This is a genomic window from Allolucifera butyrica, from assembly GCF_900476375.1.
Classification (GTDB): domain Bacteria; phylum Bacillota; class Negativicutes; order Sporomusales; family UPPP01; genus Lucifera; species Lucifera butyrica.
In genome coordinates, this window is the sequence record NZ_UPPP01000064.1 from 1 (window position 1) to 56645 (window position 56645).

At 47.8% G+C, this 56645-nt stretch carries 64 protein-coding genes; 53 read left to right on the forward strand and 11 right to left on the reverse strand.

Annotated elements, in window-relative coordinates; genetic code table 11:
* Positions 1-302 (reverse strand): helix-turn-helix domain-containing protein (locus LUCIF_RS08120; protein WP_207857241.1); only part of this gene is annotated, 302 nt, incomplete at its 3' end.
* Between the two features lie 112 nt (positions 303-414).
* On the opposite strand from LUCIF_RS08120, the gene LUCIF_RS08125 reads away from it, so the two are divergent.
* From LUCIF_RS08125 to LUCIF_RS08140, 4 genes are all read left to right on the forward strand, one after another.
* Positions 415-954 carry a MerR family transcriptional regulator gene (locus LUCIF_RS08125; RefSeq protein ID WP_165865932.1) on the forward strand — a complete coding sequence of 180 codons (540 nt, stop codon included), beginning with the start codon at positions 415-417 and terminating at the stop codon, positions 952-954.
* 65 nt (positions 955-1019) lie between these two features.
* Entirely contained in the window at positions 1020-1196 is a 177-nt protein-coding gene (locus LUCIF_RS08130; protein ID WP_122627380.1) for a helix-turn-helix domain-containing protein, read from the forward strand.
* A gap of 46 nt (positions 1197-1242) precedes the next feature.
* A complete protein-coding gene (locus tag LUCIF_RS08135; protein ID WP_122627381.1) occupies positions 1243-3945 on the forward strand; it encodes an AICE element replication initiation protein in 2703 nt (900 codons plus the stop codon).
* Between the two features lie 39 nt (positions 3946-3984).
* Positions 3985-4308 (forward strand): hypothetical protein, encoded by a 324-nt coding sequence (locus LUCIF_RS08140; RefSeq protein WP_122627382.1) that lies wholly within the window; start codon positions 3985-3987, stop codon positions 4306-4308.
* Positions 4309-5229: 921 nt separating this feature from the next.
* Here the strand turns inward: LUCIF_RS08140 and arsA are convergent.
* From arsA to LUCIF_RS08160, 4 genes are all read right to left on the reverse strand, one after another.
* A complete protein-coding gene (gene arsA, locus LUCIF_RS08145; protein ID WP_122627383.1) occupies positions 5230-6966 on the reverse strand; it encodes an arsenical pump-driving ATPase in 1737 nt (578 codons plus the stop codon).
* 63 nt (positions 6967-7029) lie between these two features.
* On the reverse strand, positions 7030-7422 hold the full coding sequence (arsD, locus tag LUCIF_RS08150) for an arsenite efflux transporter metallochaperone ArsD (RefSeq protein ID WP_122627384.1): 393 nt from the start codon (positions 7420-7422) through the stop codon (positions 7030-7032).
* A gap of 94 nt (positions 7423-7516) precedes the next feature.
* Positions 7517-8749 carry an arsenite methyltransferase gene (gene arsM / locus LUCIF_RS08155; RefSeq protein WP_122627385.1) on the reverse strand — a complete coding sequence of 411 codons (1233 nt, stop codon included), beginning with the start codon at positions 8747-8749 and terminating at the stop codon, positions 7517-7519.
* 29 nt (positions 8750-8778) lie between these two features.
* Positions 8779-9222, reverse strand: coding sequence for a MarR family winged helix-turn-helix transcriptional regulator (locus LUCIF_RS08160; RefSeq protein ID WP_122627386.1), 444 nt, complete (start codon positions 9220-9222; stop codon positions 8779-8781).
* A gap of 83 nt (positions 9223-9305) precedes the next feature.
* Here LUCIF_RS08160 and LUCIF_RS08165 point away from each other — a divergent pair, with 83 nt between their 5' ends.
* The 3 genes from LUCIF_RS08165 to arsB (LUCIF_RS08175) all read left to right on the forward strand — a co-directional run bounded on the left by LUCIF_RS08165 (position 9306) and on the right by arsB (LUCIF_RS08175) (position 11341).
* Positions 9306-9638 (forward strand): hypothetical protein, encoded by a 333-nt coding sequence (locus LUCIF_RS08165; RefSeq protein WP_126720583.1) that lies wholly within the window; start codon positions 9306-9308, stop codon positions 9636-9638.
* Positions 9639-9747: 109 nt separating this feature from the next.
* A complete protein-coding gene (locus LUCIF_RS08170; protein ID WP_122627388.1) occupies positions 9748-10110 on the forward strand; it encodes an ArsR/SmtB family transcription factor in 363 nt (120 codons plus the stop codon).
* A 169-nt stretch (positions 10111-10279) separates the two neighbouring features.
* Entirely contained in the window at positions 10280-11341 is a 1062-nt protein-coding gene (arsB, locus tag LUCIF_RS08175) for an ACR3 family arsenite efflux transporter (protein WP_122627389.1), read from the forward strand.
* A 108-nt stretch (positions 11342-11449) separates the two neighbouring features.
* Here arsB (LUCIF_RS08175) and LUCIF_RS25815 read toward each other — a convergent pair whose 3' ends face one another.
* On the reverse strand, positions 11450-11629 hold the full coding sequence (locus LUCIF_RS25815) for a hypothetical protein (RefSeq protein ID WP_126720584.1): 180 nt from the start codon (positions 11627-11629) through the stop codon (positions 11450-11452).
* Between the two features lie 56 nt (positions 11630-11685).
* On the opposite strand from LUCIF_RS25815, the gene LUCIF_RS08185 reads away from it, so the two are divergent.
* The 27 genes from LUCIF_RS08185 to LUCIF_RS08315 all read left to right on the forward strand — a co-directional run bounded on the left by LUCIF_RS08185 (position 11686) and on the right by LUCIF_RS08315 (position 29603).
* On the forward strand, positions 11686-11922 hold the full coding sequence (locus tag LUCIF_RS08185; protein WP_122627391.1) for a hypothetical protein: 237 nt from the start codon (positions 11686-11688) through the stop codon (positions 11920-11922).
* A gap of 282 nt (positions 11923-12204) precedes the next feature.
* Entirely contained in the window at positions 12205-12672 is a 468-nt protein-coding gene (locus tag LUCIF_RS08190; protein ID WP_122627392.1) for an arsenate reductase ArsC, read from the forward strand.
* Positions 12673-12689: 17 nt separating this feature from the next.
* Entirely contained in the window at positions 12690-13001 is a 312-nt protein-coding gene (locus LUCIF_RS08195; RefSeq protein ID WP_122627393.1) for a thioredoxin family protein, read from the forward strand.
* Positions 13002-13021: 20 nt separating this feature from the next.
* Positions 13022-13573 (forward strand): methyl-accepting chemotaxis protein, encoded by a 552-nt coding sequence (locus LUCIF_RS08200; RefSeq protein ID WP_306438786.1) that lies wholly within the window; start codon positions 13022-13024, stop codon positions 13571-13573.
* 119 nt (positions 13574-13692) lie between these two features.
* Positions 13693-14403, forward strand: coding sequence for a metallophosphoesterase family protein (locus LUCIF_RS08205; RefSeq protein WP_122627395.1), 711 nt, complete (start codon positions 13693-13695; stop codon positions 14401-14403).
* Positions 14404-14550: 147 nt separating this feature from the next.
* Positions 14551-14919 carry an RNA polymerase sigma factor gene (locus tag LUCIF_RS08210; protein ID WP_165865933.1) on the forward strand — a complete coding sequence of 123 codons (369 nt, stop codon included), beginning with the start codon at positions 14551-14553 and terminating at the stop codon, positions 14917-14919.
* Entirely contained in the window at positions 14916-15146 is a 231-nt protein-coding gene (locus tag LUCIF_RS08215; RefSeq protein WP_165865934.1) for an RNA polymerase sigma factor, read from the forward strand. The genes LUCIF_RS08210 and LUCIF_RS08215 overlap by 4 nt, the downstream gene beginning before the upstream one ends.
* Positions 15147-15330: 184 nt before the next feature.
* Positions 15331-15603: a carboxymuconolactone decarboxylase family protein gene (locus LUCIF_RS08220; protein ID WP_207857242.1), complete on the forward strand. Its 273-nt coding sequence runs from the start codon at positions 15331-15333 to the stop codon at positions 15601-15603.
* Positions 15604-16256: 653 nt separating this feature from the next.
* The gene (locus LUCIF_RS27570) at positions 16257-16373 is read left to right on the forward strand and encodes a lipoate protein ligase C-terminal domain-containing protein (RefSeq protein WP_122627398.1); all 117 of its coding nucleotides are present in this window, start codon (positions 16257-16259) and stop codon (positions 16371-16373) included.
* Positions 16374-16494: 121 nt separating this feature from the next.
* Positions 16495-17382, forward strand: a complete 888-nt coding sequence (gene lipA / locus LUCIF_RS08230; protein WP_122627399.1) for a lipoyl synthase — start codon at positions 16495-16497, stop codon at positions 17380-17382.
* 109 nt (positions 17383-17491) lie between these two features.
* Complete coding sequence (lpdA, locus tag LUCIF_RS08235; protein ID WP_122627400.1) at positions 17492-18889, forward strand: dihydrolipoyl dehydrogenase; 1398 nt, start codon at positions 17492-17494, stop codon at positions 18887-18889.
* A gap of 20 nt (positions 18890-18909) precedes the next feature.
* A complete protein-coding gene (locus tag LUCIF_RS08240) occupies positions 18910-19134 on the forward strand; it encodes a hypothetical protein (protein ID WP_122627401.1) in 225 nt (74 codons plus the stop codon).
* Positions 19135-19153: 19 nt separating this feature from the next.
* The gene (locus LUCIF_RS08245; protein WP_122627402.1) at positions 19154-19534 is read left to right on the forward strand and encodes a hypothetical protein; all 381 of its coding nucleotides are present in this window, start codon (positions 19154-19156) and stop codon (positions 19532-19534) included.
* Positions 19531-19815, forward strand: coding sequence for a 4Fe-4S dicluster domain-containing protein (locus LUCIF_RS08250; RefSeq protein WP_122627403.1), 285 nt, complete (start codon positions 19531-19533; stop codon positions 19813-19815). Before LUCIF_RS08245 ends, LUCIF_RS08250 begins: the two co-directional genes overlap by 4 nt.
* Entirely contained in the window at positions 19812-20684 is an 873-nt protein-coding gene (locus tag LUCIF_RS08255) for a putative zinc-binding protein (protein ID WP_122627404.1), read from the forward strand. Before LUCIF_RS08250 ends, LUCIF_RS08255 begins: the two co-directional genes overlap by 4 nt.
* Positions 20662-21072: a putative zinc-binding protein gene (locus tag LUCIF_RS08260; RefSeq protein WP_122627405.1), complete on the forward strand. Its 411-nt coding sequence runs from the start codon at positions 20662-20664 to the stop codon at positions 21070-21072. Before LUCIF_RS08255 ends, LUCIF_RS08260 begins: the two co-directional genes overlap by 23 nt.
* Complete coding sequence (locus LUCIF_RS08265) at positions 21008-21550, forward strand: putative zinc-binding protein (protein WP_207857244.1); 543 nt, start codon at positions 21008-21010, stop codon at positions 21548-21550. Before LUCIF_RS08260 ends, LUCIF_RS08265 begins: the two co-directional genes overlap by 65 nt.
* Before the next feature lie 532 nt (positions 21551-22082).
* The gene (locus tag LUCIF_RS08275) at positions 22083-22502 is read left to right on the forward strand and encodes an arsenate reductase ArsC (protein ID WP_122627408.1); all 420 of its coding nucleotides are present in this window, start codon (positions 22083-22085) and stop codon (positions 22500-22502) included.
* Positions 22499-22795: an ArsR/SmtB family transcription factor gene (locus tag LUCIF_RS08280; protein ID WP_122627409.1), complete on the forward strand. Its 297-nt coding sequence runs from the start codon at positions 22499-22501 to the stop codon at positions 22793-22795. Before LUCIF_RS08275 ends, LUCIF_RS08280 begins: the two co-directional genes overlap by 4 nt.
* A 20-nt stretch (positions 22796-22815) precedes the next feature.
* Positions 22816-23874: an ACR3 family arsenite efflux transporter gene (arsB, locus tag LUCIF_RS08285; protein ID WP_122627410.1), complete on the forward strand. Its 1059-nt coding sequence runs from the start codon at positions 22816-22818 to the stop codon at positions 23872-23874.
* Between the two features lie 494 nt (positions 23875-24368).
* A complete protein-coding gene (locus LUCIF_RS08290; protein ID WP_122627411.1) occupies positions 24369-25097 on the forward strand; it encodes an MIP/aquaporin family protein in 729 nt (242 codons plus the stop codon).
* A gap of 300 nt (positions 25098-25397) precedes the next feature.
* The gene (locus LUCIF_RS26740) at positions 25398-25508 is read left to right on the forward strand and encodes a thioredoxin domain-containing protein (protein ID WP_165865935.1); all 111 of its coding nucleotides are present in this window, start codon (positions 25398-25400) and stop codon (positions 25506-25508) included.
* Positions 25508-26047: an RNA polymerase sigma factor SigZ gene (gene sigZ, locus LUCIF_RS08295; RefSeq protein WP_122627412.1), complete on the forward strand. Its 540-nt coding sequence runs from the start codon at positions 25508-25510 to the stop codon at positions 26045-26047. Before LUCIF_RS26740 ends, sigZ begins: the two co-directional genes overlap by 1 nt.
* An 84-nt stretch (positions 26048-26131) precedes the next feature.
* The gene (locus tag LUCIF_RS08300; RefSeq protein ID WP_122627413.1) at positions 26132-26689 is read left to right on the forward strand and encodes a DUF2703 domain-containing protein; all 558 of its coding nucleotides are present in this window, start codon (positions 26132-26134) and stop codon (positions 26687-26689) included.
* A gap of 264 nt (positions 26690-26953) precedes the next feature.
* The gene (locus LUCIF_RS08305; protein ID WP_122627414.1) at positions 26954-27910 is read left to right on the forward strand and encodes a cation diffusion facilitator family transporter; all 957 of its coding nucleotides are present in this window, start codon (positions 26954-26956) and stop codon (positions 27908-27910) included.
* Between the two features lie 231 nt (positions 27911-28141).
* Complete coding sequence (locus tag LUCIF_RS08310; RefSeq protein WP_122627415.1) at positions 28142-28744, forward strand: FmdE family protein; 603 nt, start codon at positions 28142-28144, stop codon at positions 28742-28744.
* A 64-nt stretch (positions 28745-28808) separates the two neighbouring features.
* A complete protein-coding gene (locus tag LUCIF_RS08315; RefSeq protein ID WP_122627416.1) occupies positions 28809-29603 on the forward strand; it encodes a sulfite exporter TauE/SafE family protein in 795 nt (264 codons plus the stop codon).
* A 370-nt stretch (positions 29604-29973) separates the two neighbouring features.
* Here LUCIF_RS08315 and LUCIF_RS08320 read toward each other — a convergent pair whose 3' ends face one another.
* Positions 29974-31746, reverse strand: coding sequence for a reverse transcriptase/maturase family protein (locus LUCIF_RS08320; protein ID WP_122627417.1), 1773 nt, complete (start codon positions 31744-31746; stop codon positions 29974-29976).
* Positions 31747-32697: 951 nt separating this feature from the next.
* Between LUCIF_RS08320 and LUCIF_RS08330 the strand changes: the two genes are divergently transcribed.
* From LUCIF_RS08330 to LUCIF_RS08380, 11 genes are all read left to right on the forward strand, one after another.
* The gene (locus tag LUCIF_RS08330) at positions 32698-32877 is read left to right on the forward strand and encodes a hypothetical protein (RefSeq protein WP_122627419.1); all 180 of its coding nucleotides are present in this window, start codon (positions 32698-32700) and stop codon (positions 32875-32877) included.
* Between the two features lie 291 nt (positions 32878-33168).
* On the forward strand, positions 33169-34497 hold the full coding sequence (locus LUCIF_RS08335) for a TolC family protein (RefSeq protein ID WP_122627420.1): 1329 nt from the start codon (positions 33169-33171) through the stop codon (positions 34495-34497).
* 31 nt (positions 34498-34528) lie between these two features.
* Complete coding sequence (locus LUCIF_RS08340) at positions 34529-35683, forward strand: efflux RND transporter periplasmic adaptor subunit (RefSeq protein ID WP_122627421.1); 1155 nt, start codon at positions 34529-34531, stop codon at positions 35681-35683.
* The gene (locus LUCIF_RS08345) at positions 35680-38805 is read left to right on the forward strand and encodes an efflux RND transporter permease subunit (protein WP_122627422.1); all 3126 of its coding nucleotides are present in this window, start codon (positions 35680-35682) and stop codon (positions 38803-38805) included. Before LUCIF_RS08340 ends, LUCIF_RS08345 begins: the two co-directional genes overlap by 4 nt.
* 590 nt (positions 38806-39395) lie before the next feature.
* Positions 39396-39875 carry a hypothetical protein gene (locus LUCIF_RS08350; RefSeq protein WP_207857245.1) on the forward strand — a complete coding sequence of 160 codons (480 nt, stop codon included), beginning with the start codon at positions 39396-39398 and terminating at the stop codon, positions 39873-39875.
* Position 39876: 1 nt separating this feature from the next.
* The gene (locus LUCIF_RS08355) at positions 39877-40401 is read left to right on the forward strand and encodes a permease (protein ID WP_122627423.1); all 525 of its coding nucleotides are present in this window, start codon (positions 39877-39879) and stop codon (positions 40399-40401) included.
* Between the two features lie 76 nt (positions 40402-40477).
* Positions 40478-40774 (forward strand): CC/Se motif family (seleno)protein, encoded by a 297-nt coding sequence (locus LUCIF_RS08360; protein ID WP_122627424.1) that lies wholly within the window; start codon positions 40478-40480, stop codon positions 40772-40774.
* Positions 40775-40805: 31 nt separating this feature from the next.
* Positions 40806-41753 (forward strand): permease, encoded by a 948-nt coding sequence (locus LUCIF_RS08365; protein ID WP_122627425.1) that lies wholly within the window; start codon positions 40806-40808, stop codon positions 41751-41753.
* A 12-nt stretch (positions 41754-41765) separates the two neighbouring features.
* The gene (locus tag LUCIF_RS08370) at positions 41766-42089 is read left to right on the forward strand and encodes an ArsR/SmtB family transcription factor (RefSeq protein WP_122626941.1); all 324 of its coding nucleotides are present in this window, start codon (positions 41766-41768) and stop codon (positions 42087-42089) included.
* A 15-nt stretch (positions 42090-42104) separates the two neighbouring features.
* The gene (locus LUCIF_RS08375) at positions 42105-42335 is read left to right on the forward strand and encodes a thioredoxin family protein (RefSeq protein WP_122627426.1); all 231 of its coding nucleotides are present in this window, start codon (positions 42105-42107) and stop codon (positions 42333-42335) included.
* Between the two features lie 77 nt (positions 42336-42412).
* Positions 42413-43234, forward strand: a complete 822-nt coding sequence (locus LUCIF_RS08380) for an XdhC family protein (RefSeq protein ID WP_122627427.1) — start codon at positions 42413-42415, stop codon at positions 43232-43234.
* Between the two features lie 679 nt (positions 43235-43913).
* Here the strand turns inward: LUCIF_RS08380 and LUCIF_RS08385 are convergent.
* Positions 43914-44303, reverse strand: coding sequence for a helix-turn-helix domain-containing protein (locus tag LUCIF_RS08385; protein WP_122627428.1), 390 nt, complete (start codon positions 44301-44303; stop codon positions 43914-43916).
* A gap of 379 nt (positions 44304-44682) precedes the next feature.
* Positions 44683-44910, reverse strand: coding sequence for a helix-turn-helix domain-containing protein (locus tag LUCIF_RS08390; RefSeq protein ID WP_122627429.1), 228 nt, complete (start codon positions 44908-44910; stop codon positions 44683-44685).
* Positions 44911-44998: 88 nt separating this feature from the next.
* On the opposite strand from LUCIF_RS08390, the gene LUCIF_RS08395 reads away from it, so the two are divergent.
* The 6 genes from LUCIF_RS08395 (at position 44999) to LUCIF_RS08420 (ending at position 51008) form a co-directional block, all read left to right on the forward strand.
* Positions 44999-45220 carry a helix-turn-helix domain-containing protein gene (locus tag LUCIF_RS08395; RefSeq protein WP_122627430.1) on the forward strand — a complete coding sequence of 74 codons (222 nt, stop codon included), beginning with the start codon at positions 44999-45001 and terminating at the stop codon, positions 45218-45220.
* Positions 45221-45616: 396 nt separating this feature from the next.
* Positions 45617-46879 (forward strand): arginine deiminase, encoded by a 1263-nt coding sequence (arcA, locus tag LUCIF_RS08400; protein WP_122627431.1) that lies wholly within the window; start codon positions 45617-45619, stop codon positions 46877-46879.
* Positions 46880-46930: 51 nt separating this feature from the next.
* Positions 46931-47929 carry an ornithine carbamoyltransferase gene (argF, locus tag LUCIF_RS08405; RefSeq protein WP_122627432.1) on the forward strand — a complete coding sequence of 333 codons (999 nt, stop codon included), beginning with the start codon at positions 46931-46933 and terminating at the stop codon, positions 47927-47929.
* A gap of 30 nt (positions 47930-47959) precedes the next feature.
* Positions 47960-49381 carry an arginine-ornithine antiporter gene (gene arcD, locus LUCIF_RS08410; protein WP_122627433.1) on the forward strand — a complete coding sequence of 474 codons (1422 nt, stop codon included), beginning with the start codon at positions 47960-47962 and terminating at the stop codon, positions 49379-49381.
* Positions 49382-49406: 25 nt separating this feature from the next.
* Complete coding sequence (arcC, locus tag LUCIF_RS08415; RefSeq protein WP_122627434.1) at positions 49407-50342, forward strand: carbamate kinase; 936 nt, start codon at positions 49407-49409, stop codon at positions 50340-50342.
* Between the two features lie 213 nt (positions 50343-50555).
* Positions 50556-51008: an arginine repressor gene (locus LUCIF_RS08420; protein ID WP_122627435.1), complete on the forward strand. Its 453-nt coding sequence runs from the start codon at positions 50556-50558 to the stop codon at positions 51006-51008.
* A 706-nt stretch (positions 51009-51714) separates the two neighbouring features.
* Here the strand turns inward: LUCIF_RS08420 and LUCIF_RS08425 are convergent.
* A complete protein-coding gene (locus LUCIF_RS08425; RefSeq protein WP_122627436.1) occupies positions 51715-51924 on the reverse strand; it encodes a helix-turn-helix domain-containing protein in 210 nt (69 codons plus the stop codon).
* Between the two features lie 481 nt (positions 51925-52405).
* Here LUCIF_RS08425 and LUCIF_RS08430 point away from each other — a divergent pair, with 481 nt between their 5' ends.
* Positions 52406-53611, forward strand: coding sequence for a tyrosine-type recombinase/integrase (locus tag LUCIF_RS08430; RefSeq protein ID WP_122627437.1), 1206 nt, complete (start codon positions 52406-52408; stop codon positions 53609-53611).
* A 190-nt stretch (positions 53612-53801) separates the two neighbouring features.
* The gene (locus tag LUCIF_RS08435; RefSeq protein WP_122627438.1) at positions 53802-55601 is read left to right on the forward strand and encodes a DUF7380 domain-containing protein; all 1800 of its coding nucleotides are present in this window, start codon (positions 53802-53804) and stop codon (positions 55599-55601) included.
* A 606-nt stretch (positions 55602-56207) separates the two neighbouring features.
* Here the strand turns inward: LUCIF_RS08435 and LUCIF_RS08445 are convergent.
* Positions 56208-56576: a hypothetical protein gene (locus LUCIF_RS08445; RefSeq protein WP_122627439.1), complete on the reverse strand. Its 369-nt coding sequence runs from the start codon at positions 56574-56576 to the stop codon at positions 56208-56210.
* Between the last annotated feature and the right edge of the window lie 69 nt (positions 56577-56645).

Sequence of the window (56645 nt, forward strand, 5' to 3'; positions counted from 1 at the left end):
AGTAGTTCCTGAAAGTGTAGGAAGTTAGCATCCCGGTACAGCTCGGACTGTTTGAGAGAAATGATTTTAGCCGCGAGCTCGTCACCGAGTGCATGAGCAGGCTTGCAATTCGTGTTCTTGTGAATCAGAACCGCAGGCCCTTCCTGGATAAATCCTTTCTTTAATCTGATTACCTGGCGATTGCTTAAGCCTAGACTAGATGCAGCCTGTGCAAGGGTAAAATCTCCGTCAACAAGCTTTTGCAATATGGTGTACCTGTTTAGTTGTTTTTGGGACAATTGATAATGCACCTCGTTGTTCATAGTGACATTTTATCGCGATAATCTACAAGGTGACATTATCACAAGTTAAACACAATTTTATGGGGTAGACTATTGATAACAGGAAAGAATTTATGTATAATTTAAAAAAGAAATGATTGATTCCTTTTTAAAAGAAGAAGGTGGTAAAATGTCTCCGGATGAAATTACCGGCGAGCTTAAAAAATTGGGTGTAGTTATCTCGAATCGGACCCTTTTTAATTACGAAAGGTGGGGACTTATTCCTAGGGCAGAGCGTGGAGCGCAAAGAGGAGGGAAATGGACAGATTATCCGAGGCATACAATAGTGGAGGCATATGTCGCCTGGGCCTTTCTGCATGGTCAATATGGTGATGAGGGTTTAAGAAAAGTTATGGGCGGGAAGATTCCGAAGCTAAGCCCTAAAGCTGTATCTTCAATACGTGCTCATGCAATTACTTTATTTACTGCTATCAATGAAATCTGTTCAGGAGATAAAACTGATTCTAATAGATATGCAAATGATAGCGATTTCGTTAATAATTTTATGGGTGATAACAATTTAAAAAAGGCGGATGAAATGTCTCAAGATACCGAAGGATTTATAATGTTTGCGGTTAACATATGGAACCGTGAAATAGCTGAAGTAAGAAAAAAAGTAATGTCGCCAGTTTAAGCTGGCGAAAAAATTTAGTTTAAAACGGAAATTATAATTTCTTTTTTAATGGGAGAGAGGCTAACATGGCAAACACAAAAAAGCTTTATGATTTAAGTGAAGTATTAAGTATTATTCCTATGAGCAAGGCCGGTATTTATAAGGCCTGCTCAGAAGGTAAAATTCCGTCTGTAAAAGTCGGCCGCCGGGTATTTATTCCGTCCTGGTATATCGAAAAAATCCTAAATGAACCAGGCGCGTAAAAACAGAAAACCCGCCGATTAGCGGGTTAAAGCAGGTGAATCACATTTGACTCTATTTATTGTACCAGGAAAAGTGGAAATTGAACAATTAAAATCAATTCCCATAGTGGATATTTGGAACAAGTACGGTGGCGGGGACCTAAAGCGCAGAGGAAAAGAATGGGCCGGGCGTTGCACACGGCATGGAAATGACAGTAATCCAAGTCTAATGCTGAATCCAGAGAAAAATAACTTTTACTGTCATGGATGTAAAGAAGGCGGAGACGGGATAAAACTCGGATGTTGGCTGTTAAATTGTGATTTTAAAAAAACAATAACGCAGTTAACTGCCGATTTTAATATTACCTTACCGGCTAGTAAGACGGCAAAAAAGGAAATTGCCGCTACCTATGACTACCAGGATGCAGACGGTAACTTAATTTATCAGGCCGTTCGAATGATCCCCAAAGACTTTAGGCAGCGACAGCCCGATGGGAAAGGGGGGGGGATTTGGAACCTAATTGGTATTACTCGTCTCCCCTACAAATTGCCGGAACTATTGGCCGCGATCGGGCGGGAAGACATGATTTATATCGTTGAGGGAGAAAAAGACGCGAATAACTTGAACACTTTGGGTTTTGCAACAACCTGCAACAGTGAGGGTGCCGGCAAATGGACGGAAGCGCATTCGAAATATTTTCCGGCCGGAACGGAGGTAGCGATTCTGCCGGACCATGACAAGCCGGGCCGGCAACATGCTACCGCGGTAGCCAATCAATTAACCGCACAAGGGTGCCTGGTTAAAGTGGCTGAATTACCGGGTTTGGCTAAGCTTCGAACCAAGAAGGGGACCGGTTCGGAGAACGGCGCTGACATTTCAGATTGGCTGAAGGCGGGGCATGACAAAGACGAACTTGTCCAGTTGGTATCTAACACAGAGTATTGGGAGCCTGCCGAGGAAGAGGCCGAATTAGATCCGGAACAGGATTTAGGCGCTCTTTTAGATGGGTTAGAAACTTCGCCGGAAAAAGACCGGCTTAAATATTTTAAAAAGATGGTACTGCCTATGCTTGCGGATACAGACCCGGTGGAACGGGCGCAGGCCAGCAAACGGGTTGCAAAAGCCTTAGATGTATCCATGCAGGTCATTAATCAAGAAATACGTCAATGGACCGGTGAAAGCCGGGACGAAAAGAGTCAGGCGGACATTCTGACCGAGATTGCCTTATCTAATGTACTTTTCCATGATGATTTAAAGGAACCCTATACTTTAGTTGAGTTTGAGGACCATAACTGCATTATCAAAATTGGACAAGGCAAAGACTACGTCCGCTATATTGCCGGGGAGTATTACCGGCAAATCGGCAATTCGCCTTGTAATGAGGCAATCCGTCAGGCCGTCAATGTGGCTGAAGCCAAAGCCATTTTTGAGGGTCCGGAATATAAGCTGGAACTTAGGGTAACTAGTCATGACGGGGCCTTTTGGTACGACTTGGGTGACGAGCGGAACCGGGCTATTCAGATCACACCGGGCGGCTGGCAAGTAATTGACCGGCCACCAATCCTATTTCGGCGGCGTAATAACCAGGCGGCCCAGATTGAGCCGCAGCAAGGAGCGGGGAATGTTTGGCGGCTGGCCGATTTCGTCAACCTGGATGAAAGCAGCTTAAAGCTTTTGCTCGTTTATTTGGTAACTTCCTTAGTGCCGGGGATTCCTCACGTGATTCCCGTATTTCACGGCGAAAAGGGTGCGGCCAAAAGCACTACCATGCAATTTATACGGCGGATCCTAGACCCGGCGAAACGGGAACTGTTTGCCTTGCCCAGAGATCAAAACGAGCTGGCCCTTCACCTGTACGGTAATTATATGCCGTGCTATGACAATCTATCCGGCTTATCGCAAATGCAATCGGACATGCTCTGCGGCGCAGCCACGGGCGGCGGGATCAGCAAACGGACCTTATACTCGAATGATGAGGATACCATTTTGAAGTTCTTTTGCTGCCCGGTTCTAAACGGTATAAACGTAGTAGCGAATGCAACGGACTTATTAGACCGGTGCCTGATCTTTGAATTACAACGAATTGCCGAAGAGGACCGCCGGGAAGTTACAGCGGTGTTCCGGGAATTTGAAGCAGCACGCCCCATTATTTTTGCCGGCCTATTAGACACTTTGAGCGCGGCAATGCAATTATATCCAACCATTCAACTAAAACGCTTACCCCGTATGGCCGACTTTGCTAAATGGGGCTATGTCATTGCAGAGGTCCTAGGCATCGGGGGTGAAACCTTCATGAGCCTATACCGGCAGAACATGGACCGGATTAACGCGACAGCCATTGACGAAAATGTCGTAGCCAGCGCTATTGTCGCTCTCATGAGCGAACAGACGGAACTAGATTGCACCATGGCGGAACTGTTGGACAAGCTCAACGAAGTTGCGGAAGAAGTTAGGATTGATACGAAGTCCCGATATTGGCCCAAGCAGCCGAATGCTTTATCTAATCAGATTACGCAAATTAAATCCAATCTTTTAGATGTCGGGATTGAATGCAATAAATACCGGATGAGTGGCAACAAGGGAGGCATACGACGCGTCAACTTAGTAAAGATAGAAAATCCATCGTTACCATCGTCACGTCGTCACGAATACAGCAATGACGCGGGTTCTAGCAGTGACGATCCTTTCGAGGGTTTTACTAAGTACGAAAGTGACATGCCTGGTGCCAAGAAATTATTGAATTTTAGGGGGAGTAGGAGTGCAGATTGATGTCATAATAAGAGCCGTAAAAGAGGCCGGAGGAATTGGGTGAGGGGTGATAAACTGCAGCTTGAAGCCGCCCGGGGAGCTATTAACTTGGAAATCAAAGAGGCGATACGAATGTATAAAGCAGAGGTTATGCGCGCGTTATCACCGCCGGATTGGGAGGACTTTGTTTATGGTGCTGACAGGAAGCCGGTTCAATTTAGAATGAAGCATACCGACCTGATATATGAAGTTAGGCCAATGGATGAAGCTTGCCGGGAGGCTGGATACTGCCAGTATGGTTCGATGCCGGGCGGGTGGTGCGAGTATTATCCTGTGATGAAAACGGGGAGAAAACCGGATATTGTAGAAGTCGCAATCCGGTAAGTTAGGCGGGAATACCGAAATAAATGTGCCCTGAAAGTTTATCGATGGTTGAGAAGGGCCAGGTAAATTAGCTTGGCTGAATGGTAATGCAGTATAACTTTGTAAGGTACAGAGTACTTTTTCAGGAGTATACACTAGGAAAGAAACTAAGTACCAATCGGAGCATTCCATAGGCTAATTAGGTGCAGGGCTTGGATGAAGAGATTATAAAGAGGCAATTGCGAAATATATCAGAGAGTAATTGCAAGATGATATCGTTGCCGACCAGCTATATTTCAAAAAATTGATAGACCCGTTTACGGGTGAACCAGTAAAAAGTCACAAAATTAGCCCCCCTTAGGGCTGACTGAAGCGGTTATGCGATTGGTAGATTTTTCGGTGTCTTGAGACTCAGCCAGGAGCATGCACTTTCAAGGCTTAATCAAGCCCCCATTTTACGGGTAGTGCCGATACTTTGAAAAGAATACATTGTTGAATTTGTTGATATGTTTCCTCATATGCACCACATTGAGTCGGTAGTTTGGCTGCGAAGAAAACACAACCAATGAGGCCTTGCAGAGTAAGGTTTTAAGGCATGTTGGAAGTAATTGTATATGTTTCCCAAGACATAGTTAGAAAACAAAATAAGGAGTATACACGATATCGACGCGGTAGTCCCCGTATATGGTAGAGAGAGTATTAACGCTATTTAGGCGTGGTTAGTAGTACCGGACTATGCCTGTTCAAGAAACTCCCGGCAAATTTCGTCAGATACTTAATTTGTCGGATGGATACAAGCAGTACTCCAGACAGTTTAAACAAAAAACGACGAGGCCGTCCGCGCCTAAGTACGAGGACAGCGAAAGCCGGGAAGGTTATCCCGGCTTTCGCTGTGTGGTTGGCTGCTGGCTGTGGAGATGATCAGGCTGTTTGCCGGCCGATTTATAAGGTCAGCAGCAGCTCATCCTTAATGTCGGCGGCGCTCCAGGCGATAACGGAAAAGTAGCCCTTGGCATGCTGATCGACCTTGTTAATCCATTCAATTTCATGGCTGGCCTTGGCTGCCAACAGGCGGTTGGTGGTGCCGGTGCGGTACAGGGAGGCATTGATAACCCACCATTTGGCGGCAATGCCCGCCCGCACTAAATCTTCTTCCAGGCGCAGCGCTTCATAGACCGGCGTGGCTTCCGCCAGGGTAATGATAATGACCTCGGTTTCGGCGGCATTGCGCAACCGGGGCAGTAACTTTTTTACCTCTTCGGGGACATCACCGTGGGTACGCTCAATTTCCTTGTGATAGCTCTGGGTGGAATCCAAGAGCAGCAGGGTGTGTCCGGTTGGGGCGGTATCGATGACCACGACTTCATCTTCCGCCTTTTCTACAATCTGGGCAAACGCCCGGAATACGGCAATCTCCTGGGTGCAGGGGGAGCGCAAATCTTCCTCCATATAGGCAACGTCTTCCTCGGACATGGTTTCACGGGCTTTGGCCAGGACCTCATCCTGGTACTTTTTGAGTTCGGCCTGTTCATCAATGCGGCTGGTAGTGATGTTTGCGGCTTTGCTGATGACGAATTGCAGATGGGCAGCCGGGTCAGTGGTAGTCAGGTGCACCTTTTTGCCTCTGGCAGCCAATCCTAAAGCAATAGCCGCCGCAATGGTGGTTTTGCCGACGCCGCCTTTGCCCATAGTAAAGATGACCTTTTTGTTGGAGCGGTAGAGGTCGTCGATGACGTCGCTGAGTTTCGGAATGGTCTGGGCCTGGATTTGTTCATCGCGAAGAGTGGCATGGTCCTGCGTAAGAAAGGCCCGGACATTGTCGATGCCGGTGATGTTGTAGGCCCGGAGCGGAATCTGATAGGTGGTCAAGCCCGCTAACGCCGGCGGCATAGCGGCCAGCGCCTGTTGTTGCTTGTGGAACAGGCTTTCAGAAATGCTGTCGTCATAGGCGGCCAGTACGCCGTTGATGACCAGGGTCTGGTTGGTAACGCCGAGATCGGCCAGCTCCTGCGCGGCCCGCGCCGCTTCCTTAAGCGGTGCCGCTTCGGGCCGGGACACCAGGATGAGGGTGGTCTGGTGGCCATCGGCCAGTGTTTCTACCGCCTGCTTATACATGGCCTTTTTACTTTCCAGGCCGGCAAGCTGGCCTAGGCAGGACGCGCCGTGGGTGCTTTCGCTGATGAAATTGCTCCAGGCCGAGGGGAGTTGCAGCATGCGCAGGGTATGTCCGGTCGGCGCGGTGTCAAACAGGATGTGGTCGTATTGCTGCTGCAAGGTTTCATCGGTGATGAAGCGGGAAAATTCATTGAAGGCGGCAATTTCCACCGTGCAGGAGCCGGAAAGCTGCTCGGCCATATGCTGTAGCACGGCGGCGGGCAGTTTGCCCTGATAAGGGGCCAGGACGCTCTCCCGGTATTCGACGGCCGCCCGGATGGGGTCCAGGTTGACCACGACCAGGCCGGGCACTGCCGGGATAGGCACGCCCTGGCCGGTCAGTTCGGTATTAAATACGTCCTGCAGGTTGGAGGCGGGGTCGGTGCTAATGAGCAGCACCTGTTTGCCGCTGTCGGCCAAAGTGACGGCGGTGGCGCAGGCCGTTGAAGTCTTGCCGACGCCGCCTTTGCCGGTATAGAACAGATACTTGGTCAGCGGGATTTTTTGAGGATTAAACAGTTCCATTGGTCTTTACCTCCGTTGGCTTCACAAGGTGTACCGCGTTGATTCGCGGCAGGTGGTGCGGGGTCAGCAGCATTTGCCGCCGGAGCAGCCGCAGCCGCCTTCGTTTTCCGGTTTGTCTTTCGGTGTGCAGGATGTTTCTCCCAGTAGATTTGCTGGAATTTGGAGAAGTTTGATAAAGTCCTCATTGGTCGGATAGCGGCCGGTGATCACAATTTCGCCGTCGACAACGGTGACGGGCAGTTGCTCGACACCTTGGGTGTTAATAAACTGATTGACGGCCTGATTATTGACAAATTCCATGGGGGCGTCGGTCAGATTAAAGCGGTCGATTGCGATACCATTTTTCTTTAAGGAATTGAGCACGGCGGAAATCCGAAGCAGTTCGGGGTCCACGCTGACACCACATAAGCCGGTGGGGCAGCACATGGCCGGTTCAAAGATTTGCATTTTTTTCATATACCCATCGCTCCATTTCGTTGATTATTTTTTATTTAACAAACAAGTGGGTAACCGTAGGAAAAAGCGCCTATTTCCTTTTAGTATAGCCGCATTATAGAACCTTTTGCAGGCAGGCGCTGCTGGCCGGGCAGGTTGTGGCCAGCGCCGAGGCTGTTAGCAGGCTGGCCGGAATGTCGCTGCGGCTGATGGGGGTAAAACCCCAGCGGGCGACAAATTGTTCGGCGGTGTTGGTCAAGAGATAGGCGGTGATGGCTCCGACCTGGCAGGCCTGGTCAAGCGCCTGGTTAAACAATGCGCTGCCCAGGCCCCGTTTGCGCTGGTCGCCGGCAACCGCCAGCGAGCGCAACAGGGCGGCCCTGCCGGCCAGTTCCAGACCAATGACGCCGATGACGCCGCCCGCATCGGCCACAACGAAGGTAGACAAGTGATCGGCCACACCGGCAGTGGGGAGGCCATTCGCGACTAACAGATTTTCGATGGCAGACAGATCGGCCGGTTTGGCCGCGCGCAAGATATAGTCGGTGCCGGGGGTTAGCAGGGCGGCCGGTTTCTTGGCCCGGATAAAGGCGCTGATGAGCGCTCCGTTTAAGGCTTGCCGCTCTGCCGCTGTAAGATCGGGCAGGAACTGGGCTCCCCGTTCATCGGTAAAATCATAGGTGCGGGTGGTGACTATCTCCAGATCGGTAAAGCCGGCGGCAGTTAGTTTGTGGCGATAGTCTTCCGCTTCCAGCGCCCCGGCGACGCAGCCCGACCAGGCGGCTAGATTTTGCTGGATGCTGAGCGGCAGCGGCCGCACCAGCACGATGTCGGATACCGCCAGCCGGCCGCCCGGTTTCAGCACCCGGCAGGCTTCACTGAGTACCTGGTCTTTGTCGCCGGAGAGATTGATGACGCAGTTGGAGACAATGACATCAACGGCATTGTCCGGCAGGGGAATGGCTTCAATATGGCCTTTGATAAATTCGGCGTTGGTTATACCGGCCCGACTTTGATTGTCCCTGGCCGCCGCCAGCATTTCGTCGGTCATGTCGAGGCCGTAGGCTTTGCCGGAGGGGCCGACCCGTTTGGCGGAGAGCAGCACATCCAGGCCCGCGCCGCTGCCTAGGTCGAGCACCGTTTCCCCGGCGTGGAGTGTCGCCAGCGCGGTAGGGTTGCCGCAGCCGAAGGAGGACGCCACCAAGTCCTCGGGCAGTCCGTCCAGTTCGCCGGTTTGGTAGAGGTTGCCGGTCACCGGATTGCAGCATCGGTCACCGCCGCAGCAGCCTTGAGCCTTAGTAATGGCAACCGCGTATTTTTTCCGTACTTGCTCACGAATTTTTTCCATCGATTTGCCTCCTTATGTTATTTCTCTGGTTAGCACCAACGGCCGTCGGGAATGGCCGCCAGCAGAAGCTCCAGACTTTCCAGGACCTGGCTGCGTTTGTCAGCCGGCAAGGCGTGAAAGAGCGTTTCGTAGAACTGGGTCATGCTGGCCTCAATTTGTTGGAACAACTGCTGGCCCTGGTCGGTCAGCGCAATGGTGACGGTCCGGCGGTTGTCCGGGTCGGTTGTGCGGCTGACCAGTCCGCTATTTACCAGGATTTCAATATTGCGGCTCATGGTGCTTTTGTCTACACCCAAGCGGTCGGACAGAGTATTGAGCGACGCCGTACCGGTCCAGCCGATTTCCGTTAGGAGGTGGCACTGGGTGAGGGTAATGCCGCAGCAGCTTGCTTCGCCCTTGGTCATAAGCTCCATCTTGCGGGCTAAGAGCCGCATATCGTGGCGCAGGGTTTGAATGTGTGTCGTGTCGTTCATAATGAGTTCACCTCCTCGCTTATATTGTGTGATGCAATGGTTGTATTATGCAATATAAAAATTTTGTCCGGGAGAAAATTTTTTTGCGTAGCGATAACGGAGCGGGGACGCGCCGTTGGAAATGTCGGGCGATCATTGCCCCGGCACGGCAGGCAAGAACGGCGGCCGGGGCGGAGGATGAGGGGCAGACCGTTATCAGCCGAGGCAGTCTCTCAAGGAGGAGAGGCTGTGCCGTCCATCTGCTAGTTGCCGGCCCGGCAACTAGCAGATGGACGGCCATCGGGAGCGGTGTTGACGTACCTGTAGCGGATCCACGGCGATTACTGGTCACGGGTTGCCGTCCTCAATTGGCGGGTGTGACTGAGGAGTGGATGGGAGCCATACCCACCTATTTTTTTATGACAAAATTCTTGTAATAAAAGGGCCGAAAAAAGTGGAAGGCGTTGCTTGACATATATGAGTAAATTTGCATATAATCATGTTATAAGATCAGGGACGCAATCAAAAGTGTGTGAGGTGACCGCAATGTTTGTAGTTGAAATCGTGAAGGCTTTAGGTGATGTGACCCGGCTGCGAATTTTGAACCTGCTCAAGCAGGAAACGCTGTGCGTCTGTGATTTGGAAGAGGTGTTGAAAATCAGCCAGTCCAATGCCTCGCGGCATCTGGCCAAACTTCGCTATGCCGGCCTGATTACCGGGGAAAAACGGGCCCAGTGGGTGTATTACCGGGTGGATGAAGCCAGCATGGAGCGGTATCCCTTTGTGCGGGAACTCTTAACCGGGGAACTGGCGAAAGAACCGGCCTGCCAAAAGGATGAGGCCCGGCTGAAAAAATACCGGGATTTGGGCGGCAGTTGCGAGCGGACGGTGCGCATTCCGGACGAGTAAAAATTTTTAAGGTGTATATGATTAAATTGGAATGTGAGCATATAATGAAAAGGGGTTATGACCCAGGGAGGGGGGACCATGACATAGGAACAGGCGGCGAAGCGAGCACTGTTGCTGCTTTCCATTTTATCGGTTTGATCAAAATATTCGACATTTAGGAGGAGTTTGTATGGCGGCGGAAAAGCGCCTGGATTTTTTTGAACGGTATTTAAGTGTATGGGTGGCCTTATGCATTGTCATTGGTATCGGCTTTGGCAAACTATTCCCTGGTGTGGTTGAGGTATTGAGCAAGCTGGAGGTCAGCCATGTCAATCTGCCCATTGCCGTACTAGTATGGCTGATGATTTACCCGATGATGCTGAAAATTGATTTTTCCGCGATTGCAAAAGTCGGCGACAAGCCCAAGGGGCTCTTAATCACCTTGTTCGTCAATTGGGTAGTAAAGCCGTTTAGTATGGCGTTTCTTGGCTGGCTGTTCTTTAAGCAAGTTTTTATCGGCCTGATTGGGGCCGATATGGCCAATCAATATATGGCCGGCGTTATTATTCTGGCGGCTGCCCCCTGCACGGCCATGGTGTTTGTGTGGAGCTATTTGACCGACGGCGACCCGGCTTACACACTGGTACAGGTGGCTATTAATGATCTAATTATGCTGGTGCTGTTTGCGCCTATTGTCATGTTTTTGCTGGGAGTTTCCAATATCGTTGTGCCCAAAGACGTGCTGTTCATGTCGGTACTCTTATATATTGTCATTCCGCTGGCAGCGGGTTATCTGACCCGGCGGGGGCTCATTTCCTCCCATGGCGAGGAGTGGTTCAACACCAAATTCCTGGCCCCGTTAAAGCCGGTAACCATTATCGCCCTGTTGGCGACACTCATCATTATCTTTGCCTTCCAGGGGGAAGTGATTACGAGTAACTGGTTCAGCATTGTACTCATTGCCATTCCCATCCTGATTCAGGTCTACTTTAATTCGACGCTGGCCTATAGTCTGGCCAAGTATTTCAAAGTTCCCCACAATATTGCCGCGCCGGGGGCGCTGATCGGCGCCAGCAACTTTTTTGAGTTGGCGGTAGCGGTGGCGATATCTCTGTTCGGCCTGCAGTCCGGGGCGACGCTGGCCACGGTGGTGGGCGTCCTGGTGGAGGTGCCGGTTATGTTGTCGGTATGCAGCTTCTGCAACCGGACCAGGCACTGGTTTTCAGACCAGAAAGTGAAGGAGAACGGCTAAAGCAGAGCGGTAAACAGGCAGGGAGTGGAGCAGTATGGCAGATGCGGGGTAACACGTTGGCATGTTTCTTTTGTCCTGGTTATTCTGGTTTTCCGGTTATGTATCTGTTTAGTACTTCTTTTCAAAGAAATAGAGAACCGTGATGGCAATCAGGAAAAAATAGTGGCCGCTGGGAAAGGCGCGTTGTTTTGCGCTGCGGCAGCGGCCGCTATCCGGTTGATACTCCGGGTTATACACCAGCCTGTGTAGGACTCTGGCCGCAGTAACGGGTTCATCTTTTGCGTGCACATCGATACCCCAAAGCCTTACGGGAAGTTTGGCAATGCTAGGAGGGAATCGTTTCCATGAATGAAATGGATGAGTTTTTTGTATACTTGCAGACCGGTATTGCGAATTTGTATCATTATGCGAGTCGGGCCGAAGAACTCTGTACTGATGAACAGGCAAATTTCCATGAACGTATAGTGAGGAATGACGCTTGGCGGAAACTGGAGAATGCGATTGAGGATTTGGAAAACCTGGCCCATAAGATGATGAGTCACAGGGTGGCCGGGAGCGACACTGGCCACAGTGGTAGGTGATCTGCATTCGATTTATCTATGTCAAGAATAAACAAGCGCTTGGTCCGGTTGCCAAAGCTACACACCGGCAATCCAGCCAGTACCTCACCCAGGATTAGGGAGAGAATTGTCATTGCGGTTTGTTCCAAGTGGTGTCGTCACAGTGAGTGGATTAAAAAGAAGATGGATGCTGTTGTTTACAAAAATTTAATTACATGATAACATCCGCTGGCTATATTTGGCCTACAATTATATTAGGAAAATTATAAGTGTATGGAATTCATGAAAAGGGAGATGGGGTATATGCGCAAAGACAAATTATTGATTCTTTGTACCCAGAACAGCGCCCGCAGCCAAATGGCCGAAGCCTTTTTTGAAAAATATGGTGGCGATATTCTGGAAGCGTACAGTGCCGGGTTGGAACCTACGGCAGTCAATCCGTATGCTGTCCGGGTGATGCAGGAAGTCGGCATCAATCTGAGTGGCAAGCGGTCGAAAAGTTTCCGCGAATTCTTGGGCCGTATGCAGTTCGGCTATGTGATCGGTGTTTGTAAAAAAGTAGAGAAGCAGTGCCCTTCGATTTTCCCTGGGGGACGCAATTGCTTGTCGTGGCCCTTTGAAGATCCGGCAGCCTATGAGGGTACGGATGAAGAAAAGCTGGCGAAATTCAGGGAAGTTAGAGATCAAATTGACGAAAAGGTGCGGATGTGGGTGGATGATTTCCGCCACGGCCGGGTCGATTGTCAGCTTTGCCGCGAACGTAAAGAATAATTATTTGGAGGATCGTTATGGCAGTGTCAGAACTTACGCAAGAGAATTTTTCCGAAGAAATAGCAAAATCCGGCGTGGCGGTTATTGAATTTTATTCCGAAACCTGCAGTGTCTGCAAACTGCTGTTGCCGGTGTTAGAAGAGCTGGCTGGCAAACACCGGCAAGTGCGGTTTTATAAAATCAATGCTCAGCAGGCGCGGCAATTGTGTCTCACGTACCGGGTATTGAGTTTGCCGACGACGTTGTTCTTAAAGAGTGGCAATCTTGTTGAAAAGGCTACCGGATTTAAAAATGTGACAGAGATGGACGCCCTGATTAGCAAGGCATAATTGACATGCGGAGGGGAGGGATGGAAACCATGGAGGCAGAACCGTCCGGCGATTTATTACATTTGCTCAAAAGTAATGTGGAATCTACCTTGAATTGCTGTATGGATATGGGAACCAACGCGCATGAAACCGAGCTGAAAGCTGCGGAAGGATTGAAAGTGGTTACCGGGTTATCCGACAGCACCAAGCAGTATCAGGAAAGCTTTCATGAGGTTAGCACACTGGTGGGCGTGCTGCAGCAAACGACGCTTCATATCGGCAAAGTGACAAAAACCATCAGTTATATTGCTCAGCAGACCAATTTACTGTCGCTCAATGCCGCGATTGAAGCAGCCAGAGCCGGGGAGGCAGGTCGTGGGTTTGGGGTAGTAGCGCAGGAAATTCGTAAGCTGGCGGAAGGTGTGGCGTCATCTTCGAAAAATATTACCGAAACCATCCAGCAGGTCATGAAAGACTCGGCGGTCATTCAAGAAAAAATGGAAGTTTTAAATCAGCAATTTGATCAACAGTCCCGGGAAGTGGATTTGACCGGTGAGGCATTCCAAAGATTCTGGACGGTATCCAGATATTAAGCAATAATATTGAAAATGTCAGCGGTTCGATCATGGATATTGAAATTATCGTTAATCAAAATATGGATAAATCGGCGTAGTCAATGCAGAACGACTTGCTATAAGGGAGGATATAACAGATGAAATTTGCGGCAATTGGCGACATTCACAGTAATGTGGAAGCTTTACAGGCCGTGTTACAGGATATTGACAGCAGACAGGTGGATTTTATTGTGTCTACCGGTGATCTGGTTGGGTATTTTCCGTACCCGAATGAAGTCATCGACCTTCTGCGAAAGCGGCATATCTTATCCATTCAGGGTAACTATGATTATGCTATCGGTAACAATGAGGCCGTATGCGGCTGTGATTATACTGATGACAAGCAGTTGGAACTGGCAGGGTTATCTATGCTGTATACCAATAGCGTCATTACTGAGGAAAACCGGCAGTACCTGAAAAATCTGCCCCAGTTCGTCACGCTGACAATAGACGGGATGAGGGCGCTGGTGGTGCATGGCAGCCCCCGGCAGACGAATGAATATCTGCTTGAAGATTCTCCCGCAACAGCAGAAGTAGCAGCGCAGCTGAACGAAAATATTCTGATTTGCGGGCATACCCATAAACCCTATTATAAGACCGTGCAGGGCAAGCATATGATCAATGCTGGTTCTGCCGGCAAACCGAAGCACGGCAACCCCAACGCGACATACGTGATCGTTACCGTTCAGGACAAGCAGGTACAGGTCGATATTGTGGAAGTGCCCTACGATTATGAAAAAGTGGCTCAAGCCGTGGAGGTTGATGAATTGCTGCCCAATGAATTTGCCGGCCTTTTGCGTAACGGGTAAGCGATAAAGCGCATGCAGTGCTCCACTGGTCACTATAGCGTGATGAACTGCCGATGGACTGATTCCGCAGAGAAGAAACGGGCTTCGGGTGGATACTTTTGTTTGCGCTCAAGGCTGGGGGCGCGATGCTTACCGGGAGGAATCAATATGGCCGATGATAAAATGGAATTTGAGCAAATGTATACATCCTTCCGGCCAACGATCTATCGTTATCTGACACGGTTGGTCGGCATGCAGGAGGCGGAAGACCTGACCCAGGAAGTTTTTATCAAGGTTGAGAAAGCGCTACCGACCTTTCGCCAGGAGGCTCAGCTGTCTACCTGGCTGTATCGCATTGCGACCCATGTAGCGATTGACCGGATGCGCCAGCCGTCTTTCCGGCGGGAACTGACCAGCGAGCAGGCAGCCGGCACGGCGGCGGAACCGACTGGGACAAAGGCCGGTGTAGCGGCTGACACCTGTTCATTGGAGGAACAGGTCGGGCACCGGGAGACCAGCACGGTATCCGCGCGGTGATCGACACGCTGCCGGAAACGTACCGGCTGGCCGTAATACTCAGTGATTTGGAAGGACTGAAAAATAAAGAAATTGCCGCCATCCTGGATATCAGCCTGGATGTGGTGAAGGTGCGGCTGCATCGTGGGCGGGCGCAGTTGAAAAAGGAACTCCTGCAGTATTGTCATTTTTACTGGGATGAGCGCAACGAACTGACCTGTGACCCCAAAGGCCCGCTGAAAAAATAAATAGATTGGCGGGCAATGGCTTGTATTGCAAAAACACATAATAGTACGGAAAGACCGTTGCGCCGAAAATGGCTGTAACGGTCTTTTTTTACGGTTTCGCTCTGCTTTAAGAAGATAAAATCTTTTTGGTGTATCCTTTTTGTGCTCACCTCCGTCTATAGATATAGAGAGGAGGTGAGGCAGGATGAGTCTGGACAATCGGATGACAGAACTTATTGCCATTGGGGTGTCCGTCGGTGCAAATTGTCAACCTTGTTTAGAGTATCATGTGGCCAAAGCCAGGGAAATTGGGATTAGCGAGCAAGAAATTCAGGAGGCCATTCACGTAGGCCAAACAGTAAGAAAAGGCGCGGCATATAAAATGGACCAACATATTATGGCCTTGCGGGAGAAACCTTCTGCCGGCCCGCAACCAGCAGGCGGTGGCTGCGCGTGTGGTTGTGGCGATTCCTGTTAATGTTTTTAGCTTAGCAGAAAGTGAATTGAGTACTATTGGGGGCTATTCCGGGTTTTTCGTGATTTATGTTTACCATCCGATATTGATATTGTTTTTCCTAAATATGATGTTTCTACTTTGCTGGTTTAAACACCAGAAGGTGTTTATCCTTACTTTATTACATTACAGGCTATACCTTGTGGTCAGAGGACCACAGGGTATTTTTCTTTTACTGTCCGGCTATTCAAGGAAAAGACAAGCGAGTGCTTAGTAAACAGAATTACATTTTCAAGGACTAAATTTCAATATGAGTCGGAACTAAGATTGCTAATATGTAGCATCGCTACCCTCTCGCCCAAGAAAATCGTAAAAAATTAATCAGGTAGGTTGACAAGTAAAGAAATTAGGAATATATTAGTATTAACATATTACAAATTTATAAAGTGATTATATTATGATCGAATTATATATTTAAGATGAGTAAAAATAGTGTAAATCTATGATTTTGCGCGAGCCATTTGGGGAGGAAGCCCACCGATAATTGTTCAATAAATTTGCCCTCTTAAGGCTTCTTAAAATAAAATAGAAGCCTATTTATCCGGTCGAAAGGCCGGATTTTTTTAAGTCCTGAGTGTAGCAGGAAAAATTCGTAAGGAGGCCCGTTATGATTTTTATTGTTCCGAGATTTTGCGGGAGGGATTGTACAGGCTTATTTGAAAATTGATAAAGGGAAAATCCAAGATATAAAAATATATGGTGATTTTTTCCTGAAAAGGGGGTATCACCGGTAGAAGATGCCCTGAAAGGATTAAATTACGATTATGCCGTTTTATATACGGCATTGCAAGACTTTATTATGGATGAGCATATTAAAAACGTCACTTTGGAAAATATGCGGAGGTATTAATTTAAATGGAGGGGAAAGTTTTGACATATATAAAAAAGCCAGACTGGTTAAAGAAGGATTTGAAGAGAGCCGCGGTTTCAGGCCCTGTGAACGCTGTATTGGCGGGATACTCGCTGAATACGGTTTGCAATGAAGCAGGCTGTCCCAACAAAGGGGAATGTTTTAGCCGAGGAACGGCTACATTTCTGATTATGGGTAAAAACTGCACGCGAAATTGCCGCTTTTGCAAGATCACTAAAGCGGCACCGGAAGAGTTAAATCCAAGGGAACCTTTAAATATTGCCAAGGCTATCCAGGAGATGAATTTAAAACATACCGTGATTACCTCGGTAACCAGAGATGATCTTCCCGATGGCGGAGCGGGGCATTTTGCGAATACCATATTTGAGATCAGGAAGCTTTGCCCGGACGTTACGATTGAAGTGCTGATTCCTGATTTTAAGGGGGACTATGAGGCGTTAAAAAAGGTCGTGGACGCTAACCCCGACATTATAAATCACAATGTGGAGACAGTGCCCGGACTTTATAACGCGGTGCGGCCCACGGCTGTATTTGAGCGTTCCCTGGAATTGTTACGAAGAGTTAAAGAAATAAACGGCAACTTATTTACAAAATCCGGGTTCATGGTTGGTCTTGGTGAGAAGGAGGAAGAAGTGATTGCGCTGTTATATGCTTTACGGGGCGTTGGCTGTGACATCGTCACCATCGGACAGTATCTGCAGCCCTCCAGGGAACATTATGAGGTAGTAGCATATATACATCCCGATCAATTTCAAAAATATGAGGAATTTGCCCAAAAGATAGGCTTTCAATACGTAGCAAGCGGGCCACTGGTTAGAAGCTCTTATCATGCCGAGGATGGGTTTAGCTATTTGAAAAAAGTAAAAATTTAATCCGGTGAATTGACAACCAGCGTATTCTGGAATATGATGATATTAAATATATTAGAATTTTATAAAATGTTTATATGATAATTAAACTGTATTTTCGAGGTGAGTAAAAATGGCGCAGGAGTATGAGGTGACGCTGGCCATTTTGGGTGGCGGGCCGGCCGGTTACCTGGCGGCCGTGCGGGCGAAGCAACTGGGAGCGAGTGTCGCCATTATCGAACGGGAAGAGTTCGGCGGTGTCTGTTTAAATCACGGCTGTATTCCCACTAAAGCGTTATTACGGACGACTGAGCTAGCCAGTGTTTGCTGCCGGGGGCAGGAATTCGGTGTCCTAGGACAGCCAGCCACCGTGTCCTGGCCGGCGGGTCACCGGCGGAAGGAGCGGGTGGTCAGGAGCTTGCGGCTGGGCGTGGAACATCTGTTAAAGCACGAGCAAATTCATATTATCCGGGGGCAGGGCAGTATTGTAGATCCACAGCGCATAACGGTTGAGACGGATAACGGCACGGTGACCGTACACTGTCAAAAAATGCTGGTGGCTACCGGGTCCAAGCCGGTGCGGCCCCCAGTTGCCGGTATTCAATTGCCAAGGGTACTTACCAGCGATGAACTGCTGGCACTGGAGGAAATACCGAAGCGACTGGCAATTATCGGCGGCGGGGTAATCGGGTTAGAATTTGCCCAGATGTTTAACAGACTGGGCAGCAAGGTATCCATTATCGAAATGGCTGGGCAGGTGTTGCCGAAGGAAGACAGCGAAATGGCCGGAGAAGTGCTTAAAATTTTAAAACGGCAAGGCATCCAAGTGTATCTGTCCGGTACGGTCACTGAAATTGCTGCCGTCCAGGCGGGAGTAGCAGTCAAATTTCAGTTTCAAGACAAAATTACCTTGACGGAAGCTGACTATGTGTTGCTGGCGACCGGACGAAAACCGGTGGTGCCGCCAGAACTGGCTTCTCTTGGTGCGGCTATTAGTGCGCAAGGTGCATTGATTGTGAATGAACGAATGGAGACTACTATTCCAGGCATTTACGCGGCGGGTGATGTGACTGGCGGCAAGCTGCTGGCGCACAAAGCCTATATGGAAGGCCGCATAGCGGTTGAAAATGCTTTGGGCTTTCCCCGAATTATGAATGAACAGGCAGTTCCCTCCTGTGTTTATATTCAGCCGGAGCTGGCCACCGTCGGGATTAATGAAAGCGAAGCGGCTGTCCAGGGGCGCGAGGTAAGAATAGGACGGTTCTATTTCCGCAACAATGGCCGGGCCTTATGCCTGGGGGAGCGGGAAGGGCTGGTGAAGGTAGTGACCGATAGCAGGACCCACGTTGTCTTAGGCGGGCAGATCGTAGGACCGCAAGCGACCGAGTTGATATCCGAGCTGACCACAGCGGTGTCGCTGGGTCTTAAAGCCGATGTGCTGGCCGATCTTGTACACCCACACCCAACGCTTAGCGAGGCGGTGATGGAAGCTTGCGCCGACGCCGTCGGCCGAGCTATCCATAAAGGATAACAGAAAGTGGAGGTGGGAAGATGTCGGTCAAGTGTTTTTTATGTGGCATTGCTTCGAAAAGAGATAACAGGCTGTGGTGTGAGAAGTATCAGGTGGTTGTAACAGAGGATGACCCGAATAATAAAAACGACTGCCATTATTTTATGGAGGTTGTGATAGAAGACGGTGAGCCACTAAGCGCCCGCCAGCATCTGATGTTAAAAGAAAACGAACTGGCATCGCGCAAGATGCGCGGTACAGTTTAATTTGTGGAGGGGAGACATTATGGGAGAAGAGGAAAAAAAACTACCCGGATTTATCATGTGTGTTTGCACCGGAAAATGTCCCGGGTTTAGCAAAATGGACATCTGGGACTTTATCAATCAGGTGCGGGTAGAACTGCCGGTGGAATACGGGTTTATTCACCCGCAACTGTGTGAGGAGGATGGGGACCGCTTTCTGGCCGACATGCTGCAAGCCAACCGGCCAATGGTCATCGGGGCCTGCGCCAAAAACATGCAAATCAAGATGTTCCGGGACGCCTTCAAAGCGGCAGGTCTTGATGTCAACAAAGATTTGGTGGCTCTTGATATCCGGGATATGACCACCGAGCAGGCCGTCCAAAAGGTATCCGAGGCGTTGGAAGCGATGGAGGGAGAAGCATGAGCGAAGAGACTTTTATGGGTGTGCCCCGGGAAAAAATCGACTGGAAACCCACAATTGATTATGAAAAATGTAACTACTGCATGGAATGTTTCAATTTTTGCCCCCATAATGTTTATGAGAAAAGAGACAATGAAGCGATTAAACTGGTGGTTAAAAATCCTCATAACTGCGTGGTGTTCTGCCGCGCCTGCGGCAAAACCTGCGGTCCCGACGCCTTGTCTTTTCCCAATAAAGTTGAAGTGACGAAAAAGATCAAAGCCATGCGGGAGGGGAAGGAATGACTAAAAAATATGTCGTTTTGCCCTGCAATGGGTTGGATAAATGCGCCGGCCAAATGGCCAGGGAAATTGCTTTGGCCGTTTGCGAGCAAACGGATAGTGAGTTGATTTGCCCGGTACTTTACCGGGTGGCTGACGCCAGGTATGATAAAATTGCTAAGGAAAATCCGCTACTCGTGGTGGATGGCTGCCAAACCCGCTGCGCCAGTAAACTGGCCGCAGAAAAGGGATTAAAAATTTACCGGAAAATTACGGTAACGGAGGAAGCGCAGCGGTATGGTACGCAACTTGCCGGCGCATCATTGCGTCTGGAAGCAGAGGAACTGACTTTATGTACGGAATTGGCCGGCGAACTGGTAAAAGAGGAGGACGCCCCGGAGGATACGATAGCAGCGGCCGCGTATCCGGCGCCGGATGATTACATCATTCATACAAAAGATAAGTTTATCTTCCGGATTCCACCCGCCGGTTTTTATTTTACGGAAAACGACTGTTGGGTGCAGCCGGTTGGCAATAGGGCGCGCATTGGCGTGACCGATTATATGCAGCAAAGTCTGTCCGACATTATGTTTTTCACACCGCCGGTGGTAGGTGCTGATATAGAACAATTTGGCGAAGCCGGGACCCTTGAATCGGGCAAGGCCGTATTCGAACTGGTCTGTCCGGTCAGCGGCAAGGTTATAGCAGTCAATACCGAACTGTTGACTTCGCCGGAATTGATCAATGACAATCCGTATGAAAAAGGCTGGATTGCCGAACTGGAACTGGCCAATTGGACGGAAGAGCAAGACTTTTTGCTGAATGCGGAGGATTATCTAAAAATATTAAAGAAAAAGGTGGAGGAGTTTCATGGCAACAAACGGCAAGGTTAAAGTGATACCCTGTAGCGGCATGGGGAAAGTATACGGCCTGATGGCCCGGGAAGCGGCGCTTTATACTGTAAACCGTCTTTGTCCGGATCAAGCCGCTACGATGTGCTTGGCCTATATTGTTACCGGTGATGCGGAGGCCGAGGCGGGAATTGCCCATCGACCCTGTATTACCATTGACGGCTGCCCTAAAATGTGTGCCGCCAAAAGCGTGTCTGCCATGGGGGGTGACATTCAGGAGGAATTTAAGGTGCTGGACATCATGAAAGAGCACAAGGGAGTCCAGCCGGGTACCGCTACGGCATTGACGGACGAAGGCTGGGCTATTGTGGAAAAAGTTGCCGGACGGCTGGGAAGCCGGGTTCAAGAGATTAGCGGCGAAGGGAGATAGAATGATGGATGCGAAAGAATTGAAAATCGGCGTGGTATCCTGTAGCGGGGAAGACTGTTTGGGTGGGACGGTTTCACGGCTGGCTACGCGGAAAATGATCGATGAATTGCGCCCGGACAATACGGTAACTATCTGCCTGCCCCTATTTTTAGCCGGGGGTCAGGAAGAAAGAATGTTTGCGAAAGAGTTTCCCACCATTGCGGTGGACGGCTGTGACAAGGCTTGCGCCAGGAGAGCCACGGAAAAATACAGCGGCAAGGTGAGCGGCGCTATTTTAGTGTCCGATTTAATTGGCGGTGAGGTTGCCGAAAAAGCAGCTCTGTCAACTCGTGATTTAACGTCTGAGCATCAGTCCATGGTGGATAACGTGGCGGCGGAAATAGTCAGGCAGTTTGATGCAATACTGGACGCTAGCTGTCAAGAGCAGAGTAAGAATACGCCTTCGTCGTGCGGGTGCGGATGCAGTTACAAGTGCTGATAAGAGAATAATTTAAATTCAAAATGGGATAAAAGAAAACTGGCAATAGATGAGTAAAGGCAGACTTTCTGCCTTTACGTCAGCCATATTATTGGATCAAGAGTTAATCCGCTAGTTATTGAATAGCGGTTCATTTTGCGATAATATATAAATATATTCACGAATATAAATGCGTTATGTGCATTAGTAACGGAATGGACGGGTGACAGGGAATAGGCCCTAATGATAAGCAAAAGGAAGATGTAAATCCTAAGCATAATATGTTGACGGACGGTGAAACCTATGCCTACTTTAGAATATCATATTGGTATGTATGCGTTGGCGTGGTTATTTTGGTTTATCCTGTTTTATGCTTTTATCTGCCTTGTGCAAAAGAAGCGGCATCTAAATATTAGTAAGCGAGAGAGCCTGATATTAGCCAATAAGATTGCATTAGCTTGGACGCTGGTTAATGCCGTTATTAGCGTTGTTTTGAAAAATCATATTAGTATGTAGCTATGAACTTAGTACGATGAGGAGATGGTATGAAGCAATGAAAAAGAAAGTATTATTCCTTTGTACGCATAATTCTGCCCGGTCTCAAATGGCGGAGGGACTGCTCCGGGCCAGGTATGGCGACCGGTACGAGTCGTTCAGCGCCGGTACCGAGCCCGGTAAATTGAACCCATATGTGGTGCGAGCGATGGCGGAAATCGGTATCGATATTTCCGGCCACTGGTCTAAAAGCCTGAATGAGTTTTTGCGGGATGAGTTTGATTATGTAGTGACTGTTTGCGATAGCGCCAAGGAAGGGTGCCCCTATTTTCCGGGTGGAAAAAAGCTGCTGCATGAGAGTTTTCCCGACCCGTCGGGTTTCACCGGTACTGATGAAGAAATCATGGCCGGTGTTCGGACTGTCAGAGACCAAATTCAGCAGTGGATTACCGAAACGTTCGGTGTTGGTAAACAATGACTGGATTAGCGGCAATCTTCAAAGCCCTTGGTGATGATACGCGGCTGGAGATTATTAAAATGCTAATTGGCCGCGAAATGTGTGTTTGTGATATTTTGGCTGGCTCCAACAAATCGCAGCCAGCGGTATCACATCATTTAAAAATTTTAAAACAGGCTGGTATAGTCTCTGATACTCGGGAGGGGAAATGGATTTATTACAGTATAAATCCTACGGCGTTTAATACGGTTGAAGAATATTTAAAAAGCATGCAGACGGGCCTGATGAGAAAAGAGCGGTATCGTGATTGTTGAATAAAGAAAGGAGAGTTTGTATGGCAGAGGGAAAGAGGTTGGATTTTTTTGAGCGGTATTTAAGCTTATGGGTGGCGGCGTGTATTGTGATTGGTATCATTTTAGGTAAACTATTTCCGGGAGCGGTAGCCGCATTAAGTCAGATGGAGGTCAGCCACGTCAATCTGCCTATTGCAGTACTCATTTGGCTGATGATTTATCCTATGATGCTCAAGATTGATTTCTCGGCTATTTTGAGAGTCGGTGATAAACCTAAAGGACTTTTCATTACGTTGTTTGTTAATTGGGTGGTAAAGCCGTTTAGTATGGCGTTTCTTGGCTGGCTGTTCTTTAAGCATCTCTTTATTGGTTTGATCGGCACCCAGTTGGCCAACGAATACATTGCCGGCACGATTATCCTCGCGGCTGCGCCTTGCACGGCTATGGTGTTTGTCTGGAGCTACCTGACCGATGGCGACCCGGCCTATACTTTGGTGCAAGTAGCGATTAACGATCTGATTATGCTGTTTTTGTTTGCGCCGATTGTTATGTTCTTATTGGGAGTATCGAATATCGTTGTGCCGAAAGATGTGCTGTTCATGTCGGTTGTATTGTATATCGTTATTCCGCTTGTGGCAGGCTACTTAACGCGGCGGATATTGCTTCATGTCCAAGGGGAAGAATGGTTTAACACCAAATTTTTGGCACCGCTGAAACCGGTGACCATCCTTGCGTTGCTGGCAACTCTCGTGATTATCTTTGCTTTCCAGGGAGAAACGATTACGGGCAATTGGTTTAATATCATCCTGATCGCTATTCCGATTACTATTCAGGTATACTTTAATTCTTCGCTGGCCTATGGTTTGTCTAAATTATTTAAAGTTCCGCACACCATTGCCGCCCCGGGGGCGCTGATTGGGGCCAGCAATTTCTTTGAACTGGCGGTGGCCGTTACCATATCCCTTTTTGGACTTAAGTCCGGGGCGACGCTGGCAACGGTAGTGGGTGTGCTGGTAGAAGTTCCGGTGATGCTGTCGGTATGCAATTTCTGTAACCGCACACGCCATTGGTTTCCGCTGAGTGTTAGAAATAAGGCCTGAGAAAAAATAATATAATAAACAAAGAAGCAGTCCGTAGATTTTTCGGATTGCTTCTTTGTTTTATATCTCACATAAAAAGTGGGAACCAATACTGGTTCCCCAGGTGAATTTTTCGGTTAATTAAATTGTACTATAACTAGTTATGATGGTCAATGTTTGAAGATTGTGAAAATAATAATTTTATTTGTTGGCAGGAATAGAAGATTAAAAGTCGAATAAAATTTATTAGAAAATTCAAAAAGAAATGGATTGAGAAAAAAGAGAAATCCATTTTAAAATCTTAATCGTTTATTAAGATTTTAAATTGGATTTTTTTAGTTGTGAGTAGTATTTTGTGTACTATGGTCCTGGGCCAGAATCATTCAAAGCTTTTCAATCTAGCGGCAATGAAACCCTGGACTTTAGAAATAAGGATGTAAAGGGAGGGATATCGCAATGACAGGGTAGAATAGGAAGGGTTTTTTGGCACAAATAAAAACAAGGAGGGTTTAGTTATGGCAACTCCGTATTTAGGTGAATTTCTTGGCGTAGCGACTCTGATTGTATTTGGTGATGGTGTTGTTGCAAACACGGTATTGAAAAAGTCAAAGGCTGAAAACGCAGGCTGGATTAATATTATTACAGGCTGGATGGTAGGGGTTCTGGCCGGTGTATTTGTAGCTGTTGCCTGTGGAGCGCCACAAGCCGATATTAATCCGGCCGTAACATTTGCTAAACTCTTAAACGGCGTATACTCCACACCGGATGCCATTATGATTATGATATCGCAAGTTGCAGGCGGGTTTGTTGGTGGAGTATTGACCTGGATATTCTTCCGCGGTCACTGGGAGTTAACGGAAGACCAGGGAGCTAAGCTGGCTGTTTTTTGTACCGGTCCGGCTATTCGTAATTATACTCAAAATCTTTTTTGCGAAATCTTAGCGACGTTAATGTTGGTATTTGTAATCTTTGCTATGTTTTCAAAACCAGTGGGAGCAATGATGCCTGGATTCGGGCCATTCATGGTTGCCGTATTGGTCTGGGGATTAGGTGCCAGCTTGGGCGGCACCACTGGATACGCCATGAATCCTGCTCGTGATTTGGGACCGCGCATTGCTCATGCCATTTGCCCAGTTTATGGAAAAGGCTCTTCTGACTGGGCGTATTCTTGGGTTCCTGTGGTTGGTCCGTTGATTGGTGGGGGGATTGCTTTCGCTCTGGCTAAAGGGGTAGGCATACTTTAAAATTTTATTTTATGTAGTGGTTTGATCAACAGTGATAATTAATTGAGACATAATGAAGTCAATCCTGCTCCCATTGTTACATTTGAATGATGGGAGCGGGATTCTTTTATGCCCAATAGTGGCTAGGATGGGGAGGTGACCTATGATGAATTTCTAGTAAAAAATAGGCTTAATCAATGTGCAAGTAATTTTTTTGAACGCCGGAAAAAAGTACCTTGTATTTTATTATATATTAATTTATAATATGATAAAAAACTAATATATTGATGGCAAATACATAGTAAATGAGGAGGGACGTTTATGAACAATCAAGGGCCAAATATGCGTACTCCTGTTCTAGCGGTTGATGGCAAAGTAGTGTGCGCTAGACGCATTCCTAAGGCGGAAAAAGTTGAAGGCTGGATCAAATAATGGATATCAATTTTATTTATCAGGAGTATCAGGAAGACTTGCGCCGCTTTATCATAAAGCGTGTGGCAAATAGGGAAGATATGGAAGATGTATTGCAGGAAGTCTTAATTAAGATACAAAATAATTTAGCCACAATAAAGGATGAAGGCAAGGTGGCGGCATGGATTCGCCGGATAGCCCGCAATCAAATTATAGATTTTTATCGTTCGCGTAGAGCTACGGAGCGGCTTGATGACAACATCCCGGATGTGGCAGACGGAGCAGAGAACCACAATAAAGAAATTTCAATCTGCATACGGAATATAATTGGCAATCTTCCCGCTAAGTATCAAGAAGCAATAAAACTGACTACTTACCAAGGTTTGAGCCAGCAGCAGGTTGCGCAGCGGCTAGGACTATCAACCTCAGGAGCAAAAAGCAGGGTTCAGCGTTCACGGGCTATGATAAAGAAAATGCTTTTGCGGTGCTGTCAATTAGAATTTGATCGGATGGGCAATATTATCGAGTATAGGCAGAAAGGGAAAACGAAATACTGTTAAATTTTTTGTATCCTTTTTATAATGACTCCGTCTTAATAAATAGCAGGGTACAAAAAGACCCTGATAAAACGGAGGTGTAACGATATGAGTAAGGAAGATAAATGCTGCTGCGGCCCGGTAGTAAGTACCGGCTGTTGTACGGAGACCAGTTCAAGTTGCTGTGGATCGCACCCTGACGCCCAAAAGTCCATAGTTATCGATTTTCTCTACATTGACCTAAGTGTCTGCGAGCGCTGTCAAAGAACAGGCTCCACTTTAGATGAGGCCATTGAAGACGTGAAGAAAATACTAGAGGCGGCCGGGTATGATATCAAGGTCAACTATGTCCATGTGCAAACGGAAGAACAGGCCGAGGAACTCGGCTTTATAAGTTCCCCAACCATTCGAATTAGCGGCCGGGATATCCAGATGGACGTTAAAGAAACTCTATGCGAATCATGCGGAGATTTATGCGGAGAAGATATTGATTGCAGGGTCTGGATTTATGAAGGAAAAGAATACACTGTTCCGCCTAAACCGATGATTGTGAATGCGATACTCGGATCTATATATGGGAATAATTCAGCGCAGGACAGCCAGAAGAATAGCAAAACGGAAGTCCCGCCCAATTTAAAAAAAATTTTTTCTAAAGTAAAACGGTAAATGCTTCCGATGCAAACTCGCCGGAGTAATTACCTTTGCCGATCTTCTGCATAAAGGGGAAATAATAGTGCGGTTTTTAGCGCGCCCATGGTCGAAATAACTGGCCATGGGTCTATTTATTCTCGGTTCCTATTTTTGTTCATGGAATAAATATTTTAGCCTACCGGAAAAATTCACTTGTATTTAGCGATATCATATATTATAATATGATAAAAGTCTAATATAAATTTTAGAAGAGAGTCATAAATGAGGAGGGAAATGTTTATGCACAATCACGGACACGATGACCACGGTCACGGCCATACTCACGGCATGCGGCGTGAGGGCAACAAAAAAAGTTTGACCATTGCACTGGTTATTACATTCGGTATCATGATCGCCGAGGCAGTAGGCGGCTGGCTGACCAACAGTCTAGCATTGCTTTCGGATTCGGGACACATGCTCAGTGATGCGGGATCGTTAGCGCTCAGCCTATTGGCAGTATGGTTCGCTGCAAAACCGCCGTCAGTACACAAAAGTTATGGCTATCACCGGTTTGAGATACTGGCGGCGTTGTTTAACGGCCTGGCCTTGTTTGCCATCGCTATCGTGATCATTTGGGAGGCTTACAGCCGGTTTATGGAGCCGCCGGCAGTAGACAGCGGACCCATGATGGTAATTGCCTTTATCGGCTTGGTGGCGAATCTAGTCAGCGCCTGGGTGCTGCTACGGCAGGGGGATGTAAAGGGGAATATCAACCTGCGCAGTGCTTATCTGCATATGATTAGTGATGCGCTTGGCGCGCTCGGGGCCATCCTGGCCGGGTTTTTTATGTATCAATTTGGCTGGTATATTGCTGACCCTATCATTAGTGTAGTAGTCTCCCTGATGATTTTAAAAGGAGCCTGGTCGGTTGTCCGCCAGTCCGTCCACATCTTGATGGAAGGTACGCCGGGCAAGGCCAATGTTGCTGAGATTACCGCTGTTCTTGCCGCAATTGCCGGGGTGGTCAATGTGCACGATATTCATATTTGGACTGTAACTTCCGGTTATGAAGTGTTCAGCTGTCATATACTGGTGCGCAAAGGTGTCAGTTCGTCGGAGATACTTTCCCGGGCGGTACCGCTGATGGAAAAGAGATTTGGTATTAGGCATACGACCATACAGGTAATGGAAAAAGACGCTGAAGTAAGCGGCTGGAGTTGCCGGGGTGGGATGTGTACTTTCTCGGTAGTACAGTAAAAACGATACGAGGATTTGGCAGTATGGTATCGCTAAACGACTGCCAGCAGAAAAAGAAAGGGACACCACCTAGTGTGAGATACTGTTGGCTTGATTTGTGGGAGCTAGTTATTTTTTTAACGGCCCCCTCGCAGAGGGGCTGGGGTTATTGATAATCATAACGATAGTGTTATTTTGTGACATTGGTAACCCGGGTCATTGACCCCAAAATATAAGGAGGTAATACGTATTATGATGCAAGCAAAAGATTATTATGAGGTAGGACTTAAATTTCACGGGCACAAATGTCCGGCCATGCCGCTGGGCCTCAGGGCCGGGGCAGCGGCGATGAACGCTCTTGGCGTGGAGCGCTCTCAGGACAAAGAACTGGTACTGCTCGCCGAGACCGGCAATGACCATGCCGCCGGCTGCTTTGTCGATGGGCTGATGACGGTTACGGGCTGTACGTATGGCAAGAGCAACATCAAGAAAACATACTACGGGAAAATGGCGTTTACGCTCATTGACACCAAGAAACAAAAAGCGGTGCGTGTCCAACTTAAACCGGAGTTTTTTGGCAAGATGCTGCAGTCGCCTTTTGTACAGCAGCGTAAACAAGGCGTGCCGCCGCAAGACGTACCGGCAGCCATTACCGACCCCTTAGTGGAAGGGGTTATGAAGCGGGCGGAGGAGGAATTTTTGGATATCAGCCCGGTATTTGATTATCCGTTTGAAAAGGGCAAAGGCACCTTTGATACCGACTTGTGCGAAGTGTGCGGCGAGCGCGTATTTGTTCATAAGCTGCAAACTGTGAAGGGGAAAAGAGTTTGCCTTCCCTGCGCGGAAAAGCTGTAATAAGTATTTGACAAGGAGGCCGCCGGCAGGGCCGGCGGCCAACGTATAAAGGCGGTGATAAATTATGATGGAAGTATGGGCCGGGCTGGTGACATTTACGGCGACCACGATTCTGACTGTGGCCGGGGTGGGGGCCGCTTTTATTCTGGTTCCGATTTATTTGGCGCTGGGCATTGAACTGCATACAGCCATGAGTACGGCGCTTTTACTCAATGGAATTTCGATGATTTTTGCTTCGATTACCTTTGCCCGGGAAAAGCTGATCCTGTGGCGGCTGGCTTTGCCCATTTTGCTTGCGGCTACGGTGTTGTCGCCGGCAGGAGCTTATGCCAGCCAGTTTGTGCCACGCAATCATCTTTTGCTATTATTTATTGCCTTTCTCCTATTTGCAGCATCTATGATGCTGTTTTATAAACCGGGCGGCAAGAAAAAGGATGAACAAGCAGCTATGTTTATCAGCCGCCATGTTACCACCGATCATAAGGAAGCCGTCAAAGGCATGTGGACCATTGGCGCACCGGTGGGCGGCGTGGCCGGCTTTCTGGGTGGCCTCTTAGGAGTGGGCGGCGGCAATATTATCGTGCCGGCGCTGGTATGGCTGGGCATTCCGGCTAAAAAGGCGTCGGCTACCAGTTCGTTTATCGTGATTTTTTCATCACTGGCTGGGTTCGCCGGACGAGCTTCAATAGGAAACCTGGATGGAGTATTGTTAGCGTATACGGTGGCAGGTTCGATAGGCGGAGCCCTCATAGGTTCCTGGCTGATGAGCAAAAAACTGCAAAACAAACAGGTCAAAGTTATTATCGGTGTATTGCTATATGTGATTGCCGGTAAGATGCTGTTTGATCTGTGGCGCTGAGATAGAGAGTGTGTATACAGAAAAGAAAAAGGAGGTGAAAGGGTATATGCCGCGGCTCCGGCGAATGGTCCGCCCTTTGTCCGCAAACAGGCGAATCTGACCGATGCTAATAGGACGCCTCTTTAATCAAAGTGGCAACTTGACTCAAGAACAGGCTGACCAGCGTATCGCCTGGGTGAAAGAGATGACTGGAAAATGGGTTCGGCCCCAGCATGATAAGCGGTAGTCTTGGCTCCGGCTTTTGTTTCGGCTGGCAACAATAGCAAAATAATCATTAGAAATGAAATAGGCAGATTAACAAAGTAACCTGCCCCTTCCCGAACCGTACAAGCGACTTTCACCGCATACGGCTCTCCATATTCCAAATGAATTATCGTCGTTTTAACTGATTAAGCTGCAACCTATTTGCTTCGACATTGGCAAAACAGGGATCGCATAGCGGTATCTGACGCCGGTTAATCGCAAGCATGACGGTGACAATCGGTGAGTAAGGCTTATCAAGCTTCTTCTTCGGTTTCCTGTGGAACATGCTGACATACCGATGCGGATTAGCGCAAATGTAGCAGGCCTGAGAAAGCGGATTTGCCAAACTGTAAGCAGGTAACTGAAAGGATGTTACTGCCGACTTGATGGTAGAGAAGAAACTTTTCTGCCTTGCAAATGATGTATATAGGGCCATTTTCACCGAACGGGCGTGTCCCTTGGCGTTTTGGTAATTAATCGAGAGTGAATTGCCGTACCGAGCGAACACTTTCTTGAGGCTGATGTCGAACTTACGGGCCAGTGTTTTCGCTATGGAATACTGAATGATGTACTGGATGCGCCAACCTTCGAAGAAATTGCAGCAGCCTCGCTGCTGAGTCAAAAGGCCTCGCAGAACCTGGTTGCCATACTTAATGATGTCTTGTGGAGATTCCCGGAGTAGGCGAGTGACACCAATGGGATAGCCATTTGCCGTACACATGCCGTTATCTCGCAGTTTGTTCAAGATACCCTCCGTATTCATATGGACACGGAGGGCTGAGTCAAAAGGGCGTGTTTGAAATTTATTGTGTTTGCCATAGCCCATGCGGATAACATAGCCAAGAAAATGTATATCATGTTCAGAGGAATGTGTAATTTTGGTTTTCTCATCGCTTAACCGGAGACAGAGTTTGTTTTGGAGAAATTCCTTGATTTCCTGCTTTAGCTCCACCGCATACGCTTTAGGGGCAATGAGACCAATCAGAAAATCGTCAGCATAACGCACATACCGTATCCTGCGGAAATGAGGGTCGTATCTGTCCGTGGACGGGAGTTTATTCATTTCGTTCCGCAACGATTTGACGCTCTTGGCATCGCTGTCCCGACTGATTGCTTTCTTATACTGATATCTAGCCCTAGCATATTCAGGATTTTGTCTGCGATAGTCTCCTGTTGTATCTCGCTCGATAATATGTTCCATAAAGCGGTCCAGTTTATCGAGGTAGATGTTACAAAGAATGGGACTACAGCAGGAACCCTGTGCATTTCCGGCTTTACCCTTGCGATAGTTATGTTGCATGTCGAAGTATCCGGCTTTGAGAACTTTATTGATGAGCCTGAGGAAACGTTCATCGTTAATTCGTTCTCGAAGGATAGATTCCAGGACGCGATGGTCAATTTCATCAAAACAGGCAGTAATATCTCCTTCAATGAACCAAATGGTACCGTTCCAGGTCTCCACATCAGCAATGGCGCTTTGCGTGGACCGTTTTGGCCGGAATCCATGAGAGCGGTCGGAAAAGGTAGGCTCGTAAATACATTCTAAGATAATGCGGAGGGCCTCCTGAATAAGCTTGTCCTTCCCGTTTGGAAAACTTAGCTTGCGCATTTTCCCGTTACTCTTTGGTATCATCATGGTTTTGTTTGGCTGAGGCTGATAGGACTCAGCGCGCATGGCAGCGATCAGTTCAGTAACCCATTCTTGGCAAAAGCCGTGTAGGGAAGTGCCATCGGAGCCAGATGTCTCCGCGCCGTCATTAGACTTAACGGAATTGTAGGCAATGATGTACAAATCTTTGTCGTAAAATAATCGATAGAGATCCCTGTTGACATACTCATGATTGGCAGCGTTTCGACGACGATAACCTTCCAATTTCTGCATGAGTTTTGCTTGCTCCATTCAAAGCAACTCCTTTCAAAATAGGGACTTGGAATACTGCCCCCCTTCACCATGTGCCTCCCATTACAGAAGGCCGTTAGGCTACTATTAGGGCTCTCTGCCATATACCGGAGGGGTACTTAGGCAGGTCACGTTTGACTGCTCCATATAGATCCATACGTAGGTATCCGGTTGGTCGTTACCCTGCTTACCACAGGTGTGTCAATGGGCCTGCTTATTCCCAATCTCTCTTATATTGAAAATACCCATTGATACCGGTATGTCCGGCAGCGTGCTTGGCCACAGACCCGGATTCAGCCCACAGGCTTTACCATATATGGCCTGACTCGCCAGGTCACTCGACAGCAGGTGCTGTCTAATCCTGACTTTACCGACATGCTATTGTCTCCCAGAGGCTTTCGCATGAGGTAAGTCGGTTGTCTTACATCGCAACGCAGGAGCGATGATTTCTGTGAAATATATATGAAGCGCACAACGTGCGCACAAAAAGGAGACGAACGACATGAAAAAAGTTTTCCTTGGCCTTCTTGTTTCAGCTTTACTGGTTACCAGCTCCGCTTCCTGTTTCGCATCCGAACCTGCTAAAGAACTCGCTCTCGAAAGGATCTACTCATATCCTGGCATGGCGCCATTCGCTGTGAAAGTCTGGGTACAAGACGATCATAAGGGTACCATTACTTACACCGGGGAATGTTATACCAATGGTAAACTTGACTATCGTACAACAAGTGTTACTAAGTATACCCTATATCCTGAAACCAATTGGATTTCCGAGTAGATATGCGTCCTTAGTTATTGTTTAAGCTAAAATCATTTGGAAAAGCTCAAATGATTATCACTAGACAAGCATTCCTGGAATGCGTGAAATGAACTTTGATCAATAAAAACCCCCTTGATATGATTTATTGTGCATCGCAAATGCACAGAGATCATATCAGGGGGTAGTAAATAATGAAAAACATAGTTTTAAAAGTTAGAAGCGATAACGCTAAGCACATGATTATTGGAGTGGATATTGCAAAAGAATTGCAGAGGACAAGATTGGTAGATTATCGTGGATTAGAATTGGGAAAAGCCTTGAAATGCCGGAACGGCAAAAACGGCTCAAAAGATAATAAAAGTAATTTATAGGGTGAAAAAGAAAAGCAGAATATCAGGCTAAATTAGTCCTTGACGAATTGCGGGAAAAAACAAATTAAGTAGGCGGCATAAGGAAGCAAGAAACCATAAAACACGGTAATGGCATATAGCTAGTGAGTTGTGACAGGATCAGTCTTGGATACTAATGGCGGAAAAAGTAGGAGTATTAAATGGAATTTTATTTTCATTAATTTTCAATACACCGTATTTAAGCAAAATACTATATTTAACGAAGGCAATTCGTTGAAAAATATTCAAAAATAGAGATGGGAGTAGACACTCATGGAACAAATTGATGGCTACCGCAAAATTTTGCTGAAGTGTTTTGCAGTGTTGGTACTCACTTTTTTAATAACACCGCTGACAACTATAGCCGCCGCCGTCGAACCGTTGAATCTTGATGCCTGCGTCCAACTGGCACTAACGCAAAACCATGGATTGCAGGGCTTTAGGCTGGATTTGGCGGCGAAACAATTGCAAGCCAAAGGGGCGGAAGGTTTGGCGGGACCAAAAGTCGATTTAGTAGGGAACTATCAGTGGCAGGAAGACCCGACAGCGATTATTCCGGCGCATGGAACCAATATTCCGCCGGTCTATGGTGATCAACAAGAGCAATGGGGATTTAATCTCAAACAGACTCTTTATGATGCCGGTAAGACGAAATCACTTATCCGATATAACGCGGAAAATGCGGATTGGCAGCAGGTGGAACTGAAAAACCAAACCATGGCTGTAGTGAACAATGTGGTTAAAGCGTTTTACCATACTTTGCAGTTAAACGATACCATTACGGCGGAGCAGGACAGCGTGAAAGCCTTAAGCAGTTTGGCGGATGACATCCGGATGAAATATACGGTGGGGCGCGTGGCTGGGGTGGACGTATTGCAGGTTGAGGCTCAACTGGCGGCCGAGCAGGAGAAGCTAGCCCGCTATCAGAGTGATTATGACCGTCAAGTGGCGCTGTTAAAGTCTTACATAGGCTATGAGCAAAGCCAGCCGCTTACTGTGAAGGGGGCCATCAGCGACTATAAGGCAGCAGCGCCGGTAACCGGTGATATTAAAGACAATCCCGAGGTGGAAAAAAGCCGGATACGACAGACGCAAAGCCAGGAACTTCTTACTTCGGCCAAAGCGGATAATAATGCTCAGATTAGCTTGAACGGCACCTACCGGGTGACGGCGGTGCCGCATTCTGATGCATCGCAGGACGAAATGTGGACAATGGGTCTGCAATTGAGCCTGCCGGTTTTCGACGGCGGGGTAATCAATGCCAATATCCGCCAGACAAAAATTCAGCTTGACCGGGCGAAGGAAAGTTATGCACAATCGATGGCTGATGCCCAGGCTGCTTTGGCAGCCGCTCAGGCTAACGCCGATGCCGCCAAAGTCCGGGTGGAGTCCGCCCGTGTGGCCTGGGATCGCGCCAAAGAAGCTTATCGTATCATGGAACTGTCTTACAAGACCGGTAAAACTTCACTGACCGATGCACTGGTGGCCCAGTCCGCGGCAACCAATGCCGAAGCGGTGTATTACCAGGCTGTATATGATGAGATCAGTGCGAGGGTAGATTTGAAAGCGGTGTACGGACAAACGGCGTATCCGGCACAGTAATGCCAATTTACTGAGAAAAGAGGGGAAAACAATGGCTAAAGTATCTAAAAAATGGCTGGCTGGCGTTATTGCGCTGCTCATTGTCGCCTTGGCGGCCGGACTTGTTATCAAGAAAAAGCATGACTTGGCCGGGCTCGCTAAGCCGGCTGTCCGTCCGACACCCGTGCAAGTGGCGGAAAGCGTTAACGGAACGGTACCGGTAACGGTACATTATCTGGGCAAGGCGGATTCTATGGTGACGGCGGATATCGCCGCCCGGATTACGTCGAACATTTTGGCGATTCACCAGCGGGAGGGGGATATGGTGAAAGCCGGGCAGCTGATGGTCGAGCTGGATGATGCTACGCTGTCCAATAAAGTCCGCGCTGCCGGGGCGGACCAGCGTGCGGCTGAAAGCACCCTGGCTGCGGCCGAGAGCGCTTACAGCACGCAGAAAGCCAGCTTTGACCGCGACGAAATCCTGTATCAGAATAAGGCCATCTCGCAGGAAGCGTATGAGCATGCCAAATCTGCACTGGACTTGGCGGAAAGTCAAGTCCAGGCCGCCCGCCAACGGGTAGCGCTGCTGGCGCAAAACAAGGAAGCAGCGGTCACGGAAAAGAGTTACACCCAACTGGTGGCGCCATTTGACGGCATAGTGGTGAAACGCAGCGCCGAGCCGGGCGATTTGGCCGTGCCCGGCAAGCCGCTTTTGACTTTGCAGGCGCTGAACCAGGGTTATAAAATTATTGTACAGATCCCACAGGAACAAACGTTAAACATAAGTGCCGGTACGCACGCGCTGATTTCGGACGGCAAAGAACAAACGGAAGCTGCTGTAGCCAAGGTGTATCCGGCTTTGGCAGCCAATAGTCTGGCTACCGTGGAAATATGCCTCGACAAAATACCTTTCCAGTTGCCGCCAGGCTCAACGCTGGGGGTTGACTTTATTCTGAAAGACGTGTCTGGCATTATCGTTCCGGCTGCGGCGGTTGTAAAAAACACTACCGGGGCTTTTGTTATTGGGATAACCGATGGGACCGCCCATCATATACCGGTAAATATACTGGGCGAAAATGACAAACAGGCGGTAGTAAGCGGCATTGACGCCGGAGCGGAGGTGGCTGTCGGTCAGGAAAGTCAAATGCTTAAACTGATGGACGGCATGCCGGTGACGGTGGCCGCCGACGGGAGTGAGCAGCAATGAACGGCTGGATTGGTAAATATTTAGCCAAACCGCATCTGGTGTTGTCCTTGGTTGTGCTTATGGCGATCATTGGCATTATCGGCTATTTTAAACTGCCGATAAATTTGTACCCTGATACGGACCATCCGCAAATCACGGTTATTACCGTTGAGCCCGGTGCTGCCGCCGCCGATGTGGAAGCCAAAGTCAGCCGGACGATTGAAAAAGAACTGGCTACTCTCGGCAACGTACTGCGGGTCAGCAGCACCAGCAAAGATGAAGTTTCGGTAGTCAATGTGGAATTTGATTATCAAAAGTCGCTGGATGCCGCCGCGACGGATGTTGCCGATTCACTAAATAAAATTGCCGGGCAGCTGCCGGGAGATATCCGGACTCCACAGATTTATAAGATCAGTCAGGCATCTCAACCGACGGTGGTGCTGGCCCTTTCTCCCCGGCCCGGTTCGCATTTGGATATGGTCCAAGTACGGCAACTGGCGGAAAATGAAATCAAAGAAGAACTGCTGCGTGTCCCGGGCATTGCCCAGACCGAGGTATTTGGCGGTTATGAGCCTGAACTGAATATAGCCGTCGATCCGGACGCACTGGCGCGGTATGGCCTTACGATCGGCGATGTGGCCGGCGCGCTCAATGCCAACAACGTCAATGTACCGGACGGACTGATTATCAAGCAGGGCAGCCAGTTTTTGCTGAAGACCCAAGGCGAATTTATAAAACCGTCGGATGCGGCGAATATAGTCGTAGCGCACCGTCAGACCGGCGACATCTATCTGCGCGATGTCGCGCAAGTAAAGCGCGGCATGGTGGAGCCGCAATCCGCTTACCGGGGCAACGGGCATCAGGCGGTGGGAATGAGCATCTTGCGCGCCCCGACCGGCGTAACCATGGACGGAGTCAATGCGATTGAAAGATACTTGCCGACCTTGCGCCGGCACTACCCCGATATAAAATTTGAAATCAGCGATACTCAGGGCGAGCTGATCCGCGGCAATGTCAACAATATGCGCGATGCCCTGCGGGATGCCATTCTGTTGACGGTACTGGTGGTATTCCTGTTTCTCGGCAATATGCGTATTACCATGCTGGCAGCCATATCCATTCCGTTTACCTACCTGATTACTTTTGCGGTGATGTGGCTGATGGGATATGAATTTAACATGGTAACTCTCACCGGCATTATTGTAGCCGTTGGCATGCTGCTGGACGATGCCATTGTGGTGCTGGAAAATATTGCCCGCCATTATGAGGCATACCCGGATAAACTGCGGGAGGCCGTAGTCGGCGGTACAGAAGAGGTCATGCTGGCGATCTTTTCCGGAACCTATGCGACGGCGATGGTGCTGGTGCCGATTATATTTATCGGCGGCTATGTCCAAACCGTCATGCGCCCGCTGTCCTTATCGCTGTCGATTGCCCTGGTTGCTTCATACATTGTATCGGTGACGGTCATACCCATTGCCGCGCCCCTGATGCTGAAAGCCAAATTTAAGCCCAATGGTATCGAGCGGGCGGCGCTGTTATTTGATAAAACCATTATCGGTTCCATCCGGGATTTTTTTGTTGCGGCGGTGGGCATGGCCCTTAAGCACCGGCTGGTATTTTTGCTGGTTGGAATTATTGCCTTCGGTGCCAGTATCCGGCAAATGCCGTTAATTGGCCGGGATTTGCAGCCGTCCATGGATACGGGCATTATGAAAATCGATTTTGAAAGTGCTACCGATACTTCACTTTCCGAGACTAACCAGATTGCCAAACAGATGGAAAAGTATGTTCTGCAAACGCCGGGGCTGGAAAGTGTTTCGACCATTATCGGTTCGGAACCGGGCATTGTGAGTTTTGGCAGCGGCAAGCTGCCGCAGAGCGGCAACATGACCGTCCGGCTGGTCGACCGGTTTCACCGGCCGGAAAGCATTTGGCAGATCGAAGAAAACCTGCGGCAAAAGTTCAGTACTATTCCGGGATTAAAATATGTCAATGTATATGACTTCGGCGCTACCGCCATGTCCAGCATAAAAGCGCCGGTGGATGTCATGATTTCCGGGCCGGACCGGAGCGTCCTGGACCGCATCGGTGAACAAGTATATCAAGGAATGCTGCAGGTTCCGGGACTGACCACGGTATCGCGCAGTTGGAGCTATGATAAAAAAGAAGTGATTTTTACCGCCAATAAAGAGCGCTGCGCTTTGTACGAAATCTCGCCGCTGGCTGTGTCCCGGCAAATTGCGGAGGCGGTGCGCGGCCTGTCGGCGTCCGTTTATCGCATTGATCAGGAAGACGGCATAGGCTTTGTCGTCCAATATCCGGAGAATAAACGCGACGAGGCGGCCAAACTAGAAGATATGCTCATTCAAACTTTCAAGGGACCCATTCCGCTGTCGTCGTTAGGGACGTTGACTTATAAACATGCTCCTACTCTATATACCCGCCAGGCGCTGCAAAATACGCTGGATATCTACGGTTATCGCGAAAAGGCGGCCATCACTCATCTGGATGAGGGCGTGCAAAAAGCGCTGAATAAAATTAAGCTTCCGGCCGGCTATTCCATTAGCCAGGAGGGCGATTTAAAACAGATGACGGCATCCTTTGGCGCGCTGGGAGCGGCTATGGGGATTGGGCTTATTCTGCTCTATTTCAGTTTGGTGCCGGCGTTTAATTCATTTATGCATCCGCTGACCATTATGTCCGCCATCCCGCTGGGAGTGATCGGCGCGGCGTGGTCCCTTTTAGCAGACGGCAAGCATTCTTCAATGGCCGGTTTTATGGGAATGATTCTTTTGGCCGGGATTGTGGTGAAAAACTCCATTTTGTTGATTGATTTTATCATTGAAGCCCGGGCCAAGGGAAGTACAGTTAACCAGGCAATTGTTGACAGCGTGCGGATACGGACGCGGCCAATCTTAATGACGGCCTGCGGCACGGCTGTCGGCATGGTGCCGATTGCTCTAGAATGGGCGGTCGGGCTGGAACGGTTATCGCCGTTGGCAGTGGTGGCAATTGGCGGTTTAATGGTATCAACCTTCCTGACGTTAATTTATGTGCCAATCTTGTTTACTCTGTTTGAAGATGCAAAACGTGTTTTTAAAAACCGTTTCACGGTGGAGAAGAAAAGTTTTCTTGCATAGCCCATTTTCATGGAGATGGAATATGTACAGCTTCAAGTGACGCTGTACATATTCCATACCTGATAGTTGTAATTGGTGCTATAACAGCAGTCTTGGAAGACTTATGGGTTTGGAATAATTATGTAGTTATGCTTTCACCATCAAGCTAAATAATACGATAAAGCAATTATTTAACCAAATGGGATGCTAAGATTATGATTTAGCAGCTCTTTTTGCATTCGGGCGGAAAAATTATTTTGGTGTGCCAGAAATAAACACCTTGTGCTATTTTGATAAATATATTATAATATGATAAAAATATAATATAAAATAAGCAACAATCACGGATACGATCATTATGACCATGGTCATGGTCGCACTCGTGGCCTGCGGCGGAAGTCAATAAAAAAGTCTGATTAGTGCGTTGCTATTACTTTGGTATTCCTGTCAAGATCCTTTCGACTATATCGCTCTTAGAACAGCAGGGTGGTATTTGGCATATGACGATACAAGTAGTGGAAGAAGACGATGGTGCGAGTTGCTGGAGTAGCAAAAGTGAGATATGTACTTTCTCCCAGCTCCAGTCATTGTAGGGATGGAAGGTGTAAATAGTGGATATTTTGTTTTTTTATGGGTTGGCTGCGACCGGGATTTTATGGTCCTACATGAAAGATCGTCAGAAAACCAGGCAGTCGCTGAAAAAAGCATGGAAAGCGTTTGATACTATCCTGCCGGCGTTTGCCGTTATCTTGCTGCTGATTGGCGAGATTATGGCACTGGTTTCTCCGGCAACTGTAACAGCCGTGTTGGGTGCCAACACGGGGGTCGGAGGGATGATTGCCGCCGCAGTCATCGGCTCCGTCGCCTTAATTCCCGGATTTATCATCTTTCCTTTAGCTAAGACGGTGCTGGCTATGGGGGCTGGCATTCAGCAGGTAGCTGTGTTTATATCCACGTTGATGATGGTGAGCGTCGTCACGGCGCCGATGGAAACTCAGCTTTTAAGCCGCAAAGTAATGTTATGGCGCAATGGTTTGAGTTTACTGTTTTCCTTTGCTGTAGCTTTTGTGCTGGGAAAGGTGGTCGGGTAAAGTGAAAGCACTGGATCGTTATAAGTGGGTCTTGCTGCTTCTCGTGGCTGATGGAGCGTTTTACACCTGGAATCAGACTTTGGGTATGAAAATTGTCGCGCAGACGACCGATAGTTTTATGCAAATGTTAAGCTTTATCCCACCCGTCTTTATTATATTGGGCTTGCTGGATACTTGGGTTCCCCGGGAAAAAGTGGTCAGTCATCTGGGGCCGGGGACAGGGGCTAAAGGACTGGTGCTTGCGATATTGTTGGGCATTGCCAATGCCGGTCCGTTGTACGCTGCCTTTCCGGTAGCAGCAGTGATGCTGAAAAAAGGCACCAGCTTATTTAATGTCATTGTGTTTATCGGTGCATGGGCGACTTTAAAAGTCCCGATGTTCTTGTTTGAGACTCAATTTCTTGGTAGTTCGTTTTCAGTAACGCGCTGGATTTGCGGTCTGACAGGGGTTGTACTTATAGCCTTTATTATTGATCGTCTGCATTCTGATGTTGAGAAACAGGCTATTTATGCTAAGCATCAGTAAGCATAGCTTTTTTGATTGCTGGTAAAATATGTTTGATAAGTGCACTGAGAATAAATCAGATTTATGGAGGATAAGCATGGATATTCGTATTGAGCCGGCGGCTTTGGATTATATTAAGGCTAAGTCGCCGGATAACATAATCACACTGGATGTGGTTGAACGACCGGGCGGGGTCTGCAGTTGCCACGGAGGGCTCCGTTATCCGTCCGTGCAAGTAGGGAAACCGAAAATAATAGAAAACTATGAACTAATAAATATTAAAGAAATGAATGTATACTATCGGCCAATTTTATGTAATATGTTTTCAGGCATAACTATAATAATTGATAAGCTGCTGTTTATTAAATCCCTGGTAGCTATTGGGGATAAATAAGACGCGTACTTGACTAATGGGGGTGTTTAGTGTGTTACAAGAATTTGCAGACCTAATCGTGTATGAGTGGATAGGAATCACGCCCGGTACAAGGCTTGGCGATGCAGTGGATTTCTTTTTCTACGATACCATGAAAATCTTTTTGCTCTTGGTTACCATTATTTTTGTAGTGGCTATGATCCGCAGTTATTTTCCCCCGGAACGGGCTAAAAAGTTGTTAAGTCACAAACGGGAATATGTGGGCAACTTTCTGGCGGCGCTCCTGGGCATTGTTACTCCTTTTTGCTCTTGTTCGGCAGTGCCGCTGTTTATCGGTTTTCTCGAATCCGGTCTGCCGCTGGGAGTAACCTTTTCCTTCCTGATTTCGTCGCCGACGGTGAATGAAGTAGCCCTGGTTATGCTGTGGGGCCTGTTCGGCTGGAAAATTGCCGCCATTTATGTGGCGACCGGAGTGACTATCGCCTTCTTCAGCGGCATCGTCATCGGCAAGCTGCATCTGGAACATTTAGTGGAAGAGTATGTCTATCAAATTAAGATGGGGGAAAGTGAAGTTGCAGTGCCTAACTGGCAGGAACGGGTAGGGTATGCTAAAGAATATACTATTGATATCCTAAAACGGGTTTGGCCCTATGTTTTGGTCGGCATTGGCATTGGCGGCTGGATCCATGGCTATGCACCGATTGACTTTGTGGTGAAATATGCCGGACCGGATAATCCCTTTGCTGTTATTATAGCCGTATTAATAGCTATTCCCCTCTATTCCAATGCCGCCGGAACGATTCCCATTGTGCAGGCGCTGGTGGAGAAAGGGATGCCCTTGGGTACGGCGTTGGCCTTTATGATGGCGATCGTCGCCATTTCCACGCCGGAGATGATTATCTTGCGCAAGGTGATAAAGCCAAAGCTAATAGCCATATTTACTGGTATTGTATCAATATCAATCATTATTATTGGGTATTTATTTAACGCAATTTTATAGGAGGAAGAAGAAATGGCGGAAGAGATTGTTACTAAACTAACAGCGGATTTTTTCAAAACCCTTTCCCATCCGGTACGGGTTGGCATTTTACGCCTTCTTAAAGATGGGGAACGCTGTGTATGCGAGATGATCGAGGAACTTGATATCGAACAATCGAATTTATCGCAGCATTTAGGTGTTATGAAAAAGCAAGGCTTAATTGATTCCAGGAAAGACGGGCAAAAGGTAATGTATCGTGTTATTTATCCTTCCGTATTTGATGTGGTCGACGCAGTGGAGAAAACACTCAGCGAACAGATTGCCCACAGCCAAAGTTTCCTTAAATTTTTAAAATAACAGGAGGTACCGGGCATGAGAATCGAAATTCTCGGCATGGGGTGTCAAAAATGCAGCAACCTTTATGAAAATACGAAACAGGCTGCGATAGAATTAGGTATGAATCCGGAAATCGTCAAAGTAGAAGACATAAAAGAAATTATGAAATACGGAGTCATGACAACGCCGGCTCTTGTTGTGGACGGCGTTCTTAAAGTCGCTGGAAAAGTACCAGGCAAGGAGGAAATCAAGGGCTTTCTCAAGTAAAATGGGAGGGTAAATAATGTGGAATGCTTAAATACTGATATTTATATATGTTATTATCAAGGCTGCGTGAGGGAGAAATGAGAATTCTGGAAGAACAGCTAAAAGCAAGGAAGGCGGGTATCTCTTACGCGGTATTGACGGTAGCAGAGACGGAAGGTACTTCCCCCTGTACAGTAGGCAAAAAGATGCTGTTGCTCGAAGATGGAACGACCTTTGGGACGGTAGGAGGCGGTGCGTTTGAACGTCAAGCGCTTGAAGAAGCTGCCCAGGCAATAAAAGAAAGACAAAGCTTTTATAAGCATTATGTTCATAGTCCCACTTACGAAGAACCGGGTCTGGGGTGCAGTTTTAAAGTGGGATTGCTGGTCGAAGCGGTCAGTCCTGGATTACAGCTTGTGGTTTGCGGTGCTGGGCACGTAGGCGGTGCGGTGCTACAGTTTGCAAAGCTGCTCCATTTTGAAACGATATTAATTGATACCCGGCTGCCAGAGCAAATTCAGGATAAGATAAACATTGCCGACCGTTTTCTTGCCTGTAAGACATATGAGGAAGGCATTCTGGAAGGACGTATTCCGGACGGCGCCTACTATTTATGTTGCGCACCGACGCATACGCAAGATAAATCCGCTCTCAAAGGCGCACTGCAAAAAAGTTTTGCTTATGTAGGTATGCTCGGCAGCATGAAAAAAACAAAAGAAATGTATCAACAGCTTGAAGAAGAGGGGATCAGCAGGGATTTGCTCCTTCAAGTCCACACCCCTGTCGGTCTGGATATCTGCGATATGTCCCCAGAAGAGGTCGCATTTTCTGTACTGGCGGAGATTCTGATGATAAAAAACGGCGGCACGGGAAAATCTCGAAGAGATAGTGTTACAGTGCACTATCCGAAACCAGACTGATACATTATTTGGTATTAAATGTGATTTTCTTAGGAAATATTTATTAAGTGAAGGGAATCTTCCTATGAGTTCAAATTTTAGTTGTTACCTAAAGTCTTTCCAATTGGAAAAGGTTGTTGGGAAAATCGACGGAGTAAAAGATGGGCAGGTGGAGTTTGTGCTACAGGCGTAAGCGGGGGTTATAGCGGTGCTGTGATGTATGATTATGGTAAAATATTTAAAGGTACAGTGAGGAGATTTAGTATAACAGCCTTTCCTTTAGGTTTCTTGCAAGGGGAGGCATGATACTCGTATTAAGTTAGCAACTTTTATTATTTTATAAATGCGAATACAAAAGAGGCAACCCAATAGGTTGCCTCTCAGACTGTAGACAAAAACGCACCCTACGCTTTGCGTAAAGTGCGTTTTTGTCTACAGTCTGAGCACTCCTCCAAAGGAGTGCTTTTTTGATACTTATTTTTAGGACCTAGAAGTGCCCTTACTATGCGTTAAAGGATCATGCTGGCAGTGGAGGAGGCAATGGAGCCTAGGTGGTATCGTGTTCAAAGTTCGCAAAGATGCCAAGATTATCAATAAGTGTATTTACTTAGAGTATCACCATGGAAGGCAGGAAAGAAATACTGGGTTATGGCTATCGAAAAACGAGGGTGCATCCAAGATGCCCTACGGCTCCTGTAGATTACATAATTTTTTTGACGGGATAATACTCGCCAAAGGCTTTTTCAAATTGTATTTTTGTCCAACTGCGTATATCGGCATTTTCATCTTTTAATAATCGCTTTAATACATCTGTCATTTCTTTTAAATCGAGGTCATTTTTCAATTTATCGTTGGGCTGCCTAGTGGAATCAAGGGTACTTGGCCCCGTGCCTGTTAATAACCAATCAATGGAATATCCTAAATTTTCGTGTATTGATTTTAAAGCAAGTGCTCCGGGAAGTGCTGCGCCTGATTCCCAAGAACTAACGTTGCCAGGTGACACACCAATCCTTTTGGCGAGTCTTTCTTGAGAAAGGCCGGCTTCTGCCCGAATTTGTTTTATTCTTTTTATTATATCTGACCCTGGCATAAACTAACCTCCTTGCCCTAATTTTAGGTTGACGATACACCAAAATTAGGGTAAAATTATATTCGTTAATAGATGTTGATGTTTTAGTACCCTTTTAAAGGTGGTACCCATATTTAAAACCAATGGTTTAGCAATGTCTTTGTAATGAAAGGAGCTGACTTTCCGACTTTGTTCAAAATTAGAGGAGAGGTGAGATACAGATAAGCAGCATTACAAGCTGTTAAGCATTGATGCTGCTGAGTTTCGTGTGCTCCAATTTGGTATACATCAGGACGGAAAATGTAATTTAAAGGTAATTTTATTATATCGCACCCGCCGTAAAACGTAAATGCGACTGAAAACACGGCAATATGCGAAAAACTTGGGGCAGCAAAGAATTTTAAGACCTTTTTGGCTTGTCAGATAAGCCGACCAAATAATCCAGTGACACGTTGAAATATTCAGCCAGGGCAATGCTGGCCTCAAGGCTGGGAGCGCGGACGCCCTTTTCCCAATTGTTGATGGTTTGTTTAACTAAGCCCAATTCCTCAGCTAATTGTTCTAAAGTAAGGTTTTGAGACGATCTTAGTGCACGTAAGCGTTCACAAAATATTTCTTTCCTAAACATAAAATACCCCCTTGACTGTCTTCAAAATGTGGACTAAAATAATAATCAAGGTAAGTCTTCTAATTGTGGACTTGGAGAAGGTGGTTAGATGAAACGGTGGCGGTTATATGTAGAACGCACAAAGCGGGGACTTACGCAAGAGCAAGTGGCCTTTCAGCTGGGCATATCCAAACAAGGCTACAACAATATTGAACTGGGCCGCCGCTGTGCTTCGGCGGAAATATGGGACACATTAGAAGACCTGTTTGGCGTTGACCAGCGCGAACTTCGGGCAGTGACCGAAGAGAATACGTTGAGAATGGATTACTAAAGCGGAAAAGTTGGAAAAGAATTAACAACCTTGGGTCCATACCATTTCGCTTTTGTAATAAACACACTAAACAAGCAAGGCAACCATGAATATAAATCGATGTGATTAATACCGACGGAATGGTGTTGCCTTAGCGTAGGAAAGGAGCTGATTTTACCTGCTTGTTCCAAAATCGAATAGAGGTGAGGTGAGAGGAAAAAGCAAGCAGCATTGCAAGCCGCCAAGCATTCATGCTGCTGGTTTCGTGCGCCCATTTTGCCGTAAACAGAGGGCGTACGGAAGAAATTGTAAACAACTTTATTATAGCCTATCTCATTAGAAACGTAAATACAAACCAAACCGTTACAAAGTCCTTTGCCCATTAGGGAGTAAGTCCCAAGAAAGGATGATTCACCTATGGAGAATGCAATACGCAAACCAGAGGCAGCGGAAGACTGCCTGCATGTTACCTCGGAGATTGGCCGGCTGCGGTCGGTGCTGCTGCACCGGCCCGGGCCGGAAGTGGAAAACTTAACGCCGGACCTGTTGGCGCGGCTCTTATTCGATGATATCCCTTATCTGGAAGTGGCCCAAAGCGAACACGACTACTTCGCCTCGGTCTTGCAAGGAAATGGGGTGGAAGTGCTGTACCTGGAGCAGTTAGCGGCGGAAGCCCTGACCGACGACCGGGTTAAGGCGGAATTCATTCGCCAGTTTATCGCCGAAGCGGGGGTTGAGAATGACCGTCTGCGATGCGCCTTGGCGGACTACTTTACCGGGTTCGATAACCCCTCGCTGGTCACCAAAATGATGGCCGGAGTCCGGCGGGACGAGCTGTCCGGCTATCCGAACAGCACCCTGTCCGACCGGGTCCACGACGGCTATCCCTTTGTCTGCGATCCCATGCCCAACCTGTATTTTACCCGGGACCCCTTTGCCACCATCGGCAACGGCATCACCTTGAACCACATGCGGACCCAGACCCGCAACCGGGAGACGCTGTTTGCCCAAACTATTTTCGCTCATCATCCCCGCTTTCAGGGGGCGCATATTCCTTGCTGGTTCCAGCGGGAAGAGAGCACTTCCTTAGAGGGCGGCGATGAGCTGATTTTAAATGAGAAAGTGCTGGCTATCGGCATTTCCCAGCGAACCGACGCGGCGTCGGTGGAGAAAGTGTGCCAGCGGTTGTTCGCCGACCAGGCCAGCTTTGAGACCGTGCTGGCCTTTCATATTCCCGCGTCGCGGGCCTTCATGCATCTGGACACGGTGTTCACCATGGTGGACTACGACAAGTTTACCATCCATGCCGGCATCGAAGGGCCGTTGACGGTGTATGCCATGACGCCCTGGCGGGACCGCACCGGCGCAGTACGGCTCAAGATTGAACCGCTGCATCAAAAACTGGAGACCATTCTGGAACGGTATCTGGACCGGAAAGTGACCCTCATTCGCTGCGGCCAGGGCGACCCCATTCATGCCGCCCGGGAACAGTGGAACGACGGGGCCAACACCTTGGCCATTGCGCCAGGGGAAGTGGTCGTCTATTCCCGCAACCATGTGACCAACCGGATCTTAGAGAGCTACGGGATTAAATTGCATGTCATTCCCTCGTCGGAACTGTCTAGGGGCCGGGGCGGTCCGCGCTGCATGAGCATGCCCCTGGTGCGGGATGATGCGTGAACGGGGAAATTGGAAATTGGATGTTGGATATTGGGGAAGGAGAACAAGAATATGGGATTCAACTTGCGCAACCGCAATTTTTTAACGCTCATGGATTTTTCCGCTAAGGAAATTCATTACTTATTAGATTTGGCGGCGGAACTGAAGCGGGCTAAATACACCGGGACGGAACAGCCCCGGCTCAGTAGGAAGAATATCGTTATTTTGTTTGAAAAAGATTCTACCCGGACCCGCTGCTCCTTCGAAGTGGCGGCGCTCGATCAGGGGGCGCACGTCACCTACCTGGGACCGACGGGCAGCCAGATGGGAAAGAAGGAGTCCATCGCCGACACCGCCCGGGTGCTGGGGCGGATCTACGACGGCATCGAATACCGGGGCTTTGACCAGAAAGTGGTGGAGGACTTGGCAGCCTATTCCGGCGTGCCGGTCTGGAATGGCCTGACCGACGCGGACCATCCGACCCAGGTATTAGCCGATTTTTTAACCGCCCAGGAACACCTCCATAAACCCTATAACCAAATGGTCTTTGTCTATGTTGGCGACGGGCGGAACAACGTGGCCAACGCCTTAATGATCGGCGCGGCCAAACTGGGCATGGACTTCCGGATCGTGTCCCCCGAAGGGTTATTCCCCTCGGACCGCCTGGTAGAACAATGTCGCCAACTTGCGGAAGGGAGCGGCGCGAAAATCACCATCACCCCGGACATTGCCGCCGGGGTGGTCAATGCCGATGTCCTCTACACGGACGTCTGGGTGTCCATGGGCGAGCCCGACGCGGTCTGGGAACAGCGGATCAACTTATTGCAGCTTTATCAGGTCAACAACCGGATGCTGGCGATGACCTACAACCAGAATGTTGTTTTTGAACATTGCCTGCCCGCCTTTCATGATCTGAACACCCAAGTTGGGAAAGAGATTCACCGCAAGTTCGGCTTAACGGCTATGGAAGTGACGGACGAAGTCTTCGAGGGCGCCCATTCGGTGGTCTTCGACGAAGCGGAAAACCGGCTGCACACGATTAAGGCCGTGATGGTGGCCACCCTGGGATAGTAAGAATACGCTAAAGGGAGAGGATTTACTTTGGCAGACGATAAAAAACTGGGTTTGATTGCCTTAATCGGTCTCGTGACCGGGTCCATGATCGGCGGCGGCGTCTTTTCCCTGCCCGCCGACATGGCCCGCGGCGCGGGCGCCGGGGCCATCCTCATCGGCTGGTTGATCACCGGCATTGGCATGATTGCCCTGGCTCTGGTCTATCAGAATTTAGCGGTCCGCAAACCGGAACTCAATGGCGGCGTGTACAGTTACGCCAAGGCAGGCTTCGGCGACTACATCGGTTTTAACGCCGCCTGGGGCTACTGGCTGAGCGCGCTCCTGGGCAACGTATCCTATGCGGTCATGCTCTTTGGCGCGCTGGGTTATTTCTTCCCCGTCTTCGGTACGGGGAACAACGCCGTATCCATTGTCTGCGCCTCGGTTCTGGTTTGGACCTTGCAGGCGCTGATCCTGCGGGGTGTGAAAGAAGCCGCGCTGGTGAATGTTTTGACCACGATTGCCAAACTGGTGCCGATCTTCCTGTTCCTGCTTGTCCTGGTTGTCGCTTTTAACCTAAAAACCTTTACTTTCGATCTTTGGGGACAAGCCAACACTTCTTTAGGCAGTGTACTGGACCAGGTCAAGAGTACCATGCTGGTTACCTTATGGGTCTTTATCGGCATTGAAGGAGCCGTGGTCATTTCCGGCCGGGCGAAAGACCGGCGGGACGTAGGCAAGGCCACCGTCATGGGGCTGGTTGGGACATTAGTCATTTATGTGTTCGTATCGGTCCTGTCGTTAGGGGTTATGCAGCAGGCTGACCTGGCGAAATTGGACACCCCGTCCACGGCCTATGTCCTGGAAGCGGTGGTCGGTCCCTGGGGGGCCGTGGTCATTAACGCGGGCCTGGTGGTTTCCCTGTTCGGGGCGCTGTTAGGCTGGTCCATCCTGGCGGCGGAAATTCCTTTCGTGGCGGCCCGGGACGGCATTTTGCCGAAGATTTTCCGTAAGGAAAATCAAAACGGCTCGCCAGTCAACTCGCTGATCTTAACTAACACCCTGGTGCAAATTGCGCTGGTTCTCACCCTGGTTTCCAGCAGCACCTATCAGGCCCTGTATTCCATCGCCAGTTCGGCCATTTTGATTCCCTATCTGTTCAGCGGCCTGTATGCCTGGAAGCTGGCCGCTACGGGCGAAACCTATGACGAGAACCCGGCGGGGCGAAACAAGGACCTAATGACGGCGGTCCTGTCCAGTGTCTATGCGGCCTGGCTGATCTACGCGGCGGGACTGAAATATATTTTGCTGGTGACGATTCTGTACGCAGTGGGCATCTTCGTATTCCGGCAAGTAAAACGGGAAAACCAGCAGCCCGTGTTTGCCGGTTATGAGAAAGTGATTGCCCTGTTATTCGCCGTGGCCGGGACGGTGGCCCTGGGCCTGCTGGCGACAGGCGGCTTGAGTTAGGATGAGTGAGGAGAGGAGAATCCCTATGAAACTGATTGTAGCCTTAGGCGGCAACGCCTTGCAGGCGGAGGGCCAGCCTGCCACCGCGGCGGCGCAGCTTGCCGTAGTGAAAGAGACGGTGGTCTATCTGGTGGACCTGATTGCCGGCGGCAGCCAGCTCGTCCTCGTCCACGGTAACGGCCCCCAGGTGGGGCGGCTGGTCTTGCAGAACGAATATGCCCGGAAGATTACCCCAGCGATGCCGCTGGATGTCTGCGGCGCCATGAGCCAGGGGCTGATCGGCTATCACCTGCAGCAAGCCCTGCGGGAGGAACTAAAGCGGCGGAATATCAAAAAACCGGTGGTTACGCTGTTGACGCAGGTAGTGGTGGACCGGCACGACGCGGGGTTTCAGAATCCCGCCAAACCGATTGGCCCGTTTTATACCAAGGAAGAAGCGGCAGTCCTGCAAAAAGAGCAGGGCTATGTGATGGTGAATGACGCGGGCCGGGGTTACCGGCGGGTGGTGGCGTCACCGGAGCCGCAGCAGATCGTGGAGCTGGAATCCATTCGGGAACTGGTTGACGCGGGGGAAGTGGTGGTTACCGTGGGCGGCGGCGGCATTCCGGTGGTGGAAGAGGGCGGCAGACTGGAAGGAGTAGCCGCGGTGATTGATAAGGATTTGGCCGCGGCCCGGTTGGCGGCGGATCTGGACGCCGATGCTTTGGTCATTTTAACCGCCGTAGAACAGGTAGCGGTCCACTTTGGCAAGCCGGACCAGAAGAATCTGGCGCAGATGAGTTTGCAAGAAGCCGCAAAGTATATTGCCGAGGGGCAGTTTGCCCCCGGCAGCATGCTGCCGAAGGTGAAGGCGGCGATGCAGTTTGTGGCGTCAAAGCCGGGACGGCAGGCGTTGATTGCCTCGTTGGCTAAGGCGAAGGAGGCGTTGGAGGGACGGAGCGGCACCCGGATTGTGCCGTAAGTACGAAGCTTCAGGGAGGGGGACGGGACGATATTGCTTCACTGTGTTCGCAATGACAGGCTGGGCCCATTGGGTCTTTCTTGGCAATGACAGGCTACGGGATGGAGCGCGGCAATCTTGGCTTTTCCGAGAAGAGCAAAGTAGTTTTTTTATTTACAGTCTGCCCCGTCTAGTTCATAGACGGGGCAGACTTTTATAGGGGAGGGAACGGGAATGAAAACGAAACGGCAGGTCCTGATTGAACAGATTATTGACCGGCAGCGGATCGGAACGCAGGAAGAATTGCTGGCAGCGCTGCGGCGGGAAGGGATGGACGCTACCCAGGCGACGCTGTCGCGGGACCTGCGGAAACTGAGGCTGAGTAAGGTGGCTATGGCAGACGGCGGCTATCGTTATGCGCTTCCGGGACGGCATGATCCCGGCCCGACGCCCAGGGAGCGGCGGGTGATACGGAAGGCTGTTTTGTCGCTTGCTGCCAGCGGTTCATTGATCGTGATTCACGTGCTGCCGGGCATGGCTCGGGCTGTAGCCCGCTGGATTGACGCGCTGTCGTTATCGGCAATCTTAGGGTCGGTGGCGGGGAATGATACTGTCTTTGTGGTGGTAGCCATAGGAGGGGCGGAGGGAGTTGCGGCGCAGCTTAGGACTTTGATAAAGGGTGGGTAAGTGGGTGTTGGTTAGTGGTTGTGAAGGCATCAGACGGGTGGAGTGATTTACTGCGTAGGTTTATTGATGCTGATAGGCAATGGATAACAAAAATTATTCTCTAACAGACTAGACCATCGTCACGGGCTGAAACCAGTAAAATTAAGGCTAGTGACAATGGTGACGGTAGTGACGATGCTTTCGGGGGTTTTACTAAATCCGAAAGTGACATGCCTAATGATAGAAAATAGTTGCGGTGAAGCAGGGGAAAATCGGATATGTAGAAAATCACAATCAAGCAATTCACATAATAAACGAATGGTAACGTTATAGTAACGGAGTACAACATTCCCAAGGGACGGAACATCCTCTCCGGACCCTACAACAAAAAAGAAGTAGAGTGCTCTAATCGGAGTATCTCAAATAATGTTCCATAGAAATGTAATGATATAGATCGGCGTTTTGAGTGAAGAAGGCGGGTGGGACGTTGAATATGGGAGAGAAACGTAAGATATCTGGGGTGAACTTGTTTGAATCCCTAAATTTGCAAAACAACTCAAACAAGATGGGCTTATTAATTTTCTGGAAAATTATCACAAAGTTAAGATTTTAATGGGGAAATGTAGAGACATAACAAGGCAGGGAGCTATTAGAGGTTGATATAGTAATAAAGAATGGGCCACTCCGTTTTGGTTAGCGGCGTGGCCTTTTGATAATGATAGCTTAGCTACTTTTTTGGTAAATATTCTAATAAATCCCCTGGTTGGCAATCTAAGGCGGCACAAAGTTTCTCCAATACATCCCAGGTTACGCCCTTTGCTGTTTCGTGATATAGAGCGGTAACAGTATTTCGAGCTATTCCCGCCTCTTTGGCAACTTCAGAAATGTTAATTCTTTTTTCGCCCATTATACGACTGAGATGACATTTTAAGGACATATATCTAATCACTCCTTTGCACATATTGTAGCATCTTCAGGTGATAACGCGCAATGACATAATCAAAATGTGATTGACGAGTATGCTCAAAGATGCTATCATGTAGATAATTGATATGAGCAAAATGATTACATGTATGAACAATGAGGGGTGGGTCGCTATTAAAACAAGGGGGATTTAGAGAGCAGCAGTTTATATGGCACTGTAACCCGATTAAGGAGGTGAAGAGAAGCCGAATAAAATGGCCGGGTACTGCTGAACAGTACACCGACTAGATAAAAGCGAGATATGCAAGCTTTTTGCCATCAATTTAATCCTATAGACGATGAAATCACAGTCAAATATAGGAAGGAAAGTAGGAAGAGACAAACGGCTTGCCGAAGGGCTGGTTGATGAAGCTTTTAGAATATCTAAGGTTGTAGCAAGATAGGTGATGGTGGCGGGCGCTAATCCCGCCGTTTACTTATAAGGGGTGTTGTAAATGGCCGGAAGGCGATCAAATGGTGAAGGGACAGCTTATTATAACGAAAAACGCCAGCGCTGGGAAGCGCAGGCAACTTATAAAGATACAGATGGCAAAACCAAGAGAAAAATGTTTGTTGGTAAGACTCAGAAGGAAGTTAATAAGAAGAAAAAGGAATGGATCAAAAACCTAGAGGACGGGCTGCTGCCGGAAGCGGATAAATTGACTGTTGGTGCATGGGTTGATCGGTGGTTAGAGGACTTTGTAAAACCTTCTGTCCGTACAAAAACCTATGAAAAATATTATAGCTGCATGAAATATGTTAAGGATCGATTTAATGATGTGCTAATTACTAAACTATCGGTTCCGGACATACAACGGCTATTTAATGAGTTGTTAATTACTGGCGGTGAGAAGAAACAAGGACTTTCTTCTTCAACGGTTCGGGGTATACGGCGCTATTTTATCGGGTGCTTAGATAAAGCGATAAAAGTGGGACTCTTGGTTAAGAATCCGGCCAAGTTGACAGACCCGCCCAAGCTGGTCAAAGAAGAGATTCATCCGTTAAATAAAGAACAAGCTAAGAAGCTGCTGGACACAGCCAGAGAACAGGCTAAATTAAGTTTGGAATCACCTAGAAAAGGAGCTGAAATGTCGCAGAGCGATTTATATGTGGCTGTTTATATAGCGTTATCCACTGGTATGCGACTGGGGGAGGTGCTGGGACTGAAATGGGATGATGTTCACTATGAACAGAAGTATATTACAGTCAGAAGGTCAAGAGTAGGTACTCAGCACGGCTTTAAAATTGAAGAGCCAAAAACCGGTGTAGCCCGTAAAATACCGGTGCATGAGGATTTAATAAAGACACTGAAGAAGCAACAAAAGCGGCAGGAGTGGCACAAAGAAAAGCTTGGCGACAAATATGAGGATAACGGCTGGATTATTGGTGGGACGTTTGGTAAATGCTATTATCCAAAGCATTTTTCTTCTAGAAAGTATAAGGCACTTTTGAAAGATGCCGGTATCGATACTAGTTTTACTTTTCATGATCTGAGGCATACACATGCCAGTCTGTTGCTGCTTGACGGTATTAATCCAAAGATCGTGCAGGAGCGGCTGGGACACGCAAGCATTGAAATGACTTTGGATACTTATTCTCATTTATTGCCTGATACTCAGGATGTGGCCGTGCGGGCGGTGGCAGCGTTTTTGGTTGGCTAATATTTATTTGATAATAAAAACGAAACGTATAATGCTTTTTATTTAGTATCACGCCTAAGTAAAAAGCTATGTTTTTTTAGATACATAATGTTTATGAAAGGGAAAAACGGATGAATGACTAACTTTTATTAAAAGAAATATAGCAAAGATACTTGACTGAAAATATAAAGAAGATTTTGGGGTGATAGTTATGTCAGAAAGGTACACTATAGAAGATAGCGACTCGTATCTGTGGGAAGAAGTTATAGATTTATTAGATGAAAAAACATGTTTAAATTATCATTCAAAGTTCTTCGAGAAAATGCGTAGTGTAGAAACGACTGACAATAATAAATCTAAAGAGGTGTATAAATTTTTAGGAGATATTACGTCGCTTTGTCCGAATTATGATTCAAGAGACGAGCCATATAAAGCTCTAATAGAACTTGGTGCTTCTCGTAGTGCCATTCTAGACGACTTTATTCCTTCTATTGAGACCTTGAAAGAATTGATTCCTAAAATAACAGATCCAGAACTTAGGGCACGAATTGCTGATGTTGTTTGGATTATTAAACATGATTATAATTTCGCCAATATTGCGATTCAAGCTTATTTGGGAAGCTATAATAACTTATTAAAAATTGAGATGTTTGGTCCTAGCATTGAAAGAATTAAAAGAGCAGTACAATTGATAAACTATTTGGGTAAAAATAAGAAACTATACACACAAGTGACGGATATTATTGAAAATACATTAGAGCGATTTCAGGAAATTGTAACTTTGAACTATGATTTGATAAAGATCCTTTTAGAAATGGAAACTGGTAACCCTGATAAATATTCTGTACTTACTGAAAAGTTCGCAAAGAAGTCGGAATATAATAGAAATTTTTACTGGGCACGTTGGTATTGGGATTTAAGTGCTAGGTGGTATTCTAAGAAAAAGGATGTTTATAAAGTCAAGGAATGTCGAAAATCAGCTGCTGAAACTTTTGTAAAAGATGCAGATTTGGAATTGGAGAAGGAAAAACCCTCGTATAATACAGCAGCTTCTCATATATTAAGCGCAATTGAAGGCTTACGTAGAGTTGGTGGCGAGAAAGAACGGATCGATGAACTTCATTCTCGCTTGCTGGAATATCAAAAAAAATCTATGAGCGAAATTGGAACTATAAAAATAGAGTTGCTAACACCAGAACAACATGACTGTTATGCGGAATATGCAAAGAAAAGAGTCCGTGGCAAAAGTCTGGGCGATGCAATTAATGTTTTTGCATATATAGCCTCTTCTCCAAAAATGAAATCACTTCGAGACAACATTGATAAAATGGCTAAAGAATACCCGTTACAGTATGGTATTACGGGTGTTGTTGTTAATGAATCTGGAAAGATCGTTAAGCGGAAACCTAGTATGATGAGTGATGACCCTAACCAATTAGAGGCGGCAATAAAGGCAGAAATGTTTATGGCGGCTGTGTTGGTTCGTGCTCGTAACTTTGTGGGATTAATCGAACCGGCAAGGAGGGAGCTTCTTTTAGAGCATAAGGTAAATAAATGCGACTTGTATGATTTGGTAAGCTACAATCCGTTTATTCCTGATGGACGCGAACGAATATTTGCAGAAGGACTTTATTACGGCTTTATAGGTGATTTTCTTTTAAGTACACACTTATTAATTCCTCAACTTGAAAATTCTATAAGATATATACTGGAAGCTACGGGAGGATATGTTCCGCCTTTAGATGATGCTGGTATTCAGTTGGAGGCAAATGTAAATTCCTTACTTTACAATGAAAAGCTAACACAAATTCTTGGTGAAGATATTGTTTTTGATTTACAAGGTCTACTGATTGAAGAATTCGGCAGTAATATGCGAAATAAACTAGCACACGGCTTGATAGACTTTTATGGGTTTTATGATATAGAATCAGCCTATATTTGGTGGATAACACTTAGGTTGTGCTGTGGCTACAAATTAATTTACTTGAAACAAATTGGAGAAGAAAAATGAAGATTTAGGCAGGCAATTAGGCAGGCAATACTCTATAGAAGCAATAAAAAATCATAGACTGCAAATAGTTAAAACCCCGGCAAAGTGTTGATTTTGCGGGGGCTATAGACTGTGAATTTTGTATAAAAAGGCTTTGGTTGTTCTCCGGAGCCGGGAGCGCAGGTTCGATTCCTGCCGGGCGCACCATAAGAGAAATCAGGCACTTGCGGATTTGACGCAAGTGCTTTTTTCATGCTTTGAGGAACAAAATCTCAAAGTAAAAAAAGCCTTCCAGTAAAAAACTGAAAGACTTGAATTTGCTGGAGCGGGAAAAAGAGAATCGAACTCAATGTCTTTGGTTAGAAACCAACGCTTTACCACTAAGCTATTCCCGTAAGTTAAACTTATTATATAGGGGAAATGTGTCAAGAACGTGACAATAATATGGAGATTTAAATTTTATGAGAAGATATGATAGATACAAATTATTTTGGGTTAAAAAAGAAGAAAAGGAGGCCCAGCCATGGATAAAAGCAGCAAAAAAAGGCCGGATTCAAAGCATACTGCCCTTGTACATCTTCCGGTTCCTCCGGGAGGGCGCAAGGGCAGTAGAGTGACTACTTAAGTTCAGGGCTTTTTAATGTTATTTAGAGTATAAATCGACATCCTGTTCATTTGGCCGATAATTTCTAATGCGTCTAAACCTAATGGCTTTTTTTCTGCCGGTTTTTTGTCTTTCGTTTGTTCTTCGGAGGACTTTTCTTTTTGCTGCTGTTTTTGCTGCTTAGAATCAGCGTCTGGATTTACGTCAATTTTGGCCGAGTGTTCTGACTGGAGACGGGTTTTAGGCTTGACCTTGGTTTCTTTCTCATCCATGGAAAAGACATTTTGCATGTCATTGATTTTTTTTCCGTGGCCATGACCGTGTCCGCCACCGCCATGGTGAACTTGAGTGTTTTGGATTTGATTCTGTATGGACGATATGTCATTAGACATTGCAATTCACCTCTGTATAATCGTATAAAACAAATATGAAGAAATCATGACAAGAAGTTTGAAGTTTTA

What these genes read in the sequence shown, in the direction of transcription:
- arsA (WP_122627383.1), bottom strand. Translation starts at nt 6,966, where the DNA reads ATGGAACTGTTTAATCCTCAAAAAATCCCGCTGACCAAGTATCTGTTC.
- LUCIF_RS08435 (WP_122627438.1), top strand. Translation starts at nt 53,802, where the DNA reads ATGTCAGAAAGGTACACTATAGAAGATAGCGACTCGTATCTGTGGGAA.
- LUCIF_RS08275 (WP_122627408.1), top strand. Translation starts at nt 22,083, where the DNA reads ATGAAAAAGAAAGTATTATTCCTTTGTACGCATAATTCTGCCCGGTCT.
- LUCIF_RS08340 (WP_122627421.1), top strand. Translation starts at nt 34,529, where the DNA reads ATGGCTAAAGTATCTAAAAAATGGCTGGCTGGCGTTATTGCGCTGCTC.
- LUCIF_RS08360 (WP_122627424.1), top strand. Translation starts at nt 40,478, where the DNA reads ATGGATATTCGTATTGAGCCGGCGGCTTTGGATTATATTAAGGCTAAG.
- LUCIF_RS08380 (WP_122627427.1), top strand. Translation starts at nt 42,413, where the DNA reads ATGAGAATTCTGGAAGAACAGCTAAAAGCAAGGAAGGCGGGTATCTCT.
- LUCIF_RS08375 (WP_122627426.1), top strand. Translation starts at nt 42,105, where the DNA reads ATGAGAATCGAAATTCTCGGCATGGGGTGTCAAAAATGCAGCAACCTT.
- LUCIF_RS08315 (WP_122627416.1), top strand. Translation starts at nt 28,809, where the DNA reads ATGATGGAAGTATGGGCCGGGCTGGTGACATTTACGGCGACCACGATT.
- LUCIF_RS08185 (WP_122627391.1), top strand. Translation starts at nt 11,686, where the DNA reads ATGAATGAAATGGATGAGTTTTTTGTATACTTGCAGACCGGTATTGCG.
- LUCIF_RS08195 (WP_122627393.1), top strand. Translation starts at nt 12,690, where the DNA reads ATGGCAGTGTCAGAACTTACGCAAGAGAATTTTTCCGAAGAAATAGCA.
- LUCIF_RS08280 (WP_122627409.1), top strand. Translation starts at nt 22,499, where the DNA reads ATGACTGGATTAGCGGCAATCTTCAAAGCCCTTGGTGATGATACGCGG.
- lpdA (WP_122627400.1), top strand. Translation starts at nt 17,492, where the DNA reads ATGGCGCAGGAGTATGAGGTGACGCTGGCCATTTTGGGTGGCGGGCCG.
- LUCIF_RS08445 (WP_122627439.1), bottom strand. Translation starts at nt 56,576, where the DNA reads ATGTCTAATGACATATCGTCCATACAGAATCAAATCCAAAACACTCAA.
- arsM (WP_122627385.1), bottom strand. Translation starts at nt 8,749, where the DNA reads ATGGAAAAAATTCGTGAGCAAGTACGGAAAAAATACGCGGTTGCCATT.
- arcC (WP_122627434.1), top strand. Translation starts at nt 49,407, where the DNA reads ATGAAACTGATTGTAGCCTTAGGCGGCAACGCCTTGCAGGCGGAGGGC.
- argF (WP_122627432.1), top strand. Translation starts at nt 46,931, where the DNA reads ATGGGATTCAACTTGCGCAACCGCAATTTTTTAACGCTCATGGATTTT.
- LUCIF_RS08300 (WP_122627413.1), top strand. Translation starts at nt 26,132, where the DNA reads ATGAGTAAGGAAGATAAATGCTGCTGCGGCCCGGTAGTAAGTACCGGC.
- LUCIF_RS08260 (WP_122627405.1), top strand. Translation starts at nt 20,662, where the DNA reads ATGGCAACAAACGGCAAGGTTAAAGTGATACCCTGTAGCGGCATGGGG.
- LUCIF_RS08390 (WP_122627429.1), bottom strand. Translation starts at nt 44,910, where the DNA reads ATGTTTAGGAAAGAAATATTTTGTGAACGCTTACGTGCACTAAGATCG.
- lipA (WP_122627399.1), top strand. Translation starts at nt 16,495, where the DNA reads ATGGAGGGGAAAGTTTTGACATATATAAAAAAGCCAGACTGGTTAAAG.
- LUCIF_RS08220 (WP_207857242.1), top strand. Translation starts at nt 15,331, where the DNA reads ATGAGTCTGGACAATCGGATGACAGAACTTATTGCCATTGGGGTGTCC.
- LUCIF_RS08200 (WP_306438786.1), top strand. Translation starts at nt 13,022, where the DNA reads ATGGAAACCATGGAGGCAGAACCGTCCGGCGATTTATTACATTTGCTC.
- LUCIF_RS08210 (WP_165865933.1), top strand. Translation starts at nt 14,551, where the DNA reads ATGGCCGATGATAAAATGGAATTTGAGCAAATGTATACATCCTTCCGG.
- LUCIF_RS08245 (WP_122627402.1), top strand. Translation starts at nt 19,154, where the DNA reads ATGGGAGAAGAGGAAAAAAAACTACCCGGATTTATCATGTGTGTTTGC.
- LUCIF_RS08385 (WP_122627428.1), bottom strand. Translation starts at nt 44,303, where the DNA reads ATGCCAGGGTCAGATATAATAAAAAGAATAAAACAAATTCGGGCAGAA.
- LUCIF_RS26740 (WP_165865935.1), top strand. Translation starts at nt 25,398, where the DNA reads ATGAACAATCAAGGGCCAAATATGCGTACTCCTGTTCTAGCGGTTGAT.
- LUCIF_RS08250 (WP_122627403.1), top strand. Translation starts at nt 19,531, where the DNA reads ATGAGCGAAGAGACTTTTATGGGTGTGCCCCGGGAAAAAATCGACTGG.
- LUCIF_RS08425 (WP_122627436.1), bottom strand. Translation starts at nt 51,924, where the DNA reads ATGTCCTTAAAATGTCATCTCAGTCGTATAATGGGCGAAAAAAGAATT.
- LUCIF_RS08330 (WP_122627419.1), top strand. Translation starts at nt 32,698, where the DNA reads ATGAAAAACATAGTTTTAAAAGTTAGAAGCGATAACGCTAAGCACATG.
- LUCIF_RS08420 (WP_122627435.1), top strand. Translation starts at nt 50,556, where the DNA reads ATGAAAACGAAACGGCAGGTCCTGATTGAACAGATTATTGACCGGCAG.
- LUCIF_RS08255 (WP_122627404.1), top strand. Translation starts at nt 19,812, where the DNA reads ATGACTAAAAAATATGTCGTTTTGCCCTGCAATGGGTTGGATAAATGC.
- LUCIF_RS08240 (WP_122627401.1), top strand. Translation starts at nt 18,910, where the DNA reads ATGTCGGTCAAGTGTTTTTTATGTGGCATTGCTTCGAAAAGAGATAAC.
- LUCIF_RS08190 (WP_122627392.1), top strand. Translation starts at nt 12,205, where the DNA reads ATGCGCAAAGACAAATTATTGATTCTTTGTACCCAGAACAGCGCCCGC.
- arsB (WP_122627389.1), top strand. Translation starts at nt 10,280, where the DNA reads ATGGCGGCGGAAAAGCGCCTGGATTTTTTTGAACGGTATTTAAGTGTA.
- LUCIF_RS08430 (WP_122627437.1), top strand. Translation starts at nt 52,406, where the DNA reads ATGGCCGGAAGGCGATCAAATGGTGAAGGGACAGCTTATTATAACGAA.
- LUCIF_RS08130 (WP_122627380.1), top strand. Translation starts at nt 1,020, where the DNA reads ATGGCAAACACAAAAAAGCTTTATGATTTAAGTGAAGTATTAAGTATT.
- LUCIF_RS08370 (WP_122626941.1), top strand. Translation starts at nt 41,766, where the DNA reads ATGGCGGAAGAGATTGTTACTAAACTAACAGCGGATTTTTTCAAAACC.
- arcA (WP_122627431.1), top strand. Translation starts at nt 45,617, where the DNA reads ATGGAGAATGCAATACGCAAACCAGAGGCAGCGGAAGACTGCCTGCAT.
- LUCIF_RS08320 (WP_122627417.1), bottom strand. Translation starts at nt 31,746, where the DNA reads ATGGAGCAAGCAAAACTCATGCAGAAATTGGAAGGTTATCGTCGTCGA.
- LUCIF_RS08335 (WP_122627420.1), top strand. Translation starts at nt 33,169, where the DNA reads ATGGAACAAATTGATGGCTACCGCAAAATTTTGCTGAAGTGTTTTGCA.
- LUCIF_RS08395 (WP_122627430.1), top strand. Translation starts at nt 44,999, where the DNA reads ATGAAACGGTGGCGGTTATATGTAGAACGCACAAAGCGGGGACTTACG.
- LUCIF_RS08160 (WP_122627386.1), bottom strand. Translation starts at nt 9,222, where the DNA reads ATGAACGACACGACACACATTCAAACCCTGCGCCACGATATGCGGCTC.
- LUCIF_RS08345 (WP_122627422.1), top strand. Translation starts at nt 35,680, where the DNA reads ATGAACGGCTGGATTGGTAAATATTTAGCCAAACCGCATCTGGTGTTG.
- LUCIF_RS08125 (WP_165865932.1), top strand. Translation starts at nt 415, where the DNA reads ATGATTGATTCCTTTTTAAAAGAAGAAGGTGGTAAAATGTCTCCGGAT.
- sigZ (WP_122627412.1), top strand. Translation starts at nt 25,508, where the DNA reads ATGGATATCAATTTTATTTATCAGGAGTATCAGGAAGACTTGCGCCGC.
- LUCIF_RS08305 (WP_122627414.1), top strand. Translation starts at nt 26,954, where the DNA reads ATGCACAATCACGGACACGATGACCACGGTCACGGCCATACTCACGGC.
- arsD (WP_122627384.1), bottom strand. Translation starts at nt 7,422, where the DNA reads ATGAAAAAAATGCAAATCTTTGAACCGGCCATGTGCTGCCCCACCGGC.
- LUCIF_RS08290 (WP_122627411.1), top strand. Translation starts at nt 24,369, where the DNA reads ATGGCAACTCCGTATTTAGGTGAATTTCTTGGCGTAGCGACTCTGATT.
- arsB (WP_122627410.1), top strand. Translation starts at nt 22,816, where the DNA reads ATGGCAGAGGGAAAGAGGTTGGATTTTTTTGAGCGGTATTTAAGCTTA.
- LUCIF_RS08170 (WP_122627388.1), top strand. Translation starts at nt 9,748, where the DNA reads ATGTTTGTAGTTGAAATCGTGAAGGCTTTAGGTGATGTGACCCGGCTG.
- LUCIF_RS08205 (WP_122627395.1), top strand. Translation starts at nt 13,693, where the DNA reads ATGAAATTTGCGGCAATTGGCGACATTCACAGTAATGTGGAAGCTTTA.
- LUCIF_RS08310 (WP_122627415.1), top strand. Translation starts at nt 28,142, where the DNA reads ATGATGCAAGCAAAAGATTATTATGAGGTAGGACTTAAATTTCACGGG.